Origin of the sequence: Roseibium aggregatum IAM 12614 (assembly GCF_000168975.1) — a bacterium.
GTDB lineage: Bacteria > Pseudomonadota > Alphaproteobacteria > Rhizobiales > Stappiaceae > Roseibium > Roseibium aggregatum.
The window spans coordinates 2501-60171 of the sequence record NZ_AAUW01000023.1 but is presented as its reverse complement, the minus strand read 5'-3'; the positions used below and the strand labels follow the sequence as shown (position 1 = coordinate 60171).

The window sequence follows — 57671 nt, the reverse complement described above, 5'->3', positions numbered from 1 at the left end:
CGCAATCGCCAAATGGGCTGCGGACCTCGGTTACAAGGGCATTCAGATCCCGACCTTCGACAGTCGTCTGTTCGATCTCGACAAGGCTGCCGAAAGCGAAGCCTATTGCGATGAGGTCAAAGGCATCTGCGCCGACGCCGGCGTCGAGATCACCGAGCTTTCGACCCATCTGCAGGGCCAGCTCGTGGCGGTTCATCCGGCCTATGACCTGGCCTTCGACGGCTTTGCGCCATCTCAGGTTCATGGCAACCCCAAGGCCCGGCAGGCCTGGGCGGTCGACCAGATGAAGAAGGCGGCGATTGCCAGCAAGCGGCTTGGCCTCACTGCGTCCGTCAGCTTCACAGGTTCACTGGCGTTTCCCTATCTCTACCCCTGGCCGCAGCGCCCCGCAGGACTGATCGAGGAAGCGTTCAAGGAACTGGCTGCGCGCTGGAAACCGATCCTCGATGTCTATGACGAAAATGGCGTCGATGTCGGCTATGAAATCCACCCCGGCGAGGATGTCTTCGACGGCGCAACCTTCGAGATGTTCCTGGAGGCGCTCGGTGGTCACAAACGTTGCCAGATCAACTACGATCCGTCGCACTTCCTGCTGCAGCAGCTCGACTATCTGGCCTTCATCGACATCTATCACGAGCGCATCTGCGCCTATCACGTGAAGGACGCCGAGTTCAATCCGGACGGCCGCCAGGGCGTCTATTCCGGCTATCAGGGCTGGGTCAACCGCGCGGGCCGGTTCCGGTCCCTGGGCGATGGCCAGGTGGATTTCTCGGGCATCTTTTCCAAGCTCGCCCAATACGGCTATGACAGCTGGGCCGTTCTGGAATGGGAATGCTGCCTGAAGTCACCCGAACAGGGCGCTGCGGAAGGCGCACCTTTCATCGAGCACCACATCATCGAAGTCACCGACAAGGCCTTCGACGATTTCGCCGGCGGTGAGACCGACCAGGAACAGATCCGCAAGATGCTGGGGCTGAGTTAGGGGCGGACCAACCGCTCATCCTCATTCCGGCAACATAATCAGTCCTGATTGACGCAGCATTGCCGCTATCTCGGTTGTCACCCCGGGCGACCGAAGGAAGACCCGGGGCCAACTCGTTGCCAGAGATCTGGTGTGATGCGGAGGCTTTGCAGAAATCCGACCGCTTCGGCAAGCGGCGTTGAGAGTGGGCCCCGGATCTGCGCTGCGCTTGTCCGGGGTGACCGCAGTGGTTGAGGCTGCCGCTTCGCCGACCTCGACAGTTCATTTCGGATTTACTGACACTCCCCACCCACCTCATCCTGAGGAGCCGCTCTGGCGGCGTCTCGAAAGATGGGCCGCTTGCTCGGGATATGCCGCCCATGCTTCGAGACGGAGCTAGCGGTCTTCCTCGGCATGAGGGTCTCTTTCCGGTTACGTGCGAGAGATGTGGCCTCACAGCAGCAGGTGCGAGACCGAGGGGGCGTAGAGGGCGTCGACGGCGGCGGCTGTCGCGCCGAGGGCAACCGCTGTTGCGCCCGAGGTGCCGATGCGGATCCTGCCTTCTTCCGGCGAACCATCAAGACGGCGGGGAAGCGGGGCGGCGCTGTCGAGGAGTGCCTGAAGGAACTCCGGACAAATAATACCCCCGAGGATCAGCGCTTCCGGGTCGAGCATCATTTCGATCATGTTGATCATCTGCCGCATGAGCGGTGCGACATCGGCGATCCAGCCGAGGACGGCCGGGTCGCCTTCAGCAAACAGGGCCTCGATCCGCGCGACTGACCCCGGCTCGGTCGGCTCCAGACCAAGTCTTTCGCACAGCGCGTTGAGTGACAGGTACCGTTCAAGGCAGCCGGTGTTGCCGCAGGAGCAGGCAGGACCGTTCGGGTCGATCACCACATGGCCGATTTCACCGGCGTTTTTCGATGCCCCCGGATAAAGCGCACCATTCAGGACAAAGCCGGCGCCAAGCCCCATGCCGAACTGGATGAAGGCAAAGCTGTTGAAGCTGCGGCCTATCCCGTAAACGTGCTCGCCCAGCGCCGCGGCGGAGGCATCGTTCTGCAGCACCACAGGCAAGCCGACCGCCAACTGGAGCTCTGCCAGGTTTTCCGGCGAGCCGAAGTCCGAAAAGGTGGTGGCGTCCGTTCCGCTCGAAGTTTGCGCGCCGGTTTCGAAGGGCCCGGGTGCGGCGAGGCCGACGCCGAACAGGCATTTGGCCATGGCCGGATGGGCCGCGCGAAAGTCCTCGACCATCGACAGGATCCGACTGTTGGCGGCCTCAGGTGTGGCTGCGGCCATGGGGGCGGCCGACTGCCAGACAATGCTGCCCAGAAGATCGCAGGCAATCGCTGTCACCGACAGCCGGTCGACGTGAAAGCCCAGACTGTAGGCATGATCGGGCTTGAGCTTGACCATCATGCCGGGATGGCCGCGCCCCCTGGCCTTCTGGGCATGCATTTCGACAATGCCGCGGCTTTCCAGCTCGCCGACGATGTTCTGCACCGTCTGGCGGGAAAGCGACGTGATTTCAGATATTTCCGTACGGCCGATCGGCCCGCGAGTGCGGATGATTTCCAGCACCACGCGGTGATTATGCGTCTTGGCGCGGGTGAGGTTGGTACCGCTGGTGCGGAAAGAGGCAAGGATCGGCGCACTGTCATTCATGGCGCCAATAGACCAGAAATTATTTTTTCTATCAATTTGACAAAATAAAAAAATCGAACATAGGATGCTTTGCCTACACAAAAACCGGAGGGCGAGATGAACACGTTTGGAAAGATGATTTTGGGGTCCGCCTTTGCGACCCTGGCCATGACCACAACGGCATTGGCCGACACCACATTGAATGCACTTTTCATGAGCCAGGCGGCCTACAGTGAAGACGACATCAAGTCGATGACCGCCAAGTTCGAGGAAGCCAATCCCGGCATCACGGTTGCACTGGAATTCGTTCCCTACGAGGCCCTGCATGACAAGATCATCGCCGCGGCAGGCGCCGGTGATGACGGCTATGACGTTGTCCTGTTCGACGTGATCTGGCCGGCCGAATTTGCAACGCGCGGCTTCCTGCAGGATGTCACCGGCCGCATTCCGGCCGACTATACCGACAAGGTGTTCGACGGCGCCTGGACCACGGTCGAATATGACGGCAAGCGCTACGGCATGCCGTGGATCCTCGATACGAAATACCTCTTCTACAATACCGACATGCTTGAGGAAGCCGGCATTTCCGCACCGCCCAAAACCTGGGCCGAACTGGCGGAACAGGCAAAGCAGATCAAGGACAAGGGCATTGTCGAATTTCCGCTGGTCTGGAGCTGGTCGCAGTCCGAAGCGATGATCTGCGATTTCACCACGCTGACGGCGGCAAATGACGGCACTTTCTTCGAAGAAGGCCAGCCGGCCTTTACCGCGGGCGGTGCCAAGGATGCCGTCGCCTTCATGAAGGCGACGCTCGACGAAGGCCTGACCAATCCGTCTTCACGCGAATATTTCGAAGAAGACGTCCGCCGCGTGTTCTCCAACGGCGAGGCGGCCTTTGCGCTCAACTGGACCTACATGAACGCCCTGGCCAACGATCCGAAGGAAAGCAAGGTCGCCGGCAAGGTGAAGGTTGCGCCCGCACCGGGTGTCGAAGGCAAGTCCACCGCCTCCAGCGTCAACGGCTCCATGGGTCTCGGCATTCCGGCCAACAGCCCGCATGCGGACGAAGCCTGGGCCTATATCTCCTTCCTGACCCAGAAAGACGTTCAGGACGATTTTGCCAAGCTCAGCCTGCCGATCTGGAAGGCGTCCTATTCCGAACCGAAGGTGGTGGAAGGCCAGGAAGACCTGATCGCGGCGGCGAAAGAGTCCATCGCGGTGATGTATCCGCGCCCGCTGGTACCGTCCTACACGGAGGTTTCCGACATCCTGCAGAAGAACATCCATCAGGTCCTGCTCGGGCAGGCGAGCGTGGATGAAGCGCTGGAAGCGGCCGCAAGCCGCGTCAAGCGCATCCGCTAAGCTGCGGTTGACAGGAGACTGACAATGCTTGGCCGACGCCAGAAACGCGAAAAATGGATCCTTCTGGCGCCGGCCCTTGCCGTACTCGCGCTGATCACCCTGATACCGCTGGCCAACACGCTGTGGCTCAGCTTCACCGACACGCGCATTTCGGCTCTGCCGGAGCCGGTGCATTTCATTGGCCTGGAAAATTACGTCTACGCGCTCACCGATCCCGATTTTCAGGAGGCCCTTTTCAGAACGCTCTATTTCACCATCGTCTCGGTAGGTCTGGAAGGCGTTCTCGGCGTCGCCGTTGCCGTTCTGCTCAACCAGGAATTCCGCGGCCGGACGCTGCTGCGGGCGCTGATCATCCTGCCCTGGGCCGTGCCGACCATCGTCAATGCGGTTGCCTGGCGGCTGATCTATCATCCTGATTATGGCGCGCTGAATTCGCTGCTTTTCCAGCTGGGGATCATATCGGACTACCGGAGCTGGATCGGCGATCCGGCAACGGCGATGAACATGGTCATCCTGGCCGATGTCTGGAAGAACTTTCCGCTGGTGGCCTATGTCGCCCTGGCGGCCCTGCAGACCGTGCCGGAAGATCTCAGCAAGGCGGCCGCCATCGAAGGGGCCGGACCCTGGAAGCGCTTCTGCTCGATCACCCTGCCGTGGATCGCGGGTCCGCTGATGGTGGTGATGGTGCTGCGAACCATCGAGGCTTTCCGTGTCTTCGACATCATCTATGTGATGACCGGCGGTGGCCCGGCGGACAGCACCAAGACCGCGAGCTTTTACGTCTACCAGGAATATTTCAACTACCTCAGAAGCGGCAGCGGCGCATCTTATGCGGTGCTTGTTGCCGGGATCAGCGCCGTGCTGATTGTCTTCTACTATTCCGTGACCAAGCGGCAGACGGCGGGAGGTGCCGCATGAGACGCTCGCTCGTTCAATCCATCCTGCTTTACGGCTGTGCCCTGCTGCTGGCAGCCTTCACCGCAGGACCGCTGCTCTGGCTTGCCGTCATGAGCATCAGCGCGCCGACGGACCTCACTGAAGTGCCGCTGCGCTGGATCCCCTCGCAACTGGACTTCAGCCGGTATGCCGCGCTGCTCAGCCTGGACGGCGGCAACGGCGAACGCTTCCTGAGCGCGCTGCGCAACTCGATCCTGACAGCGGGAGGGGCCACGGCGGCCGCGCTTCTACTGGCGATTCCGGCCGCCTATGCCTTTTCCCGGCGGCAGGCGTCTATGGTGCTGCTGTTCGCGTTTCTCGCAACGATCATGATGCCGCCGATCACCTATGTGCTGCCGCTCTATTCGACCTTCAGCAGCCTTGGCCTGCTGAACCACACGGTGACCCTGATCATCGTCTATACCGCCATGCTGCTGCCCTTCGCCACCTGGCTGATGAAGGCCAATATCGACGTGCTGCCGGTGGAAGTGGAACAGGCCGCCTTCATGGAAGGTGCCGGAACCGCCTACACGATCCGGCAGGTGGTGCTACCGCTGGCCCTTCCGGCCATAGCCGCCACCGCGATGCTGTCGTTCCTGGTGGCCTGGGACGAGTTCTTCTACGCCCTGATTTTCACCAACGACCTCAGCGCAAAGACCCTGCCCGTGGCGATTGCGGATTTCTCCGCCGGGCGCGTGACCGATTATGGCGTCATTGCCTCGGTCGGCGTTCTGGCGACCCTGCCACCCGCCATTCTCGCCATCGCCTTCCAGAAATTCATCGTCTCCGGACTGGTCGCCGGATCCGTCAAGGGCTGACCCAGGCAGGAGATCGAAAAGGAATGAACGCTGCAATGACGCAAGATGCCATCCTCAAAATCAGCAGCCTGCAAAAGAGATACGGCGAAGTGAATGTCCTCAAGGACATCGATATCTCCATGGCGCCCGGTGAGTTTCTCGTTCTCGTCGGGCCGTCGGGCTGCGGAAAATCGACACTTCTGAGCTGTATTTCAGGGCTGACCGACATTTCCTCCGGCACGATCCACATTGCCGGCAGGGACCGCACCAACGACGAACCGGCCGACCGGGACATCGCCATGGTGTTTCAGTCTTACGCCCTGTTTCCCAACATGAGCGTTGAACGCAATATCGGCTTCGGTCTTGAAGTCCGGAAGGTCAACGAGGCGGAGAAAAAGCGGAAGGTGGCCGAGGTCGCGGATCTTCTGAAGATCGAGCACCTACTGCACCGCCGCCCTGCCGAACTTTCCGGCGGACAGCGCCAGCGCGTTGCCATGGGCCGGGCTCTGGTGCGTGAACCGAAGCTGTTTCTGTTCGACGAGCCGCTGTCCAATCTGGATGCCAAGCTGCGTGTGACCATGCGCACGGAAATCAAACGCATCCACCAGACGACGGGCGCTTCCATCGTCTATGTCACCCATGACCAGATCGAGGCCATGACACTGGCCAGCCGGATCGTGGTGATGAAGGACGGCGTGGTGCAGCAGATCGGCACGCCGCAGGAGATCTACAACAAACCGGTGAATGCCTTTGTCGCCGATTTCATGGGTGCGCCGTCCATGAACCTGATGACCGGCACCGCAACACGCGAAGGCGAGCATGTGCGGCTGCAGATCCCGACACCGGAAGGACCTCCTCTGGAACTGTTCGATTATGGCCCGGGACCGGAAACCCTCGCCGCCGGCGACACGGCAGAACTCACCATCGGACTGCGTCCGGAAGCCATGACGGATCTCGGCTTGCGGTCCGGCGGCATGGACGGGCGAACCCTGCAAAGCGCCGACTGCCTTCTGGATGTGGTCGAACCGGCCGGGGCCGACACCTATGCGGTGGTTCAACTCGGAGGAACGGAGGCCGTTGCCCGGCTGTCCGCGGATGCACCTGTCGCCGCCGGCCAGCGTGTGCCTATTGCTTTCGATCTTTCCAAGATTTCCTATTTCGACATTGCATCAGGTAACCGCCTATGAGCATTCAACGAGGCCTTGCCGCCGATATCGGCGGCACCAACACACGACTGGCGCTGGTGGAGAACGGCCGGGTTCTGGAAGATACGATCGCGCGGTTCCGCAATGCGGATTTCGAAACGCCGGAAGCGGCCATAGGCACTTATCTTTCAGAAGCAGGGCGGCCGGTCTGCGCGTCCGCCGTCATTGCCATCGCGGCCCCCATCGATGGTCCTGCCATCCGCATGACCAACCATCCCTGGACGTTCAGTGCCGACTGCCTCGGCACGGTTCTGGGCGACGCACGGATCACCTTTCTCAACGATTTCGAGGCGCTGGCCTATTCGCTGGACAATGTTCCTGCCGAGCGGCTTCAGCCCGTTCATCAGCCCGAGGTAAAGCTGCGCAGCAATGCGACGCGCCTTGTCGTCGGGGCGGGAACCGGCTTCAACGCCGCCGCCCTGTTTCACACACCTGCCGGTCTTCATGTCGGCACGGGGGAATGCGGTCACGCGACGCTACCGGTCGAAACAGAAGACGAACTGCGGCTCTGGACCTATCTGGCTCTCAACCGCGGGCGCGCCTCCGTCGAGCGGGCGCTGTCGGGCAGCGGTCTCAGGGAAATTCACGAGTGGTATTGTCTGGAGCAGGGCCTGTCGCCGCGCGACCTCTCGCCCGCCGAGATTGCCGAGCGGGCCAATTCCGGCTCCGATCCGCTTTGCGTTGCCGCTGCCCGGCAATGGGTGACCTTTCTCGGCCGGGTCATTGGCGATCTGTCACTGGTGTTTCTCTCCCTCGGCGGCATCGTGCTGACGGGCGGCGTCACCCGGAGTCTGGCGAAGTTTCTGACAGAACCTGAGTTCATCAATGCCTTTTGCGCGAAAGGCCGCCAGCAAAAGCTGGTTTCCGGCATTCCGGTTCATCTGCTTGATGACGATTTCGCCGCTCTGGCGGGGTGTGCGGCGCGGATGTAGGTGACTGCGGCGGCTTTCCGTCAGGATTTCAACCCAAGCTCCTCGATCACCGTCTGTACCGCCAGCCGGAAAACCTGTTCCTCCGCGCCCGGCTGGGTGTCCGGGCGGGTCATCAGCCCGACAGGGCCCTTGGTCATGTCGGTGTCGAACGGCAGGCGGACCAGGTGGCCGTCGGCGGTTTCGTTCTGGACGACTCCGGACGAAATGATCCAGACCGCATCGGTCCGGCGGGTGTAGACCCGGCCGAAAGCACCTGACACGGTCTCGATCTTGTTGGGAATGTCGCCGACGCCATTTGCAATCATGAAGCGTTCGACCAGCGGGCGGATCGCCGCGCCTTCCGGTGGATAGAGCACCGGCCATTCGACGATGCGCTTGATGTCGGGATTTTCCAGAAGCGGATGCCCGGTCCGGACGATCACGTCGACACGTTCGGAATAGAGCTGGGTGAAGGAAACGCCTTCCATGGCAACCGGTCTGCCGAGACGGCCGATTACCAGATCCAGTTTGCCCATCTTCAGCCGGTCGATCAGATAACCATGCGGTCCATCCATGATCTGGACCATCACATTGGGCGACAGTTCGGAAAATTCCTTGATCACCGGCGGCATGAAGCTCGCCGCAACACTGGGCAGGACGCCGACCTTCAAGGTGGCGCGGGCGTGTTCGCCTTCCTTCTCGACCCCGTCCAGCCCCTGCTGCAGACTTGCCAGCGAGATCTGCGCGAAATGCAGGAACACCTTGCCCTGCTTGGTCAGCGCAATGCCGGCCCGGTTTCGCGTCATCAGGCTGGCGCCGATGATATCCTCCAGTTCCTTGAGTGTTTTGGAGATCGCCGGCTGAGTGAGGTTCAGCTTGTCGGCGGCCAGTTTCAGGCTGCGTTCCCGGGCGATCTCGACGAAACACTGGATATGCCGGAACTTGATGCGGCGGTCGATCATTTAGTTTCTCTTTTTAGAAAGAAAGAAGCTGAATATCTCATTTTACTTCCCAATTTCGATCATTCAATATCCTTTCAACAAGGGAGGTTCGGATGCGAACTCAGGTTGTCATTGTCGGCGGTGGACCGTCCGGCCTGCTGCTCGGGCAGCTTCTTCATCGGAAGGGCATCGAGACCATCATTCTGGAGCGCAAGACGCGCGAATATGTACTTGGCCGCATCAGGGCCGGTATTCTGGAAACGGGTCTCGTGAACATGATGCGCGAGGCCGGCGTGGCCGAGCGGATGGACAAGGAATGCTTCGTCCATGACGGCACCTGCATCTCGTACGAAAACGAGATGTTCGACATCAATTTCCAGAAGCTGATCGGCCAGAATGTCGTCGTCTACGGCCAGACGGAAGTCACGCGTGATCTTTACGATGCCCGGGATGCGGTTGGCGGTCAGACGATTTTCGAGGTCGAGGGGGTCGAGATCCGCGATGCGGATACCGAAGCGCCTTATGTCACCTTTACCGTGGATGGCAGCGCGCGGCGGATCGACTGCGATTTCGTGGCCGGCTGCGACGGCTTTCACGGCGTCAGCCGCAAGACCATTCCCGACACCGTGCGCAAGGATTACGAGAAGGTGTTTCCCTTCGGCTGGCTGGGCGTTCTGTCCGAGACGCCGCCGGTGCACGAGGAACTCATCTACGCCAACTCGGCACGCGGCTTCGCGCTTTGCTCCATGCGCAACGAGAACCTGTCGCGGTACTATGTCCAGTGCAATGTCAACGACGACATCTTCGAATGGACCGACGAAAAGTTCTGGGACGAATTGAAACGCCGCGTGCCGGAGGCAATTGCCGAAAAGCTGGTGACCGGGCCTTCCATCGAGAAGTCCATCGCCCCGCTCAGGTCCTTCGTGTGCGAGCCGATGCGCTGGGGACGTCTGTTCCTGTGCGGCGATGCCGCCCATATCGTGCCGCCGACAGGCGCCAAGGGCCTCAACACCGCCGCCTCCGACGTGCACTACCTCTATGAGGGTCTGGTGCACTACTATCAGGACAAGGACAGCCACGGCATCGATACCTATTCGGAAAAGGCCCTGGCACGGATCTGGAAGGCGGAGCGCTTCAGCTGGGCGACCACCAACATGCTGCACCGGTTTCCGGACCAGTCCGACTTCGACCTCAAGATGCAGCGGGCAGAAATCGAGTCGCTGCACCACAATGAAACCGCGCAGAAGTGGTTTGCGCAGAACTACGTGGGGCTGCCCTACTGATGAAGATCGCGCTTTTGCCTGCCGCCGACATTCACTGGCGCGAAGATGGCGACCCGGACGGCACGCCTGTCGTCTTCGCCAACTCGCTCGGCACGGATTTCCGGCTCTGGGACAAGGTCATCGACCTGTTGCCGGAAACCGGCTTCCGGCTGATCCGTTTCGACAAACGCGGCCACGGCCTGTCGTCTTGCCCGAGCGGCCCCTTCTCCATGGACGATCTCGCCATGGATGCGGAAAACCTGCTCGATCACCTTCAGATTGGCTCCTGCATCTTCGTCGGACTTTCCATCGGCGGCATGATTGGCCAGCTTCTGGCGCACAGGCAGCCGGACCGCATCAAGGGCCTGGTGCTGTCGAACACCGGTTCAAAGATGGGCGAAGCCGCCATGTGGCAGGACCGGATCTCGCAGATCCGTGCAGGCGGTATCGAAAGCCTTGCCGATGCCATTCTGGACCGCTGGTTTTCGGCGGATTTCCGCCAGACGGCCGAATGTCTGGCCTGGCGTCACATGCTGGTCCGAACTCCGGTTGAGGGGTACATCGGCTGCTGCCAGGCGATTGCCGGCACGGATCTGACGGACAGCACCTCGGGGCTTGGCCTGCCTGTGCTGGGGATCGGCGGCAGCGAGGATCTTGCCAGCCCGCCCGCCATGGTGCGCGCCACGGCGGACCTGGTGACGGGCAGCCGTTATGTCGAAATTTCCGGTGCGGGCCACCTGCCCTGCGTCGAAAAGCCGGATGTCTTTGCCGGCCATCTCATGACTTTTCTGAAGGAGGACCTCCATGTCTGATCGTTTTGAAACCGGCATGAAGGTCAGGCGGTCGGTGCTTGGCGACGAACACGTCAACCGGGCGGAAGCCGCCAAGACACCATTCGACGAACCGTTCCAGACCCTGATCACCGAAGGGGCCTGGGGCACGGTGTGGGCGTCGGAGGGGATCAGCCGGCGGGAGCGGTCTATGCTGACGCTCGCGCTGCTGGCGGCGCTCGGCAATTTTGAGGAAATTGCCATGCACATCCGGGCCACCGCCCGAACTGGCGCCAGCAAGCAGGACGTGCTCGAGGCGTTTCAGCATGTGGCGATCTATGCCGGTGTGCCGCGTGCCAACCAGGCGCTGAAGATCGCCAAGGAAACCTACGCCGAAATGGAACGTAACGGCGAGAAGCTGACCGCGACAGGCGGTTAACGGAGGAAAATCGATGTTGAAACCCGGACCTTTCTATCAGCGGGACCGCGAGTGGCATCCGCCTGCGCATACGCCGAATTACAAGACCAGCGTGTCGCGGTCACCGCAGTATTCGATGATCAGCCTGGAAAACAACGTCAGCGAGATCACCGGACCGACCTTCGGCCACAATGACATCGACCCGCTCGACAAGGATCTGATCTATAACTACGCCAAGGCGGGCGAAAGCGCGATTGGCGAGCGGATCATCCTGCATGGCCGGGTGCTCGACGAAAACGCAAAGCCGATCCCGAACACCCTGGTGGAGATCTGGCAGGCCAATGCGGGCGGACGCTACCGGCACAAGAAGGACACCTATCTTGCGCCCATCGACCCGAATTTCGGCGGTTGCGGCCGCACGCTGACCGACGAGAACGGCTATTATTATTTCCGCACGGTGAAACCGGGCGCCTATCCCTGGCGCAACTGGGTGAACAACTGGCGGCCGGCGCATATTCACATGTCGATCTTCGGCACCGCCTTCTGCCAGCGACTGATCACCCAATGCTACTTCGAGGGCGATCCGCTGATCGCAAAATGCCCGATCGTGAACACCATTCCCGATCCGGCCGCGATTGAGCAACTGGTCGCCAAGCTCGATCTCAACGCCACCATTCCGCTCGACACGATCGCCTACAAGTTCGACATCGTCCTGCGCGGACGCCGCTCGACCCTGTTCGAAAACCGGCCGGAGGGGAACTGATCATGACGCAGCAACTCGACTATCTGAAGGAAACGCCTTCCCAGACGGCCGGACCTTACGTTCACATCGGCCTCGCGCCCGGCGCCGCCGGTTTCGACATCTACCGGCAGGAACTGGGCTGGGATATTGCCGGCCCCAATGCCAAGGGAGAACGCATCCGTGTGGAGGGCGTCGTCATCGACGGCATGGGCTCGCCGATCAAGGACGTGATGCTGGAAACCTGGCAGGCCAACAGCGAGGGTCTCTACGCCCATCCGGAACATGCCGGTGAGGTGGAAGACGGGTTTCGCGGCTGGGGCCGTGTCATCACCGATTTCGACACCGGCGAATGGGGGTTCGACACCGTGAAGCCCGGCCCGGTCAAGCTGCCGGACGGCAAGGTTTCCGCGCCCCATATCAGCCTCTGGATCGTCGCACGCGGAATCAACGTCGGCCTTCAGACGCGCCTTTACTTCGAGGACGAGGCGGAGGCCAACGCCGCCGACCCGGTGATCAACCTCATCGAATGGGAAAAACGCCGCCAGACCCTGATCGCCCGGAAGACCGAGCGCGACGGCAAGACGGTCTACCGTTTCGAGATCAAGCTGCAAGGCCCGGATGAAACGGTGTTCTTCGATATTTGATGTGCGCCTAACGCGCCCCTCATCCTGAGGAGGACCGCAAGGTCCGTCTCGAAGGATGGGCTGCAAACTCGGAAAAAGTGGCCCATCCTTCGAGACAGCGCTAAAGCGCTTCCTCAGGATGAGGTGTAAGAAGTGGTGACTGGTGTCCCCTTTTGAGTGCAGAACGAGATATTGAGAGACGGAAATGTCTAAACCCTGCATCATCTGTGTCGCGATCACCGGTTCGCTGCCGAGGAAGGAAAACAACCCGGCGGTGCCGATCACCGTTTCGGAGCAGGTGGAAAGCACGCAGGCTGCCTTTGAGGCCGGTGCGAGCATCGTCCACGCTCATGTGCGCAACGACGATGAAACGCCGTCCTCGGATCCGGAGAAGTTCGCGCGGCTCAAGGAAGGGCTGGAAAAACATTGCCCGGGCATGATCATCCAGTTTTCCACCGGAGGCCGTTCGGGTGCCGGGAAGGAACGCGGTGGTATGATTGCCCTGAAGCCCGACATGGCGTCGCTTTCCGTCGGCTCCAACAATTTCCCGACCCGGGTCTATGAGAACCCGCCGGATCTGGTCGACTGGCTTGCCAGCGAGATGCGCACCCATCATGTGAAACCGGAGATCGAGGCGTTCGATCTGAGCCACATTCACCAGGCGGCAGCCATGAACCGGGACGGGCGCATTCCCGGCAAGCTTTATGTGCAGTTCGTCATGGGCGTGAAGAACGCCATGCCGGTCGACAGGGATGTCTTCGACTATTACATCAAGACGGTGGAACGGCTGGCACCGGACGCGGAATGGTGCGCCGCCGGGATCGGCCAGCATCAATTCACGCTCAACGAGTGGTGCATTTCCTTGGGCGGTCATACCCGCACCGGCCTTGAGGACAACATCCGCCTCGACCGGGACACGCTTGCCCCTTCCAATGCGGCGCTTGTGAAGCGGGCGGCGGATCTTTGCGACACATACGAGCGCCCCGTCGCCACCTGGCAGCAGGCGCGCGAGATCCTGGGACTGCCGCTGAAGGCGGCTTGACCCGCCTATCCACTTGGCTCTCAATAAGGGCCCGTCCAGAGACCCAGCAGAGCCATGCCCCTTTCGCTTTTTTCCAGCCAGATCCACACCGCCCTCTTTGCAGACAGCGAGCTGACCCGGCTACTCGATGACGGCAGCGATGTCGCACATATGATCGCCTTCGAGCGGGCCCTGGCGACCGTGCAGGGGCGGCTGGAGATCATCCCGGCACAGGCCGCGCGGGAGATTTCGGAGAAGCTCGCCGGCGTTCATATCGAGCCTGCCCGCCTTGAGGCCGGTACAAGATCCGCCGGTGTGCCTGTTCCAGCGCTTGTGGCGGAACTGCGCAAGCAGCTCAGCGCCGACGCCGGGGCCTGGCTGCACTGGGGTGCGACCAGCCAGGACGTCATCGACACGGCGATGGTTCTGCAGGCGAAAGTGGCGCTCGAGATCCTGGGCGCGCGGCTGGAAAAGCTGATCGACACGCTGGAACGGCAGAGCGCGCGCCATGCGGATCAACTTATGGCGGGACGTACCCGCAGCCAGGTGGCGACACCAATCACCCTCGGCTATCGGATCGCACAATGGGCGCATCCGCTGATCGACGCGGAAAATGCCCTGCCCGCACTCCGGTCCGCGGTACTGCGCGTCCAGTTTGGCGGTGCGTCGGGCATCAACAGCGCAATCGCTCCGGACGGAACCACTGTTTCGACAGCTCTTGCATTGGAACTCGGTCTGGAGGACAGCCCGTCATGGCACGTCAACCGGACGCCTATTCTGGCGCTTGCCGGCTGGCTGCAACAGCTCACATCGGCCCTTGCCAAGATGGCGGGAGACCTGGCTCTTTCAGGGCGTACGGACATTGCCGAGCTTGCCAGCGGAACGGGTGGCGGATCCTCGACCATGCCGCAAAAGGCCAACCCTGTGCAGGCCGAGACCATCCAGGTGCTCAACAGCATTGCCATTGCTGCACAGGCCGGACTTGCCGCCGCAGCCAGCCCGCTGGAGGAACGCGACGGAACAGCCTGGCCTCTGGAATGGCATTTCCTGCCGCAAATGCTGCTGGCTGCGGGCGCTGCGCTGGTTCACGCAGAAGATCTTGCCACCAGCCTTCAGGCGCATGAGGCCAATCTGGCCGCTACGCTGGCCGCAAACCCGGAAATCATGGCCGAAACCGCCAGTTTCGTCCTTGCTCGAAATGGCGTCTCCCGCGCTGAAGCAAAGGATCTTGTCGCAGCCGCCGCAAAAGATCCGGCTCCCTTTGCCGAAGCCCTTGCAAGGCTTGCCCCTGTCAGTCTCGACTGGCAGAAGGAACTGGACCCGCACCAGGTTGTTGCACCGGCAAAGGACATGTCGGACCGGATCTTTCAGGCCCGCCGCAAAGGCTGAACGGGGTCACGCCTAGCCCGCCACATCCGCGTTGCTGATCACGAAATCCACGAAATGGCGGATCTTGGGGTCCTGCAGGCGGCGGTGAGGGTAGAGGCAACCGAAGATGGTAGGCGGAGGCGGCGTGTCCTTGAGGATCTCGACAAGACGGCCACTGTCGAGGTGCTGGGCAACATCGAACCTCGGCTTGTTGACGATGCCATATCCTGACAGGGCCCAGTCGGTCAGGACGTCGCCGTGGTCGGCATCCATCTTGCCGGAGACCTGAAGCTTACGCGGTCCGGCAGGCGTCTGAAGGACCCAATAATACTCCGGTGATCGCGGGTAGCGCAGCAGCAGGCAATTGTGCTCGTCGCTCAGGAGATCGTCCGGGGTTCGGGGCGTACCGTGCTTTTCCAGATACTCCGGCGCAGCGCAGAGCACCCGGGGACAATCGGAGATCTTGCGGAGTTTCAGGTTGGAATCCTGCGGGGTGCCGATGAAAAAGGCGACATCCAGACCGTCGGACAGAATGTCGACCTTGCGATCCGACAGGCGCATGTGCACTTCCGTTGCGGGGAACTTCTCGACGAAGCGCGGCACCAGTGGTGCAATGATGCGCCGACCAACTCCAAGCGGCGCCGTAACCCGGATCACCCCGCGGGGGGTGTCGGAAAAGCTTGCGACGGCAGCCTCCGCATCCTCGATCGACTCAAGCGCCTTCACTGCATAATCGTAGAACACCTTGCCGACCTCGGTCGGTGTCAGGGATCTTGTGGTGCGGTTGAAGAGACGCACGCCGAGATGCTTTTCCAGCTCCTTGATGCGCTTGCTGGCGACCGCCGGTGTCAGGCGCAAGTCGCGCCCACCGGAAGTAATGCTGCCCAGCTCGACCACGCGGGTGAAGACGCGCAGGGATTCCAGATAGGACATGGCCTCTTCCCTCGGATTTGAATTCTCGTGCGATTACAGGGTTCTGGTTCCGATAATCGACTTTCGTCTCATTTCATGAGCCGCAGTATCGCACGGCTATTTTCAATGATCTGTTGAAAGAATTTCCGGAATCACCGGATTTTTTGCAAGTGTCCTGAGGCGTACCGTCCTCGGCTGAGAGAAGATTTTGCCCGAGGACGCGATGACCTACCGCACAGAAATCCGGTTTCTGCTGAATGGCGCCGACGTGACTGTCACGGATGTGCCTGCCGACAAGACCCTGCTCGACTACCTGCGTCTGGAGCGCCGGCTAACAGGCTCGAAGGAAGGCTGCGCGGAAGGTGATTGCGGGGCCTGCACGGTGCTGGTCGGCCGGCTTGCCGGTGGCGGTCTGAAATATGAGACCGTCAATGCCTGCATCCGCTTCCTCGCCTCGCTCGACGGTTGCCACGTGGTCACCATCGAACATTTGCGGGGGCAGAACGGCGGCTTGCATCCGATCCAGCAGGCAATGGTCGATTTCCACGGCAGCCAGTGCGGCTTCTGCACACCCGGTTTCGTCATGTCGCTCTATGCGCTGTGGATGGGCAATCCGGAGCCGACCGAAACCGAAGTCGAGAGCGCCATCCAGGGCAATCTCTGTCGCTGCACCGGCTATCAGCCAATCATCGCTGCCGCCATGGCCGCCAACCGCTACGGCTCGCCTGCACAGGATTTTCTGGAAACGGAACGGGTAAACATCACCGAACGGCTGACAGCGCTTTCCGACGGCCGCCGTGTCGTCACCGGTCCTAAGGACAACCAGGCGATCCTGCCCGCGGATGTCGCCGACTTCGCAGCCGTTCTGGAAGAGTTCCCGCAGGCGACCATTGTCGCGGGCTCGACCGACGTCGGTCTCTGGGTCACCAAGTTCATGCGCCCCATCGGCCCGGCCGTCTTCATCAGCCACCTTCAGGAACTGAAGTCGGTCACCTTGAGCGACACCGCGCTGGAGATCGGCGCCGGTGTCACCTACTCGGAAGCGCAGGAGACCATCTGCGAGACCTTCCCGCATCTGAAAAGCTATTGGGACCGGATCGCCGGTCAACAGGTGCGCAACATGGGCACCATCGGTGGCAACATCGCCAATGGTTCGCCCATCGGCGACACGCCGCCGGTTCTCATCGCGCTCGGAGCGCAGATCGTTCTGCGCAAGGGAGCCAAGCAGCGCAGCCTGCCGCTGGAGCAGTTCTTCATTGAATACGGCAAGCAGGACCGGGCGCCGTCAGAATTCGTCGAGAGCATCCTGATCCCGCGGCCCCGGCCCGGCCAGCTCCACGCTGCCTACAAGATTTCCAAACGCCGCGATGAAGACATTTCCTCGGTCGCCGCCGGTTTCAACGTGACCGTTTCCGACGGCCGCATCACCGATTGCCGTCTGGCGTTCGGCGGCATGGCCGGCACGCCGAAGCGGGCTGCCAAGGCGGAAGCCGCGCTGCGGGGCCAGCCCTGGGGCGAGGCCGCATTCCTGGCTGCCGGCCAGGCGCTGCAGGCGGACTTCACACCGCTGTCCGACTGGCGCGCATCGGCCGAATACCGGGCAACTGCCGCGCGCAACCTGCTGCAGCGCTTTTTCCTGACCCATGACGACCGGAGCGAAGCGCCGGCCGACCTGCTGTCTGCTTGAGTTTGAGGCGAACCACATGAAACACGACATCATCACGGACGCCAAGAAGTCGATCAGCGGCGCTGTCCACACCGACCGCCGCCACGACAGCGCGGAAAAGCACGTCACCGGCCGCGCCGAATATTGCGACGACATCGCCGAGCCGCAGGGAACGCTGCACGCCTATCTCGGCACGTCCACGGTTGCCCACGGGCTGATCAGGTCCATGGATCTGGATGCGGTTCTGGCAGCTCCCGGCGTCATCGGCGTGCTGACAGCCGACGATGTTCCAGGTCACAACGACATCAGCCCGACCGGCCAGAAAGACGAACCGGTGTTTCCGGTCGACAGGACGGAATTTCACGGCCAGCCGCTGTTTGCCGTCATCGCGACAAGCCGCGACGCCGCCCGCCGGGCCGCGGAACTGGCGAAGATCGACTATGAGGTCCTGCCGCATGCGCTTGATCCGGTCAGCGCGATAGAGGCCGACTATCCGCATGTCACCGAACCGTTGAAGCTGGAACGCGGCGACATCGCCCCCGCCTTCGACAGCGCGAAGAACCGCATCAAGGGCCGGATGACGATCGGCGGCCAGGATCACATGTATCTGGAGGGCCAGATCGCCTTTGCCATTCCGGGCGAGGACGACGACGTTGTGGTCCATTGTTCCACCCAGCACCCGAGCGAGGCGCAGCACATGGTTGCCCATGTGCTCGGCGTGCCGTCGAATGCGGTCACGGTGAATGTGCGCCGGATGGGCGGCGGCTTCGGCGGCAAGGAAAGCCAGATGAACCTCTTCTGCGCGGTGGCTGCCATTGCCGCGAAGAAGTGGAACCGTCCGGTGAAGATCCGTCCGGACCGCGACCAGGACATGACCGCCACCGGCAAGCGGCACGACTTCGTGGTCGACTATGACGTCGCTTTCGACGACACGGGCCGGATCGAGGCTGTCGACGGCACCTTCGCAGCACGTTGCGGCTATTCCTCGGACCTTTCCGGCCCGGTGACCGACCGCGCGCTGTTTCATGCGGACAATGCCTATTTCTATGCGAATGTCCGGCTCACCAGCCGGCCGATGAAAACCAACACGGTCTCGAACACCGCCTTTCGCGGCTTCGGCGGACCGCAGGGTGTGGTTGCCGCCGAACGCATGATCGAGGAGATCGCCTATGCGCTCGGCAAGGACCCCCTGGAAATCCGAAAAACCAACTTCTACGGCGACCGCAACGACGGCCGCATCCTCACCCCCTATCATCAGGAGGTCGAGGACAACATCTTGCCGCGCTTGATCGGAGACCTTGAAAGCTCCTCTGACTACCAGGCCCGCCGCGAGGCGGTTCTGCAGCACAATGCCCGTTCCTCCATGATCAAACGGGGCATTGCGCTGACACCGGTCAAGTTCGGCATTTCTTTTACAGCCACCTGGTACAATCAGGCCGGCGCCCTGATCCACATCTACAATGACGGATCGATCCACCTGAACCATGGCGGCACCGAAATGGGCCAGGGCCTCAACACCAAGGTCGCCCAGGTTGTCGCCGATGCCTTCCAGGTGGATTTCGAGCGTATCAAGATCACCAAAACGACGACCGAGAAGGTGCCGAACACATCGGCAACCGCCGCCTCGTCCGGCTCCGACCTCAACGGCATGGCCGCCCTGAACGCGGCCGAACAGTTGAAGGAACGGCTGGTCGCCTTTGCCGCCGAGCGCTGGAACTCGGAACCGGAGACCATCCGCTTCCATAACAACATGGTCGAGATCGGGTCCGAACTGGTGTCCTTCAACGATCTTGTCCGCCAGGCCTACATGGCCCGTGTGCACCTGTCGGCCGCAGGCTTCTACAAGACGCCGAAGATCCATTGGGACCGCGCTGCCGGTAAGGGCCGCCCGTTCTACTATTTCGCCTATGGTGCCTCCTGCTCGGAGGTTTCCGTCGACACGCTGACCGGCGAATACCGGGTAGAGCGGACCGACATCCTGCATGACGTCGGCAAGTCGCTGAACCCGATCCTCGACAAGGGGCAGGTGGAAGGCGCGTTCATTCAGGGCATGGGCTGGCTGACGACGGAAGAACTGTGGTGGGACCAGGCCGGACGCCTCAGGACCCACGCGCCGTCGACCTACAAGATCCCGCTCGCATCCGACCGGCCCCGACAGTTCACCGTGAAGCTTGCCGAATGGTCGGAAAACAAGGAACGCACCATCAAGCGCTCCAAGGCGGTGGGCGAACCGCCCTTCATGCTCGGCATTTCGGTGTTCGAGGCGCTTTCCATGGCCGTCGCCAGTGTCGCCGATTACCGCGAATGCCCTCGCCTTGATGCCCCGGCAACCCCGGAACGGGTGCTGATGGCCATCGAACGGCTTAAAAACCGGGAGTAAGTCATGACACCGCGCTCCAGCCAGACCGAAAGCTTTTTCGGCTCAGCCCATCCGATCGTCCGTGTCGTGCTGACACGGGTTCGAGGATCGTCGCCCCGGGAAGCCGGCACGGAGATGTTCGTTAGCCCGGAGAGCCTCTACGGCACCATCGGCGGCGGTCAGCTGGAGCATATCGTCATTACCCGGGCCCGTTCCATGCTGGCCGAAGGCACGCTTTCGTCAAGGCTCGACCTGCCGCTTGGCCCGGAAATCGGCCAGTGCTGCGGCGGACGGGTGGAAGTATCACTCGCGCGCATGCGCAGAGCCGAACGGAACGCAGCTGTGAGCCGTTTGCAGGCCGCAGACGATGCCCTTCCGCATGTTTACGTGATGGGCGCCGGGCATGTCGGCCGGGCGATTGCCAACCTGCTGCAGCATGCGCCGGTTCACTGCGTTCTGGTCGACATGCGCAAGGAAGAGCTGGCGCAATGTCAGGCGCGGGTCGACATGCGGCTGCGGGCCATTCCGGAAGTCGAGATCTATAACGCGCCCGCAGGCAGCGCCTTCATCGTGCTGACCCATGATCATGGCCTCGACTTCCTGCTGACGTCCGCCGCGCTGGAGATCGGTCATGCGTCCTACGTTGGCATGATCGGGTCCGCCACCAAGCGCGCCAAGCTGCGCTCCTGGTGCAACAGCCATTGCAATGGCCTTTCCACCGACCGGCTGACCTGCCCCATCGGCGCCACCGCCAGCCGGGACAAGCGTCCCGAAATGATTGCCGCTTTTGTCGCTGCAGAAGTTCTGACCGCCCTGACCACGGGCGCAAGAACCGCCGGCGACACGGAGGAGGCTGCGCTGCTGGAGGCCGCGCAGTGAAACAACGGCTGCCCTGTCCAATGGGAGATGGATCAGAGCGGCTGTCTTACCCTGAAAGGAGACCCGATATGCGGGTTGGGAGGAACGACTACACTCTGTTTTCGAGGGGGGATTTCAGCGCCTTCTGGGCCCTGTTCACCGATAACCTTGTAAACCTCATGGTCCTGGCGGGCATCTGCCAGTTCGTATTCCAGATGCCGGCGGACATTGTCTACGGCAAGATCGTGCCGGGTGCCGCCATCGCGATCCTGGCCGGTGTTGCCGCCTATGTCCTGCTGGCGAAACGCGCCGCCGCGCAGCACGGCCGGGACGTGACCGCGCTGCCTTACGGCATTTCGACGCCGGTGATGTTCGTCTATCTGTTCGGCGTTATCGGACCGATCTACTGGGCGACCAACGACCCGGTTCTTGCCTGGCAGGTCGGCATAGGTGCGGGTTTCATGGGCGGCATCGTCGCGGCCCTTGGGGCGCTTGTCGGCCCCTGGCTGAAGAAGGTGACCCCGCGGGCAGGCATGCTCGGCACCTTGTGCGGAGTCGCGCTGGTGTTCATCGGCACCGTGCCGCTGGCAACGGTGTTCGAGAACCCGTTCATCGGCTTTGCCTCGATGATCATCATCCTGTGGGGCCTCGTCGGACGGTTCCGCCTGCCGTTCAACATTCCGGCCGGCCTGCTGGCGCTGATGGTCGGCACCGGCGTGGCGCTGGCCACCGGTCAATCGACGATCAGCTTCGAAGGTGTCGGCTTCTATCCGCCGGTTCCTTACCTCGGTGATCTGATGGCCGGGATCCAGCACCTCTTCAACCATCCGGAGCTGTTCCTGGTTCTGGTGCCGGTGCAGATCTACAATTTCATCGAAACGATGAACAACGTGGAGAGCGCGGAAGCGGCAGGCGACCACTATCCGGTGGCAACCTGCCAGATCACCGACGGTGTCGGCACCATGATCGGCGCGCTGTTCGGTTCGCCCTTCCCCACCACCGCCTATATCGGCCATCCGGCCTACAAGCGCATGGGGGCTCATGCTGGTTATGTGATCGGCGTCGGCGTGGTCATCCCGCTGGCGGCCTTCTTCGGCCTGCTTGCCTTCCTGAACAACCTGATCCCGGTTGCTGCCGCCGCCCCCGTTCTGGTGTTCGTCGCGCTCAGCCTCATCACCAACACGGCCCATGCGGTGCGCACAGACCATATGGCCGCCGTCACAATCGCGATGATGCCCCATGTCTCCAGCTTCCTCATCATCAAGTGGGGCTCGCTGATCGGTGCGCTCGGCGCGACCGGTGCAACCGGCATGCTGGCCCTCGGTGACCCGAAACTGACGGCAGCGCTGCTGCAGCAAGGTGCGCATTACGAAGGCCATCTGGCCCTCAGCCAGGGGGCCATCCTGACGGGTCTGATCTGGGGCGCCATCGTTGCCAGCGTCATCGACGGCAAGTTCCGCAATGCCGGCGGCTTCGCCTTTGCCGCCTTTGCCATGGCCTCGGTGGGGATCATCCATTCTGCAACGCTGCACTGGCCGGAACTCACCACCGTCAGCCTCGGCTACCTGATCGCCGCAGCCTTCCTGTTCATCTACCCGATCTTCCACCGTGAAGACGCGGCAGGGCCGGAAGCCGAACCGATCGCCACTGCCCAGGTCAGCCCGGGCGAATGAACCAGACCTAAAACCACTTCGGGGCGGATCTTCCGCCCCGAACTCCGACAAACGGGACTTTTCTCGATGCCTTCCGACCGTCTCTTGCTTCGTGGCCGCCTGCTGACTTTTTCAGCCGAGCCGCAATCCCCGGATGACACCGCCGCTTTCGATTACATTGAGGATGGCGCGCTTCTGATCGAAAACGGCCTCATCCTGCGGCGTGGCACCTATTGCGATGTGGTTGGCGAGGCAGGTGATGCGGAAATCATCGATCACCGGCCGAAACTGCTGATGGCAGGCTTCATCGACACCCATATTCATTTTCCGCAGGTGCAGATCGTCGCCTCCTGGGGGGCGCAACTTCTCGACTGGCTGAACACCTACACCTTCCCGGAAGAGACCCGCTTTGCGGATGAAGGCCATGCGGCCGCCATGGCCTGCCGGTTCTTCGACCTGCTGACCGACCATGGCACCACGACCGCCGTTGCCTATTGTTCGGTCCACAAGGCGTCGGCGAAGGCCTATTTCGAGGAAGCCGAGCAGCGCAACATGCGCATGATCGGCGGCAAGGTGCTGATGGACCGCAATGCCCCGGACGGGCTGCGCGATACGCCGAAGTCCGGCTACGACGACACCAAGGACCTGATCGCCAGATGGCACGGACGAGGGCGTGCGAGCTATGCCATCACGCCGCGCTTCGCGATCACCTCAACTCCGGAACAGATGGAGATGACCGGCGCGCTGGTTGCCGAGCATCCGGACTGCTTTGTCCAGACCCATCTGTCGGAAAACAGGAACGAGATCGCCTATACGCTGGAGCTTTACCCGGAAGCCCGCGACTATCTCGATGTCTACCAGCGCTACGGCCTCCTGTCGGACAAGATGCTGCTCGGCCACTCGATCCACCTGGAACAGCGCGAGATTGATGCGCTGGCCGAAACCGGCGCCCGGCCGGTGTTCTGCCCGACGTCGAACCTCTTCCTCGGCAGCGGTCTTTTCGATGATGCAGGCCTGCGCTCGAAGGGCATCGTCAACGCCATTGCCACCGACATCGGCGCCGGCACCAGCTATTCCATGCTGCAGACACTGAACGAGGGCTACAAGATCCTGCAGCTCCAGGACCAGAAACTGCATCCGTTCCGCGCCTTCCACTGGATCACGCGCGGCAATGCCGTCGCGCTCGGTCTGGAAGACAAGATCGGCACCCTGGACGAAGGCACGGAAGCCGACATCGTGGTGCTGGACAGCTGCGCCACCGAAGCGATGGCCCTGCGCATGGAGCGCGCCTCGACGCTGACGGAAGAGCTTTTCGTTCTGCAGATGCTGGGCGACGACCGGGCCATCGACGAGGTCTATGTCGCAGGCAAGGCGCAGAAGGGCAAGGCACCGGTGGTACCGCAACCCGCGCGGTCACAAGAGCGCCAAACACCTTCTGCCCGTGAAAAGCACCTTGTGCCGTCCTGATCCACGGACCTCACGCCACACTCAAGCGTCACCCCGGGCGAGCAACGCGAGACCCGGGGCCCACTCGTTTGCAGAGCCTCTTTATTTCGCATCTGAGGTTCAGGGAATTTCGGACTGCTTCAGCAAGCCGCCCCGCGAGTGGGCCCCGGATCGGCGCTGCGCTTGTCCGGGGTGACGCGCTGGTGAGAGGCGGGGACGCCGGGGCTCTCTACTGGGAATTTTTGATAACTTCGCGTCCTTTTTCTACACATCAGGACTTCGTCGCTCCTGATCCACGATCCTCGCACAAAACCCAGGAGTCACCCCGGGCGAGCAACGCGAGACCCGGGGCCTACTCGTTTCCTGAGCGTCTTTATTTCCCGGCTGAGGTTCGGGGAATTTCCAATCACTTCAGCAAGCCGCCCCGCCAGTGGCCCCGGAACGGCGCCGCGCTTGTCCGGGGTGACCTCCAGTGGAGATTTGATGTCGGCACAGGCTTCTTCGACGGCTCAGCAAAAAATCGGCTTTTGACGCCGTTCGGCTCACACGGACTTGCCAATTCGGGGCCAAATAAGTGTATCAATGCACACCGTGTTGCTGGGAGGGATTCGTGGCAAAAGATATTGTTTTATATGACTACTGGCGGTCCTCGGCGAGCTACCGCGTGCGCATTGCGCTCAACCTGCTGAAGCTCGAGGCCGAATACAGGCCGGTGAACCTTCTGACCCGGGCTCATCTGGACGACGACTATCTCGCTCTCAACCCTCAGGGCCTGCTGCCGGCGCTGATTGTCGACGGCAAGACACTGACGCAGTCGCTGGCCATCATCGAATATCTGCACGCAACGACACCCGGTTCCACCTTGATGCCGGAAGACGTCGATGGCCAGTACAGGGTGCGCCAGCTGTCCTATGCCATTGCCATGGAAATCCACCCGGTCTGCAATCTCGGCATTGTCGGCCATGTGGCTGAGCTGACCGGCGGTGGCGATGATGCCAAGAAAGCCTGGATGCAGCGCTTCATCGGCAAGGGCCTTGCCGCCTTCGAGACCCTTCTGGATGACAACGGCCCGTTCTGCCACGGCGACACGCCGACCATGGCCGACTGCTGCCTGATGCCTCAGCTTTATAATGCCAACCGCTGGGGTGTGGATGTGTCCGGTTTTCCGAAAATCCTGCGCGTGGCCGCCGCCGCGGAAGCGCTCGACGCGTTCAAGGACGCCCATCCGGACGCCATCGGCGCACCGCCCGCCTGACAAAAAGGCTAATTGTTGCGGCGTTCAGCCTGGTTGCCGGCCTGTCTGTTTTCTCCCGGTGAGCTGCCGCTCCTGCCCGGTGAATCGCTGCTCTGGCCGGGTGCGTTTGAACTGTTTCCGCGTGAGCCGTTGGAGAATTTTTCTCCCGCATTGCCGACAGCATTGCCGTTGCCCGGATTGTTGGGAACGCCAGCACTCGCAGGCTCGCTGCCAGGCTGTGCCGCCGGTTCTGGTGAATTGGAGACGGAATTGCTCGGCTCGGGGCTGTTCGGCTCTGGGCTGTTCGGCTCTGGGCTGTTCCGCTCGGGACTGTTCAAGTTGATGGTTGGTTGTCGCGTACTGAAGAGGGCGCGGAAAATGTTCCTGGGTTGCTGCTCGGGAGCCCGATCGGGTGCCAGCCTTGCATTTTTTACGGTGCATCCAGACCCGCGCTGCCTGAACTGTTTGTTCAGGTTCGACTCATTCACGAGTAGCGGAAAGAGTGACTTCGACCGATTCCTGAGCGAATCCGAATTCAGCCGATCCATTTTCACGCCGCGCCGACCGATCAGCACATAGTCACACCGGTTTCTGACTATCTGGCAGCGCCCGCTCCTGTCGCACGCCCTGATCGTGCCGCGCAACAGGGCGACATTGGTTCCCTGAGGCGTGATCGTCACATCGAAGGCCGTGCCTCGCACACCGATCGTGCCATTCGGTGTCCTGATGCTGTAGGCGGAAGATTTGCTGCGCCCGCTGATGAAGCGGAAGGCGCCGCGCGTGGCACTTACAGTAAGCTTGGTTACAGTCTGCCCCGTGATCACAAAGTCATCGATCTTCACATCCGCATTGGGTCCGACAACAATCTTGGTGCCGTCAATCAGCCGGATCTGTGCGTTTCCGCTGGAGTTGGCCCGCAACCGGTCGTTCCTGAAAATGGACGTTTTTGAAGCCAGGATGCGGGAGTTGCTCCCACCCGTCGCCTTGACGGTCTTGCTTGCATCAACAGTTGTGCCAACCTTATCGGCCAACGACGCCGTCGAACCAACGATGGATAATAATAAAATTATAAAAACCGGGGCAAACCTCATAACTCCCACTCCAGCCCAACCGAGCTGATTTTAACACATCCCTAACCATTAAACGAATCATTGCTAGTTGCTCAATTCAAATACGGGTCTTTTTGTCAAGGTAGATTTTTTTCCGAATTGCGTATTCTAGCGTAGAGTGGGCATCGGACATGGGAACGGTGTCGCGACTGCCGAACACCCGTGTCAATCAGGGGCATGCCGGTGGGAAAGACGCTTTTCAACTTGCTACGCAACAGGCACGTTTTCGTCCTGGGTCTGACGCTGATCCTCCTTTTCGGCGCCCGTGAACTGCGCCTGTCCGATCCCCCATTCATTGCATCCCTGCGCTGGATCACCTTCGATACCTACCAGCGATTCAAACCAAGGGGGGCTCTGGGCCAACCGATCCGGATTGTCGACATCGACGAGGAGTCGATTGCGCAGCTTGGCCAATGGCCGTGGCCGCGTACACAGATTGCCAAACTTCTGAAGCGCATTCAGAGCCTTGGCGCTGCCTGCGTTGCCTTTGACATGGTGTTTTCCGAACCTGACCGGACAGGCCCGGCGGGATTTTTGCGGGAGCTGGAGGAGCGCGGCTGGCCCGGCCGCAACCAAATCAAGCCACTGCTTTCCGGAATCCCGGACAATGATGCCGTTTTCGTTCAGGCAATGGCCGGGCTGCCGACGATCCTTGGATTTTTCAACGAACCCAGATCGGCAATGGGATTGCCCGATGCCAAGGCCGCCTACGTCGTCCTCGGGGAAGATCCGACACCGCTCCTCAACCCGATCAGAGGCAGCGTGATGAGCTTACCTCCCTATCAGGCGGTCGCGGAAGGAAGTGGTTCGATTTCACTTGGGCAGGCGGATTCCGACGGAGTGGTGCGACAGGTGCCGATGTTCATTGCCGGCCCGAACGGCGAAAAATACCCGGCCCTGGCACTTGAGACGCTTCGTGTCGCGCTCGGCGCCAAAACCTTCATTCTGAAAACGTCGGAAGCGAGCGGCGAGTTCAGTGCAGGAACACTCGCCATGACCGAATTCAAGGTCGGAGAGTTTCAGGTTCCGGTGACAGCCAATGGTCATCTGCTGATTTATTATTCGCACAATGACCCGTCTCTCTATCTCTCTGCAAAGGATCTTCTGAATCTGTCGGACGAGGAGCTGGCCCCCCTGATCGAAGGCCACATCATCCTTTTCGGATCGTCGGCCGCCGGGCTGCGAGACATCAGGCTCACGGCACTCGGCGAGAGCGTTCCCGGTGTTTTCATGCATCAGCAGATCATTGATCAGATCCTGTCGAATACGTTTCTCAACCGTCCCGATTGGGCGACCGGCGCTGAAATCGCGGCGTTGTTCATCGTTACGCTCATTATCGGTGCCATATTGCCGTCCACGGGCGCGATCCCATCGGCCACCGTTGGCGCCGTCCTGAGCGCGGTCGTAAGCGGCGGAAGCTGGCTTGCCTTCGCCAGCTATGGTCTCCTTGTGGATCCGGTCTTTCCCATGCTGGTTTCCGGGCTTATTTTTCTGCTGACCACAATCTTGATGTTCGCCTTCACGGAGCGGGAAAAGCGGTTTGTCCGAAGGGCGTTCCAGCGCTATCTCGCACCGGACCTGCTCAAAAAGCTGGAGGAACAGCCTCAAACGCTGCGACTTGGTGGTGAAATCCGCTACATGACGATGATGTTCATGGACGTGAGGGGGTTTACGCCGATATCCGAAAAACTGCCCCCCGAGGAGGTCGTCGCATTCCTCAACAGTCTGCTGTCCCCGCTTTCCGAAAGCATCCAGAAACGGGAAGGCGCAATCGACAAATATATTGGCGATTCAATCATGGCGTTCTGGAACGCGCCACTTGACGTTGCCGATCATCCGGTCAAGGCCGCCCATGCTGCTCTGGACATGATAAGCATCGTCAAGGAACTCAACGAGCGAGACGCCTTCGGCTTCAAGTCCGGCCCCTACAAATTGGGTGACGTCCATATTGGCATCGGCCTGAACAGCGGGCCTAGTTGCGTCGGCAACATGGGGTCGAATTCGCGGTTCAACTATTCGGTGATCGGTGACGCCGTCAACGTTGCGTCCAGGATCGAGACATCCTGCAAGCAGGTAGGTTGGCCTATCCTGCTGTCGCAAACAACCGCCACCGCGTGCAAGTCCATGGCCCTTCTCGAAGCAGGGTCGATTGCACTCAAGGGCAAGGCTCAGCCCGCAACTCTATACGCTCTTGTCGGCGATGAGGCACTTGCCCGAACAAAGGAATGGCAGGCATTGGAACGGCTGCACGTGAAACTTATCGAAGAACGCACCCGGGGGTCCACTCGCGCGGAGATCGAACGCCTTGTGAACGCCTGCCTGGCCGTGGCTCCGGTCGACTTGAGCGCCTTCTATTACAGTTTCATGCCGTCACCCATAATCGAGGAACTTGCCGGGGAATAGCGCCGCAAGTCCCACGCCTGGCCCTGGGGTTTCAGGCAACCGCCACCAGGTGCCGGTCGCCGACATCTGTGTAGCGCACCCGCTCAACCGATTGCCCGAGCGGCAAAACTGGTGAGGGGATTTCGCCCGTCGGCACATCGAAAACGGTGCGCCGGCGTTTAGGATCGGGGATCGGCACCGCCTTCATCAGCCGCCTGGTGTATTCGTGCTGCGGGTTTTCAAAAACCTGGCGGCGCGTGCCCATCTCGACGATCTGACCGAGATACATGACCGCAATGCGGTGCGAAACCTGCTCGACGACCGCCATGTCATGGGAAATGAACAGATAGGAGAGCCCCAGATCCTCCTGCAGTTCCTGGAGAAGATCAAGGACACGGGCCTGAACCGAGACATCGAGCGCCGAAACGCTTTCATCCGCGACGATAACCTTGGGCGAGAGCGCCAGGGCGCGGGCAATGCAGATACGCTGGCGCTGGCCGCCTGAAAATTCGTGCGGATGGCGGGTCATCATCTCGGCCGGCAGGCCGACCCGCTCGAACAGAGACACCACCCTGTCCTTCAGCTCCTTGCCGCGCGCCAGACCGTGGATCACCAGAGGTTCTCCGACAATATCGCCAACAGTCATGCGTGGATCGAGCGAGGCATAGGGATCCTGAAAGATCATCTGCATGTCGCGCCTGCGGCGCTGCTGTTCCTGCGCGCTGCCAATGCCGACGTGCTGTCCGGCGATCCGGATGCTTCCTTCCCAGGGCACCAGGTTCATAAGCGCCTTGCCGATGGTGGACTTGCCGCAGCCGCTTTCTCCGACGAGACCCAGGGTCTCGCCTGGAGCCAGATGAAAAGAGACGCCCTCGACCGCATGCACGCGGGACGTCACCCGGTTGAGCAAGCCGCCGTGCAGATCGAAGCGGACGACAAGATCTTCCACCTCGAGAACGGGTGCTTCCGGCTGGTCCGTTTTGCGAGCCGCGCTGTCGACACCGGTCATGGCGCCAAGCTTGGGCACGGCGTCCAGAAGGTGCCGTGTGTATGTATCCGCCGGACGTTCGAAGACGTCGGAAGCCGTGCCGGTTTCCACGATATTGCCGTGGTTCATGACGATCACCCGGTCGGCCATTTCGGCCACGACACCCATGTCGTGGGTGATCATGATGACGGCCGTGCCGAAATCACGCTGCAGGTCGCGGATCAGCTGCAGGATCTGCGCCTGGATCGTCACGTCGAGCGCCGTCGTCGGCTCATCTGCAATCAGCACCTTCGGATTGCAGGCCAGCGCCATGGCGATCATCACCCGCTGGCGCATGCCGCCGGAAAGCTCGTGCGGATATTGTTTCAGCCGCCGTGCCGGTTCCGACAGGCGCACCGATTCCAGCATTGCCAGCGCGCGCTTGTTGGCTTCGCTTCCGGTGACGTCCTGATGGGCCAGGATCGCCTCTCGCAATTGTCGGCCAACCGTCAGAACGGGATTGAGCGAGGTCATCGGCTCCTGAAAGATCATGGCGATGTCGCCGCCGCGAATGCGGCGCATGGCATCCTCGGGAAGTTTGGTCAGGTCCTTGCCCTGAAACAGAACCTCGCCGCCGGAGACCCGGGCCATCGGCTCGGGCAGAAGTGCCATGATGGAAAGAGCCGTGATCGACTTTCCGGAGCCGGATTCGCCCGCGATACACAGGGTTTCGCCGCGCTTCAAATCAAACGACAGGCCCTTGACCACAGTCTTGCGGCCGGAAGGCGTTGCGACATCCGTGCGCAGGTTTCTGACGGAAAGAACGACGTCTTCGGCTACGGTTTCGTGGTCTGGCTGGCTGGACATCCGGACGTCCTGGTCTTTCTTGAACTCTGAAAAAACGGGCGGCGGCGAGCACCGCCGCCCGGCTGCATCACTGGAGAACGACTTTCGGGAAGTAGAACGAGACCACCCAGTTGGGCATGTCCACGATTTCCGAAATCCTGAGATCGCCGCAGACCGAGCACAGCATGTAGGCATCGACCGCACTGTAGCCGTGACGGGCGCACAGAAGGTCGATCATGTTGGAAACGGCTGCCTGAGCGCCCTCGAACAGATCGCTGCCAATGCCGGTGGTGACCTCGTAGCCCATCTCGTCGAGATGGCGGGTGACCGGGCCCGGGGTTTCGAACCGCGGCATGTTGAGGTTGGCCCCCTTGATCAGGTCCAGTTCAACCACCGTGTTCATCGGGCTTTCGATCGCGGTTCCGCAGACCTCGCCATCGCCCTGCGCCGCATGGGTGTCGCCGATGGAGAACAGGGCTCCGGCAACTTCCACCGGCAGGTAGAGCGTGGTTCCCGCGGCAAGGTCGCGAATGTCCATGTTGCCACCGACCCGCCGGGGCGGAACGATGGAATGAAGACCCGCTTCCGCCGGAGCGACACCGATGGTGCCTGCAAACGGTTTCAGTGGAACCTTGCCGAACGGTGCAAAGGCCGACGTGCCCAGCTTGTCCTTGTCATAGGACCAGACATGCAGGGCCGGATCCTTGAACTGGTCCGCCAGCAATCCGAAACCCGGAATGTTGGCGGTCCAGCCGAAACCGGACGGCTTGAACTCGTGGATCTTGACCACCAGTGCGTCGCCCGGCTCGGCCCCATCCACATAGATGGGGCCATTGACCGGATTGATCTTGCCGAAATCCAGCGTCGAAACATCCTCGACAGTGCTTTCGGGCGTCAGCTGCCCGGCCGAACTGTCGAGACATTCGAATTCCAGCACCGTGCCCGGTGCCACCGTTTCGGCCGGGGCATTGGAATTGTCCCAACCGAAGTGGTGCTGTGCCGCGTGGATCGTGTAAGCGGCCTTGCAGTTACTGCACATCTTTCGCCCATACGTAGTCGTAGTTGACGGGAATGTGGACCGGATCGACGAAGATGGCGTCAGGGCCACCCAGCCGTTCGGACCGCATCGTGAAACGCTGCTCGTGGAAGACCGGTGCCCAGGCAGCATCGTCCATCACCGAGATGAAGATCTTGCGCCAGGCTTCCTCGCGCTCGGCCTTCTGTGCCGGATCGGTCATGCTGTCGGCAGCGGTTGCCTGCTTGTCCAGCTCCTCGTTGCAGTACCAGGACCAGTTCCAGCCGCCCTTGACCGCACCGGCACACCCCAGGATCGGGCCGTAGAAGTTGGACGGGTCCGGGAAGTCGGCAATCCAGGCCATGCCGCCGGACCAGATCATCGGTGCCTGGTCGGGTTCGCCGCCGGCTGCGATCACGTTGGCCTGGGCCAGTGCCTTGATTTCGGCCTTGATGCCGATTTCGGCAAGGTCGGCCTGGATCGACTGGGCAATACGCGGGTTCGGGTCGGTGTTGTAGACATAGAGTTCGGTCTCGAACCCGTCAGCCAGACCGGCCTCGGCCAGCAGCGCCTTGGCGGCTTCCGGGTCGTAAGCGTAACCGGTGTACTCGTTGTCATACCCCGGCATGGTGGGCGGCAGCGGCTGGTTTGCCGGAACGGCACGGCCGTTGATGATGCGCACCACGCGATCCTTGTTGATCGCCATGTTGACGGCCTTGCGCACTTCCAGCTTGTCGAAGGGCGGCATCTTCACGTTCATGGTGACATAGCCGGTGTGAAGCTGGCCACCTTCGATGATCAGGTCCTTGTATTGCGGGTCCTTGGTCACTTCCAGGAACTTCGCGGGCGGAATGCCGTCGCCTGGAATGTCGGCTTCGCCGCGCTGCAGGCGCAGAAGCGCAACCACCGGCTCCTGGCCAACCTCGAAGGTGATTTCGTCCAGCTTGGGCACGCCTGCGCGCCAGTAGTCCTCGTTGCGCTTGAACACCAGGCGCTGACCGAGCGTCCATTCTTCCAGAGAGAACGCACCGGTGCCAACCGGATGCTTGCCAAAGTCGGCGCCCCATTCCTCCACAGCCTCTTTCGGCACGATGGACGAGAAGTTGATGGCCATCACGTGCAGGAAGGTCGCGTCCGGGCGGGACAGCTCGATCTTGACCGTATAGGGATCGACGACGGTGACGCCTTCCAGGCTGGTGGCATCGCCGGACGCCATGGCATCAAAGCCCTTGATGGAGCCGAAGAAGCCGGCGCCCGGGCTCTGGGTGGCCGGGTTGGTGACGCGGTCGAGCGAATATTTCACGTCTTCCGCCGTCATTTCGCGGCCGTTGTGAAACTTGACGCCTTCGCGCAGCTTGAAAGTGAACACCGTGCCGTCGTCGGAAATCGTGTAGTCCTCGGCAAGGTCCTTCATCAGGTTGGTGGTGCCGGGCTCATAGTCCATCAGGCCGTCGAACAGGCTCTTGATCATCGACCAGTTCTGCCAGTCGTAGCCGATGGCCGGGTCGAGCGTCGAGACGTCGTCCTTATAGGTGACGATCATCGATCCGCCCTGCTTGATGTCGTCCGCCAGAGCGGATGCCGATGTCAGGGCGGTGGCGGCAAGAAGGGCGGCAGCCCCTGCCAATACTGTCTTCTTCATAGTCCAACCTCCGGTTCTTACGGTGAGTTGCCGGGCCGCTCTGGTGACGGTTTTCCGGCGCTTGCCGCGCGTCAGCGCAGCTTGATCCTCGGATCAATCAGGGGGGCGATCAGGTCGGCGAGGAAATTGCCGACGACGATCGCGAATGCGGATACGAGCGTGACGCCCATGATGATGGGGATATCGACCCTCTGGATGGCCTGCCAGGCGAGCTGGCCGATGCCCGGCCAGCCGAACACGCTTTCAACCACCACTATGCCGCTCATGAAGAGGCCGATATCGATCCCGATCATGGCGATGATCGGCAGCAAGGCGTTGGGAAGGGCGTGACCAAACAGCACCTGCCAGCGTTTCAGGCCCTTGGCACGGGCGGTGCGGATGAAGTCCTGGCGCAGCACGTCGATCATGGAGGAGCGCATCATGCGCGAGTACCAGCCGGCACCCAGGAACCCGAGGGTCAGCGACGGCAGCACCATGTGCATGAAAGTGCCGTAACCGCCGATGGGGAACCAGCCGAGCTGCACCGAAAAGACATAGAGCAGCAGATGCCGATCACGAACTGGGGCGAGGACACCCCGACGAAGGAAAGGACCATGAGGCTCGTATCTGTCGCCGTGTTCCGGCGCAGGGCTGCGACGAGCCCCATGGTAAGTCCGATGGCCAGTTCGCACACGATGGCGCCGACCATGAGAAGAAGCGTTGCCGGCAGACGCGACCAGATAAGCGCGCCGACTTCGGTCTTCTGCAGGTAGGACCGGCCGAGATCGCCCTGCAGCAGTCCGGTGAGATAACGGAAATACTGCTGGTAGAACGGCAGATTGAGGCCAAGCTGCTCGCGAATGTTCTCGACCGTCTGCGCGGTGGCGCTGCGGCCTGCGATCTGGCGGGCCGGATCAGCCGGGATCAGATAGAGCAGGACGAAGGTCAGGAAGGTAATGCCGATGAGGATCAGCACGGACTGGAACACCCGGCGCAGAATATAACCGCCCATGATCAGTGCCTCCCCTTCTGTGTCGGATCGAGCACCTCACGCAGGGCGTCGCCCAGCAGGTTGAAGCCCAGCGCGAGCGCGATGATGGCCACGCCCGGGAAGAACACCAGCCAGGGCGCCGAGGTAAAATAAGTCTGGTTTTCGTAGATGATGTTGCCCCAGGAGGGGGTTGGCGGCTGCACGCCGATGCCGAGATAGCTGAGCGTTGCTTCCAGAAGCACGGTCGTCGAGATGCCGAGCGTGCCGAAGACGACGATGGTCGACAGAAGATGCGGCAGGATGTGGCGGAACAGGATGCGGAAGAGACCCGCGCCCATGGCCCGTTCGGCCAGGATGAATTCGCGCTCCGACAGCGACCTGGTTTCTGTATAGACGACACGCGCCATCTGCACCCAGTTGACCATGGCAATCACCATGGCAACGATCCAGAGCGAGGGCCGGAACAGGGCCGCCAGGGTGATCGCGAGCAGCAGCGCCGGGAAGGCCATCATCAGATCGGTGAAGCGCATCAGCACCGTTTCCACCCAACCGCGGAAGAACCCGGCGAGAATGCCGACAAAGGCGCCGACCGCAACGGCGATCCCGTTGGCGACGACCCCGATGATCAGAGATGTCTGTGCGCCGTAGATCAGTCGCGACAGGAGATCCCGGCCGAGCAGATCCGTGCCCAGCCAGAAGGTTTCGCCCGGCGGCAAGGGCGCGCCTTCCAGGGTCAGGCCTTCGAAGAATTGTTCCGCCGGATCGAAAGGCGCAACGAAGGGTGCGAATACGGCAGCCCCGACAATCACGCCGACCAGACCCAGGGCGAATACGGCAAGTTTCCTTTGCAGGAGACGGCGCCAGACACCTTTGGGGGTTTCGGGGGCGGCAACTTTCACGGATTCTGGCATTGCTTCAGGCTTCACGTCGGCCGGCATTCTGCCCTCCTGAGCGCGCCAGCAGATCAAGCGCTACGTCTTCCATGGTTTGTCGGCTTGCCATCGCCATGTCCTGCAAGAGTTTGTAGGCGGTTTCGGCATCACCGCCCTGGTGCTGCATGAGCAGAATGATGGCTTCGGCCACCTGGGGCCGGCAGGCAAGGCGGGCTTCCAGTTTCGCGATCCTGTCTTCGGAGGCGCGGCGCATGGCGAAGGTTCGCGTCGCCACGACCAGCGCACCGTAGACACCGCTGGAGGCGATGGGCTTGCTGAGATGAGCGATGGCACCGCGCCGGATGGCCCATTCGACGCGGCCCGGAGCCTCGCTGCCCATCAGCGCGATCATCGGCATCGGGAGCTCTTCCACCGGCCAGGGGAATTGCGCATCATGGCCGGCATCGGCGTCGAAGATCACCAGATCGGCCTGACGGGCTTCTTCCGGAAGTTCGGGCCAGGCGGTGGAGGTTGCGATGCCCAGACGGTCAAGCTGACGGCAGACGGCATCCCTGTCGGAATGCGGCTTGTGCAGGACCGTCGCGGACCAGCCGCGGAAACTCGGGGTGCGGAACAGGCTGCTCATGACGATACCAGCCTCAATCTCGGCGTGTTGCCGTTGTCCGGAACCGGTGCGTCACCAGACGAACCGGCGTTGCTTTCCAGCGGGTCATAGTGAACCAGATAGGGGTCTGGTGCCAACGGCCCGGAGGTCTTTTCGATGATCCTGAACCGGGAGCGCGGACGTTCCGGGCCGGTGGTTTCCACCACGGCGATCAGCGGCTGCAAGTAGGCGTGCTGCGTTTGCGGGTCGATGCGGATGTCGCGCAACGGGGTCCGGTGCGGCCTTCGGCACAATTCCGCCAGGACATGATCCGGCGCATCCGAGCCGCAGGCCTCGATGGCGCGGGCCAGCAGCCAGACGGCCTCATAGGGCCCGACAAACATGGAGGAGATCGACGCGTCCGGGCCGCGCAGGCCTTCCAGACGGCTCAGGAAATCCTGATTTTCCGGCGTGTCCAGCGTTTCGAAATAGGTCGAGGTGGACACAAGCCCTTCCGCGGCCGCCCCCAGAACGGGCAGTTCGGCTTCCGTCAGATTGCAACTGAGGATCGGGCAACGGTTCGGCGCAAAGGCGGGATCTTCCTTTGCAAGCCGCTTCATGGCACGCAGGAAGGCGTAGCTGCTTTCACCGATCAGGTTGTTGAAGATGAAATCCGGCCGTTTTTCTCGAATTTCAACGATCAGATGGTCGATGTTCTCGTCGCCGATGGCAACATAACGCTCGCCCAGCACTTCGCCGTCACATCCCGCTAGAAGCTCGCGGGCGATGCGGTTGGTTTCCCAGCCCCAGATGTAATTGGACCCGAGCAGGAAAGCCCGGCGACCGGATTCCGGAACGATGTGGCGGAAGAGCGGGACGACGCCCTGGTTCGGGCAGGCGCCGGTGTAGACCACCCGGTCATGGCTTTCGAAGCCTTCATACGGCGTGGTGTACCAGAGCAGCCCGCGGCCGCGCTCCATCACCGGCAGCACTTCCTTGCGGGAGGACGAGGTCTGGGTGCCGATGATGTGCCGGCAACCAGCCTCGCGCATCATCCTTTCGGCTTCTACGGCGTAGTTTTCGGCAGAACCCTTCGGGTCGCCATCCACGCGCAGAAAGCGGAAATCGAACAGGCCGGAGGCGTTGATTTCATCGATGGCGATCCGGGCACCCCAATAGCCTTCCTGCCCGATCGCGGCATAGGAACCGGATTTCGAAAACAGAACGCCAACCGGTATTTCACCAAAGGCCATGTTTTACCCTGCCCTTCAGCCGAACGATGTGAACCGCGGGGGCTGAACATAAAAAAACCCCGACCCGCAGGTGGTCACCTGCGACAGATCGGGGCGCAATTGCCGTGCGGCTGAACGATTGCCGCTATTTCGATATCAGGATCGCCGAAGAAAAAATTCTTGTCAATCGCCGCAAAGCTCAAAGATCAGCCACGCATAAAATTTCGCCACAAACGACTGCAGTAACAAGCTGCCTCATACGAACCAATTTTGAAGTTTGTTCCAATCGGCAGCCAGAACATCAAAATTCGCGGTTTCTCTTGAAAAGAAAGGTAAATTTACCGCCTGTTCGAGAAACAAACGCCCCCTTATTCGTGCACGGACAACATAAAATTTCAACGCAGGAGACAACCTGCTGAAGTTTCGGAACCGATTAAAATTTGTTCCCTAGCACAAATTTCAGGCAGCTGCTCCAGGAAGGCCTTTGACCGGAGTTTCCAACCCTTCGCCGACGAATAATTTTTATTTTATTTTACAAATACTTATTAGAAATCCAGTCAACTCATCGCCTCCCTATTCCTGACCGGTCTGGCAGGATCCCAATTGAGCCTCGGACGCATTCCGGCAAAAAGCACTACTTGCACAGCTAAAAATAACGCGCCAATAATGCAACCAATTCAAATTGGTTCGAATTGGTATGGCATGAGCGGCACCGAGAAACCTTCCCAGCGCAATTCCAGCATGGCTTTGGAACGCCTTCGGATCATCGTGGACCAGCTCACGGCCGAGGGCGCGGAGCAGCTTCCGACCGAGCGCGAATTGTCCGAAACCATCGGTGTCGGCCGCAGGGCAGTGCGCCGCGCACTGGAAGTGCTGGAGACCGAAGGCAAGATCTGGCGCAGACAGGGAGCAGGAACCTTTGTCGGCAGCGAACCTGCCGAACCGGAAAAGCAGATCCTGTCGCTGCACGAAAATTCCAACATGCTCGAGGTGATGGAAGTCCGGTTGCAGATCGAACCCGTGCTGGCGCGTCTGGCTGCCCTTCGCGCCGCCCCTTCCGACATTGCCGCCATGAGCGACCTAGCCGACCGGGTCGGCAAGGCGGAGGACATGGACAGCCGCGAACTGTGGGACAGCGCGCTGCACCGGGCGATCGCACGGGCGGCCCGCAACACACTGTTCCTGGCCCTTTTCGACGTTGTTGACCGGGTCCGGCAGGATACCGCCTGGCGCCACGTGCGCGAAGCGCTGCGGACCGACGATGCCCTGACACTCTACCGGGCACAGCATGTCGACATCATCACGGCCATTGCGAACCGGGACCCCATTACTGCGGAAAAAACCATGCGCGCCCACCTGCTGGCGCTTCAGGAGCGTCTCCTGTTCCAGAGTGCAAGCGAGGCGGCCAATGCCGACTGAGGCTCCCGATAACGCCCCTCAAAACGCGCCCGTCCTGGAGGTTCAGGACCTCTCGCTCCGTTTCAAGGGCGCCCCGGCCAACATCGTTGATGGCCTGTCCTTTGCCGTCCGGCCGGGGGAGACCCTGTGCATCGTCGGAGAGAGCGGTTGCGGCAAGTCCGTGACCGCCCTGTCGCTGATGGGTCTGCTGCCCCGGGGCGTTGCCCGGGTCATGTCCGGAACGGCAATCTTCGGCGGACAGGATCTGCTGGCTTTGCCGCAACGGGCTCTGGCCGACCTGCGCGGTGATCGCATTTCCATGATCTTCCAGGAACCGATGACCTCGCTCAATCCGTCTTACCGGATCGGCGACCAGATTGCGGAGATCGTGCTGCGTCACCGCCCGGTGACCCGGACCCAGGCCCGCGCACGGGCACAGGAGATGCTGGAGAGGGTCAAGATCCCGGCTGCCTCCAACCGGCTGGACGATTATCCGCATGAACTTTCCGGCGGCATGCGTCAGCGGGTCATGATCGCCATGGCGCTTGCCAATGATCCGGTTCTTCTGATCGCTGACGAACCCACCACCGCGCTGGACGTCACCATTCAGGCCCAGATCATCGACCTGATCGAGGACCTGCAAAAGGAAAGCGGAACGGCGCTGATCATGATCACGCACGATCTGGGTGTCGTTGCCGAAATCGCCGACCGCGTCTGTGTGATGTATGCCGGGCGTGCGGTGGAGGAAGGCCCGGTTGCCGCGATTTTCGACGATCCGCAGCACCCCTACACCATCGGCCTGATGAGCTCAGTTCCGTCGGTCGGGCCACGTTCCGGCAGGCTGGCAACCATCGGCGGCATGGTGCCCGCCATCGACAACATGCCCGACGGCTGCCGCTTCGCCCCGCGTTGCCCCTTTGCCGGCCCGCGTTGTGACATCGCGCCGCCGCTCGCCGAACTTGGCCCCTCCCACCGGGCGGCCTGTCACTATGCACCGCTGGAAAGCGCATTTGCGGAGGCCGCCGGATGAGCCTGACGACCCGGGACAAGATCATCGAGACACGCGCCGTCACAAAGCGGTTCGGCGGACGCAAGAGCCTGTTCAAACCAGCGACTTCGGTCAGTGCCGTCAACGGTGTGTCACTGGCCATCAAACGGGGTGAAACCTTCTCCATCGTCGGGGAAAGCGGTTGTGGCAAGTCCACTCTGGCCCGCCTTCTGGTCCGCCTGCTGACGCCTTCGGACGGTGCCGTTCTTTACGACGGAAACGACATATCCGCCCTTTCCGAACAGGAAATGCGTCGGTTGCGGAAGGATCTGCAGTTCGTTTTCCAGGACCCGTTCTCCTCGCTCAATCCGCGCATGAGCGTCGGCGCGCTGATCGAGGAACCGATGAAGGTTCACACGACGCTGACCCGTTCCGAACGCCGGCAGAAGGTTGCCGACCTCCTGAACAGGGTCGGGCTTCGTCCTGCCTTCGCCAACCGCTATCCGCACGAGTTCTCCGGCGGCCAGCGCCAGCGCATCGGTATTGCCCGGGCGCTTGCCAGCGGACCCAAGGTGATCGTCGGCGACGAGCCGGTTTCGGCGCTGGATGTTTCGGTGCAGGCGCAGGTGATCAATCTTCTGGAAGACCTGAAGTCGGAATTCGACCTGACGCTGATCCTGATTGCCCACGACCTGGCGGTTATCCGCCACATGAGCGACCGGGTGGCGGTGATGTACCTGGGCGAAATCGTCGAATTGGCGCCGAATGACGCGCTGTTCGACAAGCCTCTGCATCCCTACACCCAGGCCCTGATGCGCGCGATCCCGATTGCCTCGCCTCACGGCCGGTCGATGAAGGCTGCCCTTTCTGGCGACGTGCCCTCGCCGCTCGATCCACCCTCTGGCTGCCGCTTCCATCCGCGTTGTCCGCACGCAACAGATCTTTGCAGCCAGCAGAAGCCGGCGCCGGTTCCCGTTGCTGGTGACAGGACCGTTGCCTGCCACCACTGGGAAAAAATTGCGGACGACGGACAGTCCCCGGTTCAGGAACCGCCAAGGAGCCCAAATGCGGAAAAGCGCTTTGCGCTGTTCCGGACCCGAAGCCAACAAAAAGAGCCGACGACGGCCACAAGACCATAAATCGAGCCCTTCCGATAGGAGTACAAACATGCGTAAGGACTTCCTTGCCGCGCTGCTGCTCAGCGCAACAACCCTGGCAACGGCCGCCCAGGCCGCCGATCTTCGCATCGGCCTGCAGGACGATGCTGACGTGCTGGATCCCGATCAGTCCCGGACCTTTGTCGGCCGTATCGTCTACACCTCGCTGTGCGACAAGCTGGTCGACATCACGCCGGATCTGGAAATCATCCCGCAGCTTGCCAGCGGCTGGACCTGGTCCGACGACGGCAAGGTTCTGACCATGGACCTGCGCGATGGCGTGACCTTCCATGACGGCACCCCATTTGACGCAGAATCCGTGAAGGCCAATATCGAGCGCTCGAAGAACCTGCCGGAAAGCCGCCGCAAGAGTGAGGTCAAGTCCATCGAGAGCGTGGAGGTTTCCGGCGCGCTTCAGGTCAAATTCACCTTGACTGCACCTGACGCGACAATGCTGGCCCAGTTTGCCGACCGCGCCGGCATGATGGTATCGCCGACCGCCGCCGAGGCTGCCGGTGCCGATTTCGGCAACAATCCGGTCTGTTCCGGCCCGTTCAAGTTCGTTGAGCGCGTCCAGCAGGACCGTATCGTTCTGTCCAAGTTCGAAGACTACTGGAACAAGGACGCCATCAACTTCGACACGGTCACTTTCCTGCCGATCCCGGACACCACCGTGCGTCTTGCCAACCTGCGCTCCGGTGACATCGACATGCTGGAACGCCTTGCGGCAACCGACGTTGCCTCGGTCAAGGGCGATGCCAACCTCGGCTTTGCGGAAGCGGTCAGCCTGGGTTACCAGGGCATCACGGTAAACATCAACAACGGTGAAAAGGGTGACAACCCCTTCGGCAACGACCCGAAGATCCGTCAGGCCTTCAGCCTGTCGCTCGACCGTGACGCGATCAACCAGGTTGTCTTCGAAGGTGCCTTTGCGCCCGGCAACCAGCCGTTCCCGCCAACCAGCCCCTGGTACGACAAGGACTATCCGGTACCGGCCCGGGATGTCGAAAAGGCAAAGGCCCTGCTGAAGGAAGCCGGCTACGACAGCCTCGACGTCGAGGTGCAGGTGGCCAACAACCCCGTGCAGACGCAGATGATGCAGGTTGTCCAGTCGATGGCGGCGGAAGCCGGTTTCAACGTCAAACTGAAGTCGATGGAATTTGCCAGCCTGCTGGCGGACCAGTCCGCCGGCAACTACCAGGCAAGCCAGGTGGGCTGGTCGGGCCGTGTCGATCCGGACGGCAACATCCACCAGTTCATGACCTGCAAGGGCGGGATCAACGATTCCAAGGTCTGCATTCCCGAAGTCGACAAACTGCTGGACGAAGCCCGGCAGAGCAACGACACCGCCACGCGCAAGGCAAAATATGACGCGGCACGGGATATCCTGATCAACGAATTGCCGATCATCTATCTCTACCACCCGACCTGGATCTGGGCGCTGTCCGGCAAGCTGGAAGGCTTCACCGCCTTCCCGGACGGCATGATCCGCCTCGAGAACGTCAAGTTCAAGTAACCACACCGATGACGGGACCCGGCTTCGGCCGGGTTCCGTTCCAAACGGATTTTGCCCGAATGCTGTCCTACATCGCGCGCCGGCTCGTCATCGCCATCCCAACGCTCATTCTGGTCTCGATCTTCGTGTTCGTGCTGCAGAAGCTGCTGCCCGGCGACCCGGCACTCGTGCTTGCCGGTGAAGAGCGCGATCCGGCTGTGCTGGAGTTCATTCGCGAGAAATACCGGCTGAACGACCCGATCCTCTACCAGTATTTTTCCTGGATGAAGGCCATGCTGCAGGGCGACCTCGGCATTTCGCTGCGGACCAATCTGCCGGTGACGGAGCTTATTGCCGACAAGCTGCCGGTCACGATCCAGCTCGCCGTGATGGCGATGATCATCGCCTTTGCCATCGGCATTCCGGCCGGCATCCTGTCCGCGGTGCGCAAGGGCACCGCCATCGACTACATCGCCAATTTCGTGGCGCTGTCCGGTCTGTCCATTCCGAATTTCTGGCTCGGCATCATGCTGATCATGCTGGTCTCCGTTCACCTGGGCTGGCTGCCTGCCTCAGGCTATGAATCGCCCTTCGTCGATCCGCTGAAGTCGCTCCAGACAATGATCATGCCCGCCTTCGTACTGGGCACGGCACTGGCCGCCACCTTGATGCGCCACACGCGCTCGGCAATGCTCGGTGTGCTGAAGGCCGATTATGTCCGCACGGCCCGCGCCAAGGGTCTTCTGGAAAACGTGGTCATCCTGAAACACGCCTTCCGCAACGCGCTCTTGCCCATCGTGACCCTCAGTGCCCTGCTCTTCGGCGAATTGCTCGCGGGTGCGGTGCTGACGGAGCAGATCTTCACCATTCCCGGCTTCGGCAAGCTGATCGTGGATGCGGTCTTCACCCGCGACTATGCCGTCGTCCAGGGAGTCGTCATGTGCACGGCTGCCGGCTTCATCCTGATGAACCTGATCGCCGACGTCCTCTATTTCCTTCTCAACCCGCGCATGAGGAGCAGCCTGTGAGCGCCGTGACATCTGCCGCAGATCCGGCTGAGGAAACAATCCGCCTCGAAAGCCGCGCCTGGAAAAAGCTGAAGGCGAACAAGAGCGCGTTGTTCGGGTTCATTATTGTCGCCTTCTTCGTCGGCATTGCCGTCGCCGCGCCAGTGCTGCCCATTGCGGATCCGGTCGCAACCGACTGGGGCGCGGTGCGCAAGGCCCCTTCCGCCGCCCACTGGCTCGGCACCGACGAGATCGGCCGGGATATCCTTTCGCGCATGATCTGGGGGGCACAGGCCTCGCTGATGGCCGGTGTCGTCTCGGTGTTGATCGCCGTCTTGATCGGAGTGCCCTTCGGTCTTCTGTCCGGTTACTTCGGCGGCTGGACCGATCAGGCGATCTCCCGGGTTACCGATGCACTGCTTGCAACGCCTTTCCTCATTCTGGCCATTGCGCTTGCCGCCTTCCTGGGGCCGAGCCTGACCAACGCCATGATCGCCATCGGGCTATCAGCCATGCCGATCTTCGTGCGCCTGACGCGAGGACAGGTGCTGTCGGTCAAGACGGAAGACTATGTCGAAGGGGCACGGGCCATCGGGCTCAGCCATTTCGCGATCATGTCCCGCTACATCCTGCCCAATGTGTTCGCGCCGGTTCTGGTTCAGGCGACCCTGACGGTCGCCACAGCGATCATTGCCGAAGCCAGCCTTTCCTTCCTCGGCCTCGGTCAGCAAGCCCCCGCACCGAGCTGGGGCTCCATGCTGAACGTTGCCAAGAACTTCATGACCCAAGCGCCCTGGATGGCCTGGTGGCCGGGCGCAGCGATCTTCCTGGTCGTTCTCGGATTCAACCTGCTGGGCGACGGTCTGCGCGACGCTCTCGACCCCCGCGAAAGCTGATCCTTTTTTAAACCCCAAAGAGTAACTCATGCCGACTTTCACCACCCGCCCCGAAATTACCGGCACCTTCGGTGTCGTCACCTCCACCCACTGGATCGCAAGCGCCGTCGGCATGAGCATCCTGGAAAAGGGTGGCAATGCCTTTGACGCCGCCGTCGCGACCGGACTTGTGCTGCAGGTTCTGGAGCCGCATCTGAACGGCCCGGCCGGCGATCTGCCGGTGATCTTCCACAAGGCCGGAACGGGCGAAACCAAGGTCGTTTGCGGCCAGGGACCTGCGCCGGCGGGAGCCACCATCGAGCATTACAAGGCCGAAGGGCTGGATCTCATTCCGGGCAACGGTCTGCTGTCGACTGTCATTCCGGGCGCTTTCGACGGCTGGATGCTGATGCTGCGCGACCACGGCAACTTGAGCCTGCGCGACGTGCTGGAGCCTGCGGTCTATTACGCTGAAAACGGCCAGCCGATGCTGCCGGGCGCAGCGGCAACCATTGGCGGCCTGAAGGACTTCTTCCAGACAGAGTGGCCGACGTCCTTTGAGACCTGGGTACCGGGTGGAACCGTGCCGGAAGCCGGCGAGATGTTCAAAAACCCGGTTCTCGCCCAGACCTGGACGCGGCTTTTGAGCGAAGCGGAAGGCCAGACCGGCCGCGAAGCCCAGATCGACGCGGCACGCAACTGTTTCTATCGCGGTTTCATTGCCGAGGAGATTGTGGCCTTCCTGGACAAGACCGAGGTGATGGATGGCTCGGGTGCTAAGCACAAGGGTGTGCTTACCGCCGACGATCTGGCGAGCTGGAGCGCGACATACGAAGATCCGCTCCTGAGCGACTATCACGACTGGACCGTTGCCAAGACTGGCCCGTGGGGACAGGGGCCCGTGCTGCTGCAGGCGCTGGCGCTCCTGAAAGGCTTCGACATCGGCGCGATGGACCCGGCCGGGGCCGATTTCGTCCACCATGTGACGGAAGCCATGAAGCTCGCCTATGCCGACCGCGAGGTCTATTACGGCGATCCGGCCTTCGTTGACGTTCCTATGAGCGCGCTGCTGTCGGACGACTACAACGACGCGCGGCGCAAACTGATTTCCGACACCGCCTCCTTCGACCTGCGCCCCGGCGTTCTGCCGGGCTTCGAGGACCAGGTGGCTGCCAACATGGCCGTGATCGAACGCGCCGGCATTGCCAACACGGGTCTTTACGAACCGACGATGGCGCATCTTTCCGAGCGGCGGGGCGACACGGTTCACCTCGACATCATCGACCGCTGGGGCAACATGGTTGCCGCCACCCCGTCCGGTGGCTGGCTGCAATCCTCTCCGATCATCCCCACACTCGGCTTCTGCCTGAATTCACGCGCGCAGATGTTCTGGCTGGAAGACGGCCTGCCGACCAGCCTGGCGCCCGGCAAACGCCCACGCACCACGCTGACCCCGAGCCTTGCCTTCCACGACGGCCGGCCGGCGATGGTGTTCGGCACGCCCGGCGGCGACCAGCAGGACCAGTGGCAGCTCTCCCTGTTCCTGCGGCTTGTGCATCACGGCCTCAACCTGCAGGAAGCCATCGACCTGCCGCTGTTCCACACGACCCACTTCCCGACCTCGTTCCACCCGCGCCAGCGCCAGCCGGGGCACGTGATGGCCGAAGGCAATTTCAGCGCCGAGACGATCAATCTGCTGCGGGCTCGCGGGCATTCGGTGGAGGTTTCCGGCAACTGGACCATCGGCCGGCTGACCGCCGCCAAGCGCAGCGCAGACGGCGTTCTGAAGGCGGCGGCAACACCGCGCCTGATGCAGGCCTATGCGATCGGTCGCTAGAGGCAAATGCAGCCCACCGGTGCCTCCAGAAAATGGCATCGGTGCCGGTGGGTCTTTGACCCCTATGAGAAAAGCCGCTTGAGGGCTTCCGCGTCGATCGCCCGGCAAACCGAACCGGATGGACGGGCCGTCGGCGTGTCTTCAGCCGCCAGCATGGCGTTGAGGACAGCTTCCTCGACCGCCTCTACAGCGGCCATATAGACCGGGTCGAGCAGATCATCGTTCAGCGATACCATGGATTTCCACGGCCCGCTTAATTGAGGCAGATCCATTTCATTGGCCGTGCTGAAGGCAAGGAAAATGTCACCGGAATTGTTGCCGCCGGGCGTACCGCCCCGGCCGATGCCGATGGTCGCGCGGCGGGCCAGACGGTCGAGCTGGGAAGGCAGCAGCGGCAGATCCGTTGCGATGATGACGATGATCGACCCGCGCTCCGCATTGAAACCGGGTATCCGGTGGTCCGTCATTTTCTCGCCCACCGGCTGCCCCAGCACCTTGAGCCATGGCCGAAGCCCGTGGTTCGCCTGCACAAGAACACCGAGCGTATGGGTTTTCCCGCCGGCTTCGACACGCCGCGAGGCGGTGCCTGTTCCTCCCTTGAACTCGTAGCAGATCATGCCCGCACCACCGCCGACATTGCCTTCCGCGGGCGGCTCTGATGTTGCATTTTCAAGGGCTTTCGTCGCGTGTTCCGGCCGCACATGCAGACCGTTGATGTCGTTCAGGACACCGTCATAGGTTTCCGCGACAACCGGCATGGCCCACAGATGGTTGTTTTCCCAGGCATCGCGGTAGGTATCGACCATCCAGCGCACCGCAGCCTCATGCGCAGCGCCCACGCTGTGCGTGTTCGTGATCAGGATCGGGCCGGTGAAATAGCCCGCGTCCTTGACCCAGTGGCTGCCGGTCATTTCGCCGTTGCCGTTGAGCGCGTGCAAACCGGCCCACACGGGACGCGGTGTCGATGTCCGCCCCCGGGGCAGAATCGCCGTCACCCCGGTCTGCACCGGAAGACCATTTCTGGCGAGCGCGGGTGTCCGCCTTGAGGAAAGCGTCTCGTAGCCGACAAGCACACCTTCGACATCGGTAATCGCGTTTTGCGGGCCCGGAGTGCCCGGCATTGGCAGCCCCAGATCGCGGGCGCGTTTGGTCTTGAGTTTCTGCGTCATTTCTTGCGGGACCGCATGTAGAGGCCAACGGAGGCGATGATGAAGGAGAACACCAGCATGACCGTGGCGATTGCATTGATTTCCGGTTTGATGCCCCTGCGCAGCATCCCGTAGATGTGCACGGGCAAGGTCGTGGAATCGACGCCGGAAATGAAATAGGTGATGACCAGATCGTCCATCGATATGATGAAGGCGAGCATGGCGCCGCCGATAACCCCCGGTGCGATCAGCGGCAGAGTCACCCGTTTGAACGTCGTCCAGCCGTCCGCCCCCAGATCCGCCGATGCCTCTTCCAGGCTGTCGTCCATATCCGAGATACGGGCACTGACCACGATGAACACGTAGCTGCTGAGGAAGGTGCAGTGGCCGATGATGATGGTGTGCAGCCCCAGCCCGAAGCCGAAGGACACGAAGAAGATCAGCAGTGCGATGCCGAGGATGATGTCGGGCATGATCATCGGCATGAACATCAGGGCCCGGTAGAAATTCTTGAGACGGAACCTGAAGCGGGCGACCGCCAGCGCAACCGACGTTCCGAGCACCGTCGACACTGCCGTGGTGATCAGGGCCACCGTCAGGCTGTTCAGCACCGCGTTATAGAGCTGATCTGTGGACTCCACATACAGCGTCAGCTCGTTCAGCTCCGTCGGGAAGCCGAAGATCGTGCGGTACCAGTCGAAGGTGAACCCCTGCCAGATCATCATGTTGACCGGGTTGGAGTTGAACGAGAACACCGTGATCAACAGGATCGGCACATAGATGAAGACCAGAAACAGCCATCCGTAGACCGACAAGAACAGGTTTCTCCAGGAAATCTTGCGTCTCATGCCGCGACCTCCTCAGCCACCTTCAATCCACCCGCCTGCCGCTCTTCACGTGTGACGATGCGGATGTAGTAGAGAAGCAGGACCAGGACGGCGGCCATAACCATCATTCCGAGCGCCGCTCCGAAGGGCCAGTTGCGCGCCGACAGGAATTGTTGCTCGATCAGATTGCCGATCATCACCACCTTCGCCCCGCCCAGAAGCGATGGCACGATGAAATTGCCGAGGCTCGGAATGAAGACGATGATCGAACCGCCGACGATGCCAGGCAGGGTCATCGGCAGGATGACGCGAAAGAACGTCTGCAGCCGGTTGGCGCCCAGGTCCTGCGAGGCTTCGATCAGGCTGAGGTCGAGCTTTTCGATGCTGGCATAGAGCGGCAGGAACATGAACGGCACGAACACATAGACCATGCCGATGATAACCGCCGTTCCGGTGAAGATGATTTCCAACGGCTCATCGATCAGCCCGAGGCCCATCAGCGCCTGATTGAAGAACCCGGTCGGCCGCAGGATCAGGACCCAGGCGAACAGGCGTACGATCAGGCTGATGAAAAACGGCAGCGTGATCAGGAAGATAACCAGGTTCTTGCGTTTCTCCGGCATGCGCGACACCCAGAAGGCGACCGGGTAACAAAGGATGAGGCTGAGGAGAACCGTCGTTGCGGCGAGCTTCACCGAGCGCAGGAAGATCTCGAAATAGACCGGATCGAAGCGTTCGTATTTGGTATCGGCCCAGCCCAGAATGCGGCCGTAGTTCAGGTGGAAAAACTTCCATTCAACGCCGCCATAAAGCCCCGGCGTGAGCCAGGAATAGACGATCATGATGGCGAGCGGCCCGAGGAAGAAGACCGCGAGGAAGGCGGACGGCGGCAGCAGCAGGCCGAACAGCGTCAGCTTTCGCCTGCTTTCCAAAGTGTGGTGCGCCTTGCTCATGCCGGCGCTCCCTTGCCCGGAATGAGGTGCACCGCATCATGCGGCACGAACAGCGAGGTCTGTTCGCCGATCGTATGATGCGACGTGCCAGGCCCTGCCCGAAGCGATGCCCGGACCGGCGGCAAGCCCTTGCACGCCAGGACAAGATGATAGTCGGTTCCAGCGAAGAAGCTCTCGCTGACCGTGCCCGAGATCTCGTGCCCTGCGCGCTCGTCTGGATTGCTTTGTCCAAAACCCTCTACGAGGTTTTCCGGCCGGATCAGAACCTTTGCCGGATCGCCCCGCTTCAGGCCGTTCACCGGGCAATCGCGTATGACCGTGCCGTCGGTCAGAACGACGTCACAGCTTTCGCCTTCAACAGACACAACCGTGGCATCCAGAAGATTGCTTTCACCGATGAAGCGGGCGACGAACTCGCTGCCGGGGCGGCGATAAAGCTCCTCCGGGGCATCGAGCTGCTGGATGGTGCCGCCGTTCAGCACCGCAATCCGGTCCGACATCACCAGCGCTTCTTCCTGATCGTGCGTAACGAAAATGAAGGAGATGCCGAGTTCGTGCTGCAGGGTTTTCAGTTCCTGCTGCATCTTGTGACGCAGGTTCTTGTCGAGTGCCGACAGAGGTTCGTCCAGCAGCAGAATTTTCGGCTGGGCGACCAGTGACCTGGCAAGCGCCACCCGCTGTTGCTGGCCGCCGGAAAGCTGGCCGATCTTGCGTGCGCCCATGCCGGCAAGGCCGACAAGCTCGAGCATATTGCCGACGCGCTCTCTGATCTCGGCTTTGGCGGTGCCTCGAACCTCGAGACTGTAAGCCACGTTCCGTTCCACCGTCAGATGCGGGAACAGGGCATATCTTTGAAAGACGGTGTTGACCGGTCGCTTGTGCGCCGGCTGATCCGACACAGGCTGGCCGTCTATATAGATCTCTCCGCTGTCGAGATCCTCGAACCCGCTGACCGCCCTGAGCAGAGTTGTCTTGCCACAACCCGACGGCCCAAGCAGCGTCAGAAACTCGTTGTGAGCCACCGTCAGGGACACGTTGTCCAGTGCACGAATGACGCCGCCTTCGGGAGCCTGAAAGCTCTTGGAGGCGTTTTCGATCCTTAAAATTCCTTGCATTCTACCCCCTCGGAACGTCAGGCAACGTGCGCGGCCCATGGCCGCGCAGTCTTATCTTGACGATCGTCCGCATCCGGCGTCATTGAGCCGTTTTGATGCGTGTCCATTCGCTGTTGTAGAGTTGCAGGTCGCGGCCGAGGTCCACGAAGATCTGCAGCTTTTCCATCACGTCCTGAGGTGGGTAGATGCTTTCATTGTTGGCGATTTCCGGCGGCAGAAGCTCCCGGGCCGGAAGGTTGGGCGTGCCGTTCAGTTGCTGCTGCACGTTCAGTGCGGCAATTTCCGGCTGAAGATAGAACTGCAGGAACTTCTTGGCGTTGTCCTTGTTGGGAGCGCTGGCGAGGACGCAGATGTCCTCCTGATACATGGTCGCGCCTTCCTTCGGGATGACATAGGCAAGCACATCCGGCGCCTGCTGCACGAAGATATTCGCACCGACATACCAATGGGCCGCCGCCACATCGCCCGACTGGACCAGCGGAATGCTGTCATAGGTAAAAGCCGTGACGTTCTTCTTGCGCTCCAGAATGTAATCGGCGGCAGCCTTGATTTCGTCTTCGTCGGTGGAATTGACCGACGTGCCGTTCATGATGTGACCGATGCCGATCGTCTCGCGCAGATCGTCCAGCAGGATGATCTTCTCGCCCTTGTCGGCCAGGGCAAAGAGATCTTCCCAGCCGGTCATCTCGGCGACCTTTTTCTTGTTATAGACGATGCCGACGGTTCCCCAGGCATAGGGCAGGCAATATTCGGCATCCGGGTCGGTCTTCGCGCGGATGAACTGCGGATCGATGTTCTTGAAAGCCGGATCGCTGCCGATATCGGTCTTTTCCAACAGGCCGAGCTGGAACATGATGTCGTGCATGTGGACCGACGGGAACACGATATCGTAGCCGGTGGCGCCTGCCTGGATCTTCGCCAGCATTTCCTCGTTGGAGCCATAGGTATCCAGGTTGACCTTGATCCCCGTCTCCTCGGTGAATTTGGCCAGGACCTGCGGATTGATGTAGTCGCCCCAGTTATAGAGATTCAGTTCTTCTTCGGCCTGTGCAGCACTGGCAACAGCCACCAGTGCCGCTGCCGCAAGTGTTGCCTTGGCAACTCTCTTCAGCGTGTTGTTAGTCATGGAACCCTCTGGTTTGCTGCCACGTTTCTGGGAGGTGAACGGGCTTGCGTCCAAAAGGAGATTGAATTATGACATTTCTGTCAAATGTTATTTTTCTGTCATTTTGGGAGGTGGCATGGAAGCCGGGTTCTCATCCTTCCCGCAGGCCAAATTCGATGAATTCCTCAAGCGCTTGCAGGATGAAACGCCGAAACTTCCCAAGCAGGAAGCCCGGCTTGCGCAATTTGTCAGTCTGAATATTTCATCTCTCGGGTTGGAAACCGGCAAGTCGCTCGCGGAAAAGGCCGGCGTCTCCGAGGTGACAGTCGGCCGGTTGCTGCGCCGGCTCGGCTGCGACGGCATGAAGGGGCTCAAGCAGCTCCTGCGCGAGCATTACTCCGTCACCACCGCCTCCTTCGTCACCGATGGCGATATTCCCATCCGCTTCGTCGAGACATTGGAAGCCGAGGTTCAGGGGCTGACCAATGTCTTCAACCAGACCCAGGGCGGCAATTGGGACGAGGTGACCCGGCTGTTGTCGGACGCTGAGACGATTTTCGCCACGGGGTTCCAGTCGATCCGCGGAACGGTTGAAGACTTCGCCCGCCGGCTGGCGCTCGCGCGGAAGAATGTCCACTTCCTGTCCGCCCACGACAGCATGCTGGGCGAATGGCTCGACCAGAGCCCGCAAAGCGCGGCCTCCAGTTGCCTCATACTGGTGGATGTCGTTCCCTATGCGTCGGAATCTGTGAAGCTTGCCCGGCTGGCGAAGAGCCAGGGCCGGTCGGTTATCGTGGTCTCGGACGAATATTGCCACTGGAGCCGGGAGATTGCCGACGCGGCGATCTATGCCCCCTCCAGAACAGGGCTTTTTCTGGAATCGACCATCGGCATTGTTGCCGCGCTCAGCCTGATGGTCGATGTCGCCGCCAGGGCCAACGAGACAGCTTCCGCTCACCGGCTGGTGCAATGGAAGGCGAATTCGAAGAAGCTCGGCCTGTTCTAATTCCGCGTTCAGAACGTGGGCGGCGTGCAGGCGCTGACGACGACACACCGCTCGTTCCGAAGCGCCTTGAACCTGTGCGGGGTCGTGCTCTTGAAGAGATAGGCGTCCCCCGGCCCGAGGATTTTTCTCTGCTCGCCGACGGTGACCTCAAGCCGCCCCTCGATGACGATACCGGCCTCTTCACCCTCGTGGCTGAGCATGACGCGGCCCGTGTCCGCGCCCGGTTCATAAACCTCGTAAAGCATCTGGAGTTCGTGGCCGAAGAGGCTGTTGCCGACCTGCCTGTAGGAAATGTTGCCCTTGCCGATTTCGGTCAGCTCATCCGCTCCGAAAAACACCTGCTCCTGCCGTTCCGGTTCATAGGCGAAGAACTCGGACAGACCGATCGGTATGCCGTCCAGAACCCGCTTCAATGCACTGAGAGAGGTGTTGATCTTGGCCGCTTCAAGCTGAGAGATGAAGCCATTGGTGACACCGGCCCGTTTGGCCAACTCCCGCTGCGAATATCCGTGCGCTTCCCGGATCGCGCGCAGGCGCAATCCAACATCGCGAGAGAAGTCATCGGTGTTTAGTGTGTTTACCATCGTAAACAATCTCCCACTGAAACAGCGCCTTTTCAAGGACTTGATGTGGAGAAGAAACAGACTGTTCGGCGCTTCAAAATCAGTGCTTTCTAGTGCGACCGACCGAGGAGGTGCACATGAACATCGTCAGCAACGACACAGATTTCAAAACCAACCAGGCGCTTGACGCCTATTGGATGCCCTTTACAGCGAACCGTCAGTTCAAGCAGGCGCCGCGCATGCTGGTTTCCGCCAAGGGCATGCATTACCGCAGCGACGACGGCCGCAGCATTCTCGACGGCACCGCAGGTCTCTGGTGCTGCAATGCCGGCCATGGCTATGAAGAGATCACCAATGCGGTCGCCCGGCAGCTTTCGGAACTGGACTATGCGCCATCCTTCCAGATGGGCCATCCGATCGCATTCGAATTTGCCGAGCGCCTGAAACAGATTGCACCGGATGGTTTCAATCACGTCTTCTTCACCGGGTCCGGATCTGAATCCGTTGACACGGCCCTGAAGATGGCCCTCGCCTATCACCGTGCCCGCGGCGATGCGTCCCGCACCCGGCTGATCGGGCGGGAACGCGGCTATCACGGGGTCGGCTTCGGCGGCATTTCCGTCGGCGGCATCGTCAACAACCGCCGCCATTTCGGGTCACTCCTGACCGGCGTCGACCACTTGCCGCACACCCATGCTCTCGAACACAACAGCTTCAGCAAGGGCCAGCCGGTGTGGGGCGCGCATCTTGCCGACGATCTGGAACGGATCGTCGCGCTACACGGGGCGGAGACAATCGCCGCGGTCATTGTCGAACCCGTTGCCGGCTCCACCGGTGTGCTCATCCCGCCCAAGGGATACCTCGAACGGCTGCGCGCGATCTGCGACCGTCACGGTATTCTGCTGATCTTTGACGAAGTCATCACCGGCTTCGGCCGCCTCGGCGCCCCCTTCGCGACCGATTTTTTCGGCGTGAAACCGGATCTCTTCACCACGGCCAAAGGCCTCACCAACGGCGTCATCCCGATGGGCGCGGTTTTCGCGCAGGACGCCATCTACGACGCTTTCATGGACGGACCGGCCGAGACGATCGAACTCTTCCACGGCTACACCTATTCCGGCCACCCCGTCGCCTGTGCCGCTGGTCTTGCAACGCTCGACATTTACGAGAAACAGAGCCTGTTGACGCGCGGCGCAGAGATTTCCAGCACCTGGGAGGACCGGATCCATACCCTCAAGGACGCAAAACACGTCAAGGACATCCGCACCATCGGTGTGATCGCCGGCATTGAACTTGAGTCTCGCGACGGAGCCCCCGGAAAGCGGGCCTACGAGGTTTTCGTCAAGTGTTTTGAGGCGGGCTTGCTGATCCGCGTTACAGGGGACATCATTGCCCTTTCGCCTCCGTTGATTGTAGAAAAAGGCATGATTGACGAGATGGTGGAAACGCTGGGACAGGTCCTCTCAGAGACGGCCTAGGTGTTCGGGCTTTTGCCCTGCCTGTCATATATAACAAAAAACCCCGTCAGATTTTTCTGACGGGGTTTGATTTTGTTCCGGTTGCAGGATTTGTAGTTTTCTGGCCGGTTGCGTCGGGCGAAGCGCTCGTTGATGGGGCGGGTTGATGTCAAGATCCATGCCGCGAGTCCTCAAACACAAAAGCCGCCCTTACGGACGGCTTTTTTGTTTGGTTGCGGGAGCAGGATTTGAGAGTTTTCTGCCCTTCTGCGTCGGGCATAGCCCTCCTTGCGGGCCCCTGGTCAGTTTAAAATCTGTATCCGTTACCAACAAAAAACCCGGCGCGAGGCCGGGTTATTTGTTGGTTGCGGGAGCAGGATTTGAACCTGCGACCTTCAGGTTATGAGCCTGACGAGCTACCGGGCTGCTCCATCCCGCGTTATTCGGTTGTTTTCGGGGTACCGAGGTATCCCGGATGGGCTTGAGTAAGCCCGGAGATTTTAGTTTTGTTTGTCCTCGGCGCTTTGGTCCTGGGGGCAAACTGGGCTGCTGCATCAAGGCTGCGGCAGCGTGTTTCGTGTTGCCTTGAGTGCTGCGCTGTTAGGGGACAAGAAGTTCCGGAGCGCAGCGGAGGCAAGGCCAAGTGGCCGCCGGCCAGACTTTGTATTTGGCAGGCCGCCCCGCGGAGCGCAGCCCGAAGGGCGTTACGCGCGTGAGCGACAGACAAATTGAAGAGGTTTCAAATTGCGATTAGCAGGCCTGGCGGCGACCTACTCTCCCACACCTTAAGATGCAGTACCATTGGCGCTGGGGAGTTTCACGGCCGAGTTCGGGATGGGATCGGGTGGGGGCTCCCCGCTAGGGCCACCAGGCCGGCGAAGCGCAATTTGCGTGAACTGGTCTATATATTTATTTGATTTTGATCTGGTTTTCCTTCTGCTTTGCAAGGAACAAGAGCTCCGAGCGCAGCGAAGGCAAGGCCAAGTGGCCGTCGGCCGGTCAGGCCGCGTGGTTCGCAGGACAGGTCCAAAGGACCGGTACGTCCGTGAGAACAAAACCATTATCTCAAACGCGCTCAAGCAGCCCAAAGGGCGATAGCGCACTTAAGATGATCTTTTTGATGCGCCAGGGGCGCATCCAAAAGATGAACATTGACTAATGAGAGGATCAAGCCGAACGAGCTATTAGTAAAGCTAAGCTTCATGCGTTGCCGCACTTCCACACGCTTCCTATCGACGTGGTGGTCTTCCACGGCTCTTCAGGGAGAACTGGTTTTGAGGTGGGTTTCCCGCTTAGATGCTTTCAGCGGTTATCCCTTCCGTACATAGCTACCCTGCAATGCGGCTGGCGCCACAACAGGTCCACCAGAGGTACGTCCATCCCGGTCCTCTCGTACTAGGGACAGATCCTCTCAATTCTCCTACACCCACGGCAGATAGGGACCGAACTGTCTCGCGACGTTCTGAACCCAACTCACGTACCACTTTAATTGGCGAACAGCCAAACCCTTGGGACCTGCTCCAGCCCCAGGATGTGATGAGTCGACATCGAGGTGCCAAACAATGCCGTCGATATGGACTCTTGGGCATCATCAGCCTGTTATCCCCGGCGTACCTTTTATCCGTTGAGCGATGGCCCTTCCACGAGGGACCACCGGATCACTATGGCCGTCTTTCGACTCTGCTCGACTTGTCAGTCTCGCAGTCAGGCAGGCTTATGCCATTGCACTCAACGAGCGATTTCCGACCGCTCTGAGCCCACCTTCGCGCGCCTCCGTTACCATTTGGGAGGCGACCGCCCCAGTCAAACTACCCGCCACACACGGTCCCGGATATTGTTGTACCGCGGTTAGATATCCATGACGACAAGGGTGGTATTTCAAGGGTGACTCCACAAGAGCTGGCGCTCCTGCTTCAACGTCTACCACCTATCCTACACATGTCGTGACGAATACCAGTGTGAAGCTGTAGTAAAGGTGCACGGGGTCTTTCCGTCTGACCGCAGGAACCCCGCATCTTCACGGGGAATTCAATTTCACTGAGTCTATGCTGGAGACAGCGGGGAAGTCGTTACGCCATTCGTGCAGGTCGGAACTTACCCGACAAGGAATTTCGCTACCTTAGGACCGTTATAGTTACGGCCGCCGTTTACTGGGGCTTCAATTCGGTGCTTGCACACCTCCTCTTAACCTTCCAGCACCGGGCAGGCGTCAGACCCTATACGTCGCCTTACGGCTTCGCAGAGCCCTGTGTTTTTGATAAACAGTCGCCACCCCCTGGTCTGTGCCACCCCACAACGGTTGCCCATCGTGAGGTCTCCCTTCTCGCGAACTTACGGGAGCATTTTGCCGAGTTCCTTCAGCATAGTTCTCTCAAGCGCCTTGGTATTCTCTACCAGTCCACCTGTGTCGGTTTCGGGTACGGTTTATACGGTGGAGCTATTTCCTGGAACACCTTCGCTGCACCCCCAATCCAATAAGGAGATACAACACACGGCATCCGTCACTACCACCAAGCTGCAGAATATTAACTGCATTCCCATCGACTACGCCTTTCGGCCTCGCCTTAGGGGCCGGCTAACCCTGCGCCGATTAGCGTTGCGCAGGAACCCTTGGACTTTCGGCGAGCGGGTCTCTCACCCGCTTTATCGTTACTCATGTCAGCATTCGCACTTCTGATATCTCCAGGAGCCCTCACGGGTCCCCCTTCGCAGACTTACAGAACGCTCCGCTACCGCGCATCCTAAGATGCACCCGCAGTTTCGGTGTATGGCTTGAGCCCCGGTACATTTTCGGCGCGGAACCCCTTATTTAGACCAGTGAGCTGTTACGCTTTCTTTAAATGATGGCTGCTTCTAAGCCAACATCCTGGTTGTTTTGGGAGTTCTACATCCTTTCCCACTTAGCCATAACTTAGGGACCTTAACTGGCGGTCAGGGTTGTTTCCCTCTCCACAATGGACGTTAGCACCCACTGTGTGTCTGCCGGATAGTACTTCTCGGTATTCGGAGTTTGGTTAGGATCAGTAAGGGGGTAGCCCCCATACCCACCAGGCTCTCCCCCGAGAGTATTGATCCGACGCTCTACCTAAATAGATTTCGCGGAGAACCAGCTATTTCCGAGTTTGATTGCCTTTCACCCCTACCACAGCTCATCCCCGATTTTTCAACAGGCGTGGGTTCGGTCCTCCAGTGCGTGTTACCGCACCTTCAACCTGGCCATGGCTAGATCACTCGGTTTCGGGTCTAATCCAACGAACTAGGGCGCCCTATTCAGACTCGCTTTCGCTACGCCTACACCTACCGGCTTAAGCTTGCTCGTTAAATTAAGTCGCTGACCCATTATACAAAAGGTACGCTGTCAGGCTTGCGCCCTCCAACTGTTTGTAGGCATCCGGTTTCAGGAACTGTTTCACTCCCCTCGTCGGGGTACTTTTCACCTTTCCCTCACGGTACTTGTTCGCTATCGGTCGACAAGGAGTACTTAGGCTTGGAGGGTGGTCCCCCCACGTTCAGACAGGATTTCACGTGTCCCGCCCTACTCGAGGACTTGCATAATTTCTACCCGTACGGGGCTATCACCCACTAATGCCCGACTTTCCAGACGGTTCCGGTTCTTAAATGCAAGCCACTGGCCTGGTCCGCGTTCGCTCGCCACTACTAGCGGAGTCTCGGTTGATGTCCTTTCCTCCGGGTACTTAGATGTTTCAGTTCCCCGGGTTTGCTCCCTTGCGGGTACTCCATACGGAGTGGGTTTCCCCATTCGGAAATCCACGGATCAAAGCTTATTCGCAGCTCCCCATGGCTTATCGCAGCGTATCACGTCCTTCATCGCCTCTTGTCGCCAAGGCATCCACCGAATGCCCTTAAGACACTTGATCACTCTCATTATCAATGCTCATCTCATGTCTGCAAATCCACCAGACCAACCTTGAGTACCTTTAACACTCAAGACCAACCTGGCTTCAAAACAAACTGATCATCAATAATATAAGACCAGTTTCACGAGATTT

The 57671-nt window shown here is 60.8% G+C and carries 45 protein-coding genes, 1 tRNA gene, 2 rRNA genes and 1 pseudogene (1 of these 49 cut by a window edge); 29 read left to right on the top strand and 20 right to left on the bottom strand.

What is annotated here, in order from left to right; translation table 11 throughout:
- Positions 1–982: the 3' portion of a sugar phosphate isomerase/epimerase family protein gene (locus SIAM614_RS25540; protein WP_006939038.1), read on the top strand. The gene continues 77 nt to the left of window position 1, outside the view; the window shows 982 of its 1059 coding nt (coding positions 78–1059); its start codon lies beyond the left edge, outside the window; the stop codon is at positions 980–982.
- Between the two features lie 432 nt (positions 983–1414).
- On the opposite strand, the gene SIAM614_RS25535 is transcribed toward SIAM614_RS25540, so the two are convergent.
- Positions 1415–2629, bottom strand: a complete 1215-nt coding sequence (locus SIAM614_RS25535; RefSeq protein WP_006939037.1) for an ROK family transcriptional regulator — start codon at positions 2627–2629, stop codon at positions 1415–1417.
- Positions 2630–2725: 96 nt separating this feature from the next.
- Here SIAM614_RS25535 and SIAM614_RS25530 point away from each other — a divergent pair, with 96 nt between their 5' ends.
- From SIAM614_RS25530 to SIAM614_RS25510, 5 genes are read left to right on the top strand one after another with little or no spacing between them, the layout of a single operon-like run.
- Positions 2726–3970 carry an extracellular solute-binding protein gene (locus SIAM614_RS25530; protein WP_006939036.1) on the top strand — a complete coding sequence of 415 codons (1245 nt, stop codon included), beginning with the start codon at positions 2726–2728 and terminating at the stop codon, positions 3968–3970.
- Between the two features lie 24 nt (positions 3971–3994).
- Positions 3995–4888, top strand: coding sequence for a carbohydrate ABC transporter permease (locus SIAM614_RS25525; RefSeq protein ID WP_006939035.1), 894 nt, complete (start codon positions 3995–3997; stop codon positions 4886–4888).
- Entirely contained in the window at positions 4885–5724 is an 840-nt protein-coding gene (locus SIAM614_RS25520) for a carbohydrate ABC transporter permease (protein ID WP_006939034.1), read from the top strand. The genes SIAM614_RS25525 and SIAM614_RS25520 overlap by 4 nt, the downstream gene beginning before the upstream one ends.
- A gap of 23 nt (positions 5725–5747) precedes the next feature.
- Positions 5748–6890, top strand: coding sequence for an ABC transporter ATP-binding protein (locus SIAM614_RS25515; protein ID WP_006939033.1), 1143 nt, complete (start codon positions 5748–5750; stop codon positions 6888–6890).
- A complete protein-coding gene (locus SIAM614_RS25510) occupies positions 6887–7840 on the top strand; it encodes a glucokinase (protein WP_006939032.1) in 954 nt (317 codons plus the stop codon). Before SIAM614_RS25515 ends, SIAM614_RS25510 begins: the two co-directional genes overlap by 4 nt.
- Positions 7841–7860: 20 nt before the next feature.
- Here the strand turns inward: SIAM614_RS25510 and pcaQ are convergent, their stop codons facing one another.
- Positions 7861–8781, bottom strand: coding sequence for a pca operon transcription factor PcaQ (gene pcaQ, locus SIAM614_RS25505; protein WP_006939031.1), 921 nt, complete (start codon positions 8779–8781; stop codon positions 7861–7863).
- A 92-nt stretch (positions 8782–8873) separates the two neighbouring features.
- On the opposite strand from pcaQ, the gene pobA reads away from it, so the two are divergent.
- The 7 genes from pobA (at position 8874) to SIAM614_RS25470 (ending at position 14985) form a co-directional block, all read left to right on the top strand.
- On the top strand, positions 8874–10043 hold the full coding sequence (pobA, locus tag SIAM614_RS25500; RefSeq protein ID WP_006939030.1) for a 4-hydroxybenzoate 3-monooxygenase: 1170 nt from the start codon (positions 8874–8876) through the stop codon (positions 10041–10043).
- Positions 10043–10834, top strand: a complete 792-nt coding sequence (pcaD, locus tag SIAM614_RS25495) for a 3-oxoadipate enol-lactonase (protein ID WP_006939029.1) — start codon at positions 10043–10045, stop codon at positions 10832–10834. The genes pobA and pcaD overlap by 1 nt, the downstream gene beginning before the upstream one ends.
- Positions 10827–11231, top strand: a complete 405-nt coding sequence (pcaC, locus tag SIAM614_RS25490) for a 4-carboxymuconolactone decarboxylase (RefSeq protein WP_006939028.1) — start codon at positions 10827–10829, stop codon at positions 11229–11231. Before pcaD ends, pcaC begins: the two co-directional genes overlap by 8 nt.
- 13 nt (positions 11232–11244) lie before the next feature.
- The gene (gene pcaH, locus SIAM614_RS25485) at positions 11245–11973 is read left to right on the top strand and encodes a protocatechuate 3,4-dioxygenase subunit beta (RefSeq protein ID WP_006939027.1); all 729 of its coding nucleotides are present in this window, start codon (positions 11245–11247) and stop codon (positions 11971–11973) included.
- 2 nt (positions 11974–11975) lie between these two features.
- Positions 11976–12596 carry a protocatechuate 3,4-dioxygenase subunit alpha gene (gene pcaG, locus SIAM614_RS25480; RefSeq protein WP_006939026.1) on the top strand — a complete coding sequence of 207 codons (621 nt, stop codon included), beginning with the start codon at positions 11976–11978 and terminating at the stop codon, positions 12594–12596.
- 184 nt (positions 12597–12780) lie between these two features.
- On the top strand, positions 12781–13617 hold the full coding sequence (locus SIAM614_RS25475) for a BKACE family enzyme (protein WP_006939025.1): 837 nt from the start codon (positions 12781–12783) through the stop codon (positions 13615–13617).
- Between the two features lie 54 nt (positions 13618–13671).
- Positions 13672–14985, top strand: coding sequence for a lyase family protein (locus tag SIAM614_RS25470; RefSeq protein WP_006939024.1), 1314 nt, complete (start codon positions 13672–13674; stop codon positions 14983–14985).
- 12 nt (positions 14986–14997) lie between these two features.
- Here the strand turns inward: SIAM614_RS25470 and SIAM614_RS25465 are convergent, their stop codons facing one another.
- Complete coding sequence (locus SIAM614_RS25465; RefSeq protein ID WP_006939023.1) at positions 14998–15897, bottom strand: LysR family transcriptional regulator; 900 nt, start codon at positions 15895–15897, stop codon at positions 14998–15000.
- Positions 15898–16099: 202 nt separating this feature from the next.
- On the opposite strand from SIAM614_RS25465, the gene xdhA reads away from it, so the two are divergent.
- From xdhA to maiA, 6 genes are all read left to right on the top strand, one after another.
- On the top strand, positions 16100–17563 hold the full coding sequence (gene xdhA / locus SIAM614_RS25460) for a xanthine dehydrogenase small subunit (RefSeq protein ID WP_006939022.1): 1464 nt from the start codon (positions 16100–16102) through the stop codon (positions 17561–17563).
- Between the two features lie 16 nt (positions 17564–17579).
- Positions 17580–19922, top strand: coding sequence for a xanthine dehydrogenase molybdopterin binding subunit (gene xdhB / locus SIAM614_RS25455; RefSeq protein WP_050789494.1), 2343 nt, complete (start codon positions 17580–17582; stop codon positions 19920–19922).
- Positions 19923–19925: 3 nt separating this feature from the next.
- Positions 19926–20780, top strand: a complete 855-nt coding sequence (gene xdhC, locus SIAM614_RS25450; RefSeq protein WP_006939018.1) for a xanthine dehydrogenase accessory protein XdhC — start codon at positions 19926–19928, stop codon at positions 20778–20780.
- Positions 20781–20848: 68 nt separating this feature from the next.
- Entirely contained in the window at positions 20849–22432 is a 1584-nt protein-coding gene (locus tag SIAM614_RS25445) for a xanthine/uracil/vitamin C permease (RefSeq protein ID WP_040441123.1), read from the top strand.
- 66 nt (positions 22433–22498) lie between these two features.
- Positions 22499–23878, top strand: coding sequence for a guanine deaminase (guaD, locus tag SIAM614_RS25440; RefSeq protein ID WP_006939015.1), 1380 nt, complete (start codon positions 22499–22501; stop codon positions 23876–23878).
- A 589-nt stretch (positions 23879–24467) separates the two neighbouring features.
- A complete protein-coding gene (gene maiA / locus SIAM614_RS25435; RefSeq protein ID WP_040441121.1) occupies positions 24468–25112 on the top strand; it encodes a maleylacetoacetate isomerase in 645 nt (214 codons plus the stop codon).
- A gap of 8 nt (positions 25113–25120) precedes the next feature.
- On the opposite strand, the gene SIAM614_RS30880 is transcribed toward maiA, so the two are convergent.
- Positions 25121–26182, bottom strand: coding sequence for a FecR family protein (locus SIAM614_RS30880; RefSeq protein ID WP_081455351.1), 1062 nt, complete (start codon positions 26180–26182; stop codon positions 25121–25123).
- Positions 26183–26383: 201 nt separating this feature from the next.
- On the opposite strand from SIAM614_RS30880, the gene SIAM614_RS25425 reads away from it, so the two are divergent.
- On the top strand, positions 26384–28603 hold the full coding sequence (locus SIAM614_RS25425) for a CHASE2 domain-containing protein (RefSeq protein WP_198137407.1): 2220 nt from the start codon (positions 26384–26386) through the stop codon (positions 28601–28603).
- A gap of 31 nt (positions 28604–28634) precedes the next feature.
- Here the strand turns inward: SIAM614_RS25425 and SIAM614_RS25420 are convergent, their stop codons facing one another.
- The 7 genes and pseudogenes from SIAM614_RS25420 to SIAM614_RS25390 form a co-directional block, all read right to left on the bottom strand.
- Positions 28635–30416 carry an ABC transporter ATP-binding protein gene (locus SIAM614_RS25420; protein ID WP_006939001.1) on the bottom strand — a complete coding sequence of 594 codons (1782 nt, stop codon included), beginning with the start codon at positions 30414–30416 and terminating at the stop codon, positions 28635–28637.
- A 67-nt stretch (positions 30417–30483) separates the two neighbouring features.
- On the bottom strand, positions 30484–31434 hold the full coding sequence (locus SIAM614_RS25415; RefSeq protein WP_006939000.1) for an acetamidase/formamidase family protein: 951 nt from the start codon (positions 31432–31434) through the stop codon (positions 30484–30486).
- Entirely contained in the window at positions 31424–33052 is a 1629-nt protein-coding gene (locus tag SIAM614_RS25410; protein WP_006938999.1) for an ABC transporter substrate-binding protein, read from the bottom strand. The genes SIAM614_RS25415 and SIAM614_RS25410 overlap by 11 nt, the downstream gene beginning before the upstream one ends.
- 71 nt (positions 33053–33123) lie before the next feature.
- Positions 33124–34043: pseudogene (locus tag SIAM614_RS31495) on the bottom strand (ABC transporter permease).
- A gap of 2 nt (positions 34044–34045) precedes the next feature.
- Complete coding sequence (locus SIAM614_RS25400) at positions 34046–34933, bottom strand: ABC transporter permease (RefSeq protein WP_085956417.1); 888 nt, start codon at positions 34931–34933, stop codon at positions 34046–34048.
- 4 nt (positions 34934–34937) lie between these two features.
- Positions 34938–35540 (bottom strand): ANTAR domain-containing response regulator, encoded by a 603-nt coding sequence (locus tag SIAM614_RS25395; RefSeq protein ID WP_006938992.1) that lies wholly within the window; start codon positions 35538–35540, stop codon positions 34938–34940.
- On the bottom strand, positions 35537–36751 hold the full coding sequence (locus tag SIAM614_RS25390; protein ID WP_006938991.1) for a transporter substrate-binding domain-containing protein: 1215 nt from the start codon (positions 36749–36751) through the stop codon (positions 35537–35539). The genes SIAM614_RS25395 and SIAM614_RS25390 overlap by 4 nt, the downstream gene beginning before the upstream one ends.
- Before the next feature lie 681 nt (positions 36752–37432).
- Between SIAM614_RS25390 and SIAM614_RS25385 the strand changes: the two genes are divergently transcribed.
- The 7 genes from SIAM614_RS25385 to SIAM614_RS25355 are packed head-to-tail and all read left to right on the top strand — an operon-like array spanning position 37433 to position 45487.
- Positions 37433–38149 (top strand): FadR/GntR family transcriptional regulator, encoded by a 717-nt coding sequence (locus tag SIAM614_RS25385; RefSeq protein ID WP_006938990.1) that lies wholly within the window; start codon positions 37433–37435, stop codon positions 38147–38149.
- Complete coding sequence (locus SIAM614_RS25380) at positions 38139–39158, top strand: ABC transporter ATP-binding protein (RefSeq protein ID WP_006938989.1); 1020 nt, start codon at positions 38139–38141, stop codon at positions 39156–39158. The genes SIAM614_RS25385 and SIAM614_RS25380 overlap by 11 nt, the downstream gene beginning before the upstream one ends.
- Positions 39155–40255, top strand: coding sequence for an ABC transporter ATP-binding protein (locus tag SIAM614_RS25375; protein ID WP_006938987.1), 1101 nt, complete (start codon positions 39155–39157; stop codon positions 40253–40255). Before SIAM614_RS25380 ends, SIAM614_RS25375 begins: the two co-directional genes overlap by 4 nt.
- Before the next feature lie 28 nt (positions 40256–40283).
- The gene (locus SIAM614_RS25370; RefSeq protein WP_006938986.1) at positions 40284–41789 is read left to right on the top strand and encodes an ABC transporter substrate-binding protein; all 1506 of its coding nucleotides are present in this window, start codon (positions 40284–40286) and stop codon (positions 41787–41789) included.
- 59 nt (positions 41790–41848) lie between these two features.
- A complete protein-coding gene (locus SIAM614_RS25365) occupies positions 41849–42796 on the top strand; it encodes an ABC transporter permease (RefSeq protein WP_040441134.1) in 948 nt (315 codons plus the stop codon).
- A gap of 5 nt (positions 42797–42801) precedes the next feature.
- Positions 42802–43671: an ABC transporter permease gene (locus tag SIAM614_RS25360; RefSeq protein WP_050789493.1), complete on the top strand. Its 870-nt coding sequence runs from the start codon at positions 42802–42804 to the stop codon at positions 43669–43671.
- A gap of 28 nt (positions 43672–43699) precedes the next feature.
- Positions 43700–45487 (top strand): gamma-glutamyltransferase family protein, encoded by a 1788-nt coding sequence (locus SIAM614_RS25355; protein ID WP_006938980.1) that lies wholly within the window; start codon positions 43700–43702, stop codon positions 45485–45487.
- A 62-nt stretch (positions 45488–45549) separates the two neighbouring features.
- Here SIAM614_RS25355 and SIAM614_RS25350 read toward each other — a convergent pair whose 3' ends face one another.
- The 5 genes from SIAM614_RS25350 to SIAM614_RS25330 all read right to left on the bottom strand — a co-directional run bounded on the left by SIAM614_RS25350 (position 45550) and on the right by SIAM614_RS25330 (position 50656).
- Positions 45550–46656 carry a DmpA family aminopeptidase gene (locus SIAM614_RS25350; RefSeq protein ID WP_006938979.1) on the bottom strand — a complete coding sequence of 369 codons (1107 nt, stop codon included), beginning with the start codon at positions 46654–46656 and terminating at the stop codon, positions 45550–45552.
- Positions 46653–47483 (bottom strand): ABC transporter permease, encoded by an 831-nt coding sequence (locus SIAM614_RS25345; RefSeq protein WP_006938978.1) that lies wholly within the window; start codon positions 47481–47483, stop codon positions 46653–46655. Before SIAM614_RS25345 ends, SIAM614_RS25350 begins: the two co-directional genes overlap by 4 nt.
- Complete coding sequence (locus tag SIAM614_RS25340; protein WP_006938977.1) at positions 47480–48415, bottom strand: ABC transporter permease; 936 nt, start codon at positions 48413–48415, stop codon at positions 47480–47482. Before SIAM614_RS25340 ends, SIAM614_RS25345 begins: the two co-directional genes overlap by 4 nt.
- Positions 48412–49530 (bottom strand): ABC transporter ATP-binding protein, encoded by a 1119-nt coding sequence (locus SIAM614_RS25335; protein ID WP_006938975.1) that lies wholly within the window; start codon positions 49528–49530, stop codon positions 48412–48414. Before SIAM614_RS25335 ends, SIAM614_RS25340 begins: the two co-directional genes overlap by 4 nt.
- Positions 49531–49609: 79 nt before the next feature.
- A complete protein-coding gene (locus SIAM614_RS25330; protein WP_040441119.1) occupies positions 49610–50656 on the bottom strand; it encodes an ABC transporter substrate-binding protein in 1047 nt (348 codons plus the stop codon).
- Positions 50657–50771: 115 nt separating this feature from the next.
- On the opposite strand from SIAM614_RS25330, the gene SIAM614_RS25325 reads away from it, so the two are divergent.
- Complete coding sequence (locus tag SIAM614_RS25325; RefSeq protein WP_006938971.1) at positions 50772–51641, top strand: MurR/RpiR family transcriptional regulator; 870 nt, start codon at positions 50772–50774, stop codon at positions 51639–51641.
- A gap of 8 nt (positions 51642–51649) precedes the next feature.
- Here the strand turns inward: SIAM614_RS25325 and SIAM614_RS25320 are convergent, their stop codons facing one another.
- Positions 51650–52225 carry a cupin domain-containing protein gene (locus tag SIAM614_RS25320; protein WP_006938970.1) on the bottom strand — a complete coding sequence of 192 codons (576 nt, stop codon included), beginning with the start codon at positions 52223–52225 and terminating at the stop codon, positions 51650–51652.
- A gap of 116 nt (positions 52226–52341) precedes the next feature.
- On the opposite strand from SIAM614_RS25320, the gene SIAM614_RS25315 reads away from it, so the two are divergent.
- Positions 52342–53682, top strand: a complete 1341-nt coding sequence (locus tag SIAM614_RS25315; RefSeq protein ID WP_006938966.1) for an aspartate aminotransferase family protein — start codon at positions 52342–52344, stop codon at positions 53680–53682.
- 341 nt (positions 53683–54023) lie between these two features.
- Here SIAM614_RS25315 and SIAM614_RS25310 read toward each other — a convergent pair.
- From SIAM614_RS25310 to SIAM614_RS25300, 3 genes are all read right to left on the bottom strand, one after another.
- Positions 54024–54100: transfer RNA gene (locus SIAM614_RS25310), tRNA-Met, on the bottom strand.
- Positions 54101–54418: 318 nt separating this feature from the next.
- Positions 54419–54533: ribosomal RNA gene (rrf, locus tag SIAM614_RS25305) — 5S ribosomal RNA — on the bottom strand.
- Between the two features lie 291 nt (positions 54534–54824).
- Positions 54825–57539: ribosomal RNA gene (locus tag SIAM614_RS25300) — 23S ribosomal RNA — on the bottom strand.
- Positions 57540–57671: the final 132 nt, after the last annotated feature.

Bases quoted from the DNA above. Each gene is read 5' to 3' on its own strand.
- SIAM614_RS25535 (WP_006939037.1), bottom strand. From the start codon at position 2,629: ATGAATGACAGTGCGCCGATCCTTGCCTCTTTCCGCACCAGCGGTACC.
- SIAM614_RS25530 (WP_006939036.1), top strand. From the start codon at position 2,726: ATGAACACGTTTGGAAAGATGATTTTGGGGTCCGCCTTTGCGACCCTG.
- SIAM614_RS25525 (WP_006939035.1), top strand. From the start codon at position 3,995: ATGCTTGGCCGACGCCAGAAACGCGAAAAATGGATCCTTCTGGCGCCG.
- SIAM614_RS25520 (WP_006939034.1), top strand. From the start codon at position 4,885: ATGAGACGCTCGCTCGTTCAATCCATCCTGCTTTACGGCTGTGCCCTG.
- SIAM614_RS25515 (WP_006939033.1), top strand. From the start codon at position 5,748: ATGAACGCTGCAATGACGCAAGATGCCATCCTCAAAATCAGCAGCCTG.
- SIAM614_RS25510 (WP_006939032.1), top strand. From the start codon at position 6,887: ATGAGCATTCAACGAGGCCTTGCCGCCGATATCGGCGGCACCAACACA.
- pcaQ (WP_006939031.1), bottom strand. From the start codon at position 8,781: ATGATCGACCGCCGCATCAAGTTCCGGCATATCCAGTGTTTCGTCGAG.
- pobA (WP_006939030.1), top strand. From the start codon at position 8,874: ATGCGAACTCAGGTTGTCATTGTCGGCGGTGGACCGTCCGGCCTGCTG.
- pcaD (WP_006939029.1), top strand. From the start codon at position 10,043: ATGAAGATCGCGCTTTTGCCTGCCGCCGACATTCACTGGCGCGAAGAT.
- pcaC (WP_006939028.1), top strand. From the start codon at position 10,827: ATGTCTGATCGTTTTGAAACCGGCATGAAGGTCAGGCGGTCGGTGCTT.
- pcaH (WP_006939027.1), top strand. From the start codon at position 11,245: ATGTTGAAACCCGGACCTTTCTATCAGCGGGACCGCGAGTGGCATCCG.
- pcaG (WP_006939026.1), top strand. From the start codon at position 11,976: ATGACGCAGCAACTCGACTATCTGAAGGAAACGCCTTCCCAGACGGCC.
- SIAM614_RS25475 (WP_006939025.1), top strand. From the start codon at position 12,781: ATGTCTAAACCCTGCATCATCTGTGTCGCGATCACCGGTTCGCTGCCG.
- SIAM614_RS25470 (WP_006939024.1), top strand. From the start codon at position 13,672: ATGCCCCTTTCGCTTTTTTCCAGCCAGATCCACACCGCCCTCTTTGCA.
- SIAM614_RS25465 (WP_006939023.1), bottom strand. From the start codon at position 15,897: ATGTCCTATCTGGAATCCCTGCGCGTCTTCACCCGCGTGGTCGAGCTG.
- xdhA (WP_006939022.1), top strand. From the start codon at position 16,100: ATGACCTACCGCACAGAAATCCGGTTTCTGCTGAATGGCGCCGACGTG.
- xdhB (WP_050789494.1), top strand. From the start codon at position 17,580: ATGAAACACGACATCATCACGGACGCCAAGAAGTCGATCAGCGGCGCT.
- xdhC (WP_006939018.1), top strand. From the start codon at position 19,926: ATGACACCGCGCTCCAGCCAGACCGAAAGCTTTTTCGGCTCAGCCCAT.
- SIAM614_RS25445 (WP_040441123.1), top strand. From the start codon at position 20,849: ATGCGGGTTGGGAGGAACGACTACACTCTGTTTTCGAGGGGGGATTTC.
- guaD (WP_006939015.1), top strand. From the start codon at position 22,499: ATGCCTTCCGACCGTCTCTTGCTTCGTGGCCGCCTGCTGACTTTTTCA.
- SIAM614_RS30880 (WP_081455351.1), bottom strand. From the start codon at position 26,182: ATGAGGTTTGCCCCGGTTTTTATAATTTTATTATTATCCATCGTTGGT.
- SIAM614_RS25420 (WP_006939001.1), bottom strand. From the start codon at position 30,416: ATGTCCAGCCAGCCAGACCACGAAACCGTAGCCGAAGACGTCGTTCTT.
- SIAM614_RS25415 (WP_006939000.1), bottom strand. From the start codon at position 31,434: ATGTGCAGTAACTGCAAGGCCGCTTACACGATCCACGCGGCACAGCAC.
- SIAM614_RS25410 (WP_006938999.1), bottom strand. From the start codon at position 33,052: ATGAAGAAGACAGTATTGGCAGGGGCTGCCGCCCTTCTTGCCGCCACC.
- SIAM614_RS25400 (WP_085956417.1), bottom strand. From the start codon at position 34,933: ATGCCAGAATCCGTGAAAGTTGCCGCCCCCGAAACCCCCAAAGGTGTC.
- SIAM614_RS25395 (WP_006938992.1), bottom strand. From the start codon at position 35,540: ATGAGCAGCCTGTTCCGCACCCCGAGTTTCCGCGGCTGGTCCGCGACG.
- SIAM614_RS25390 (WP_006938991.1), bottom strand. From the start codon at position 36,751: ATGGCCTTTGGTGAAATACCGGTTGGCGTTCTGTTTTCGAAATCCGGT.
- SIAM614_RS25385 (WP_006938990.1), top strand. From the start codon at position 37,433: ATGAGCGGCACCGAGAAACCTTCCCAGCGCAATTCCAGCATGGCTTTG.
- SIAM614_RS25380 (WP_006938989.1), top strand. From the start codon at position 38,139: ATGCCGACTGAGGCTCCCGATAACGCCCCTCAAAACGCGCCCGTCCTG.
- SIAM614_RS25375 (WP_006938987.1), top strand. From the start codon at position 39,155: ATGAGCCTGACGACCCGGGACAAGATCATCGAGACACGCGCCGTCACA.
- SIAM614_RS25370 (WP_006938986.1), top strand. From the start codon at position 40,284: ATGCGTAAGGACTTCCTTGCCGCGCTGCTGCTCAGCGCAACAACCCTG.
- SIAM614_RS25365 (WP_040441134.1), top strand. From the start codon at position 41,849: ATGCTGTCCTACATCGCGCGCCGGCTCGTCATCGCCATCCCAACGCTC.
- SIAM614_RS25355 (WP_006938980.1), top strand. From the start codon at position 43,700: ATGCCGACTTTCACCACCCGCCCCGAAATTACCGGCACCTTCGGTGTC.
- SIAM614_RS25350 (WP_006938979.1), bottom strand. From the start codon at position 46,656: ATGACGCAGAAACTCAAGACCAAACGCGCCCGCGATCTGGGGCTGCCA.
- SIAM614_RS25345 (WP_006938978.1), bottom strand. From the start codon at position 47,483: ATGAGACGCAAGATTTCCTGGAGAAACCTGTTCTTGTCGGTCTACGGA.
- SIAM614_RS25340 (WP_006938977.1), bottom strand. From the start codon at position 48,415: ATGAGCAAGGCGCACCACACTTTGGAAAGCAGGCGAAAGCTGACGCTG.
- SIAM614_RS25335 (WP_006938975.1), bottom strand. From the start codon at position 49,530: ATGCAAGGAATTTTAAGGATCGAAAACGCCTCCAAGAGCTTTCAGGCT.
- SIAM614_RS25330 (WP_040441119.1), bottom strand. From the start codon at position 50,656: ATGACTAACAACACGCTGAAGAGAGTTGCCAAGGCAACACTTGCGGCA.
- SIAM614_RS25325 (WP_006938971.1), top strand. From the start codon at position 50,772: ATGGAAGCCGGGTTCTCATCCTTCCCGCAGGCCAAATTCGATGAATTC.
- SIAM614_RS25320 (WP_006938970.1), bottom strand. From the start codon at position 52,225: ATGGTAAACACACTAAACACCGATGACTTCTCTCGCGATGTTGGATTG.
- SIAM614_RS25315 (WP_006938966.1), top strand. From the start codon at position 52,342: ATGAACATCGTCAGCAACGACACAGATTTCAAAACCAACCAGGCGCTT.